55 protein-coding genes (1 of these 55 only partly in view) are annotated in these 56262 nt (G+C 69.3%); 32 read left to right on the forward strand and 23 right to left on the reverse strand.

Translation table 11 applies throughout. The features are described 5' to 3' along the window. The 4 genes from TSO352_RS33725 to TSO352_RS31370 all read left to right on the forward strand — a co-directional run. Window positions 1-490, forward strand: a 490-nt coding sequence (locus TSO352_RS33725) for a hypothetical protein (protein WP_211100396.1), incomplete at its 5' end; no start/stop codon positions are given. Further along, complete coding sequence (locus TSO352_RS31360) at window positions 487-1524, forward strand: aliphatic amidase (RefSeq protein ID WP_109111194.1); 1038 nt, start codon at window positions 487-489, stop codon at window positions 1522-1524. The genes TSO352_RS33725 and TSO352_RS31360, both read left to right, overlap by 4 nt. A 22-nt stretch (window positions 1525-1546) precedes the next feature. Beyond that, complete coding sequence (locus TSO352_RS31365; RefSeq protein ID WP_109111195.1) at window positions 1547-2344, forward strand: CbbQ/NirQ/NorQ/GpvN family protein; 798 nt, start codon at window positions 1547-1549, stop codon at window positions 2342-2344. Window positions 2345-2466: 122 nt separating this feature from the next. Continuing rightward, complete coding sequence (locus tag TSO352_RS31370) at window positions 2467-4008, forward strand: VWA domain-containing protein (protein WP_146210823.1); 1542 nt, start codon at window positions 2467-2469, stop codon at window positions 4006-4008. 12 nt (window positions 4009-4020) lie between these two features. Here TSO352_RS31370 and TSO352_RS31375 read toward each other — a convergent pair whose 3' ends face one another. Both TSO352_RS31375 and TSO352_RS31380 read right to left on the reverse strand, forming a co-directional pair. Beyond that, the gene (locus TSO352_RS31375; protein WP_109111197.1) at window positions 4021-4995 is read right to left on the reverse strand and encodes a response regulator transcription factor; all 975 of its coding nucleotides are present in this window, start codon (window positions 4993-4995) and stop codon (window positions 4021-4023) included. Next, the gene (locus TSO352_RS31380; protein ID WP_247872564.1) at window positions 4964-8419 is read right to left on the reverse strand and encodes an ATP-binding protein; all 3456 of its coding nucleotides are present in this window, start codon (window positions 8417-8419) and stop codon (window positions 4964-4966) included. Before TSO352_RS31380 ends, TSO352_RS31375 begins: the two co-directional genes overlap by 32 nt. A gap of 410 nt (window positions 8420-8829) precedes the next feature. On the opposite strand from TSO352_RS31380, the gene urtA reads away from it, so the two are divergent. From urtA to arsH, 13 genes are all read left to right on the forward strand, one after another. Then, window positions 8830-10104 carry an urea ABC transporter substrate-binding protein gene (gene urtA, locus TSO352_RS31385; protein WP_109111198.1) on the forward strand — a complete coding sequence of 425 codons (1275 nt, stop codon included), beginning with the start codon at window positions 8830-8832 and terminating at the stop codon, window positions 10102-10104. 171 nt (window positions 10105-10275) lie between these two features. Beyond that, window positions 10276-11202, forward strand: coding sequence for an urea ABC transporter permease subunit UrtB (gene urtB, locus TSO352_RS31390; RefSeq protein ID WP_109111199.1), 927 nt, complete (start codon window positions 10276-10278; stop codon window positions 11200-11202). Between the two features lie 13 nt (window positions 11203-11215). Then, window positions 11216-12376 (forward strand): urea ABC transporter permease subunit UrtC, encoded by a 1161-nt coding sequence (urtC, locus tag TSO352_RS31395; protein ID WP_109111200.1) that lies wholly within the window; start codon window positions 11216-11218, stop codon window positions 12374-12376. A 15-nt stretch (window positions 12377-12391) separates the two neighbouring features. Continuing rightward, window positions 12392-13138 (forward strand): urea ABC transporter ATP-binding protein UrtD, encoded by a 747-nt coding sequence (gene urtD, locus TSO352_RS31400; protein WP_109111201.1) that lies wholly within the window; start codon window positions 12392-12394, stop codon window positions 13136-13138. Between the two features lie 14 nt (window positions 13139-13152). Next, the gene (gene urtE, locus TSO352_RS31405) at window positions 13153-13842 is read left to right on the forward strand and encodes an urea ABC transporter ATP-binding subunit UrtE (RefSeq protein ID WP_109111202.1); all 690 of its coding nucleotides are present in this window, start codon (window positions 13153-13155) and stop codon (window positions 13840-13842) included. Between the two features lie 66 nt (window positions 13843-13908). Then, entirely contained in the window at window positions 13909-15141 is a 1233-nt protein-coding gene (gene fmdA / locus TSO352_RS31410) for a formamidase (protein ID WP_109111203.1), read from the forward strand. Between the two features lie 24 nt (window positions 15142-15165). Beyond that, complete coding sequence (locus TSO352_RS31415) at window positions 15166-15513, forward strand: zinc ribbon domain-containing protein (protein WP_109111204.1); 348 nt, start codon at window positions 15166-15168, stop codon at window positions 15511-15513. Between the two features lie 223 nt (window positions 15514-15736). Continuing rightward, on the forward strand, window positions 15737-16456 hold the full coding sequence (locus TSO352_RS31420; RefSeq protein WP_109111205.1) for a GntR family transcriptional regulator: 720 nt from the start codon (window positions 15737-15739) through the stop codon (window positions 16454-16456). A gap of 73 nt (window positions 16457-16529) precedes the next feature. Next, window positions 16530-16886: a metalloregulator ArsR/SmtB family transcription factor gene (locus TSO352_RS31425; protein ID WP_109111206.1), complete on the forward strand. Its 357-nt coding sequence runs from the start codon at window positions 16530-16532 to the stop codon at window positions 16884-16886. Between the two features lie 51 nt (window positions 16887-16937). Beyond that, on the forward strand, window positions 16938-17456 hold the full coding sequence (locus TSO352_RS31430) for an arsenate reductase ArsC (RefSeq protein ID WP_109111207.1): 519 nt from the start codon (window positions 16938-16940) through the stop codon (window positions 17454-17456). Next, a complete protein-coding gene (arsC, locus tag TSO352_RS31435) occupies window positions 17453-17887 on the forward strand; it encodes an arsenate reductase (glutaredoxin) (protein ID WP_109111208.1) in 435 nt (144 codons plus the stop codon). The genes TSO352_RS31430 and arsC overlap by 4 nt, the downstream gene beginning before the upstream one ends. Window positions 17888-17956: 69 nt before the next feature. Continuing rightward, entirely contained in the window at window positions 17957-18988 is a 1032-nt protein-coding gene (gene arsB, locus TSO352_RS31440; RefSeq protein WP_109111209.1) for an ACR3 family arsenite efflux transporter, read from the forward strand. Then, window positions 18981-19742: an arsenical resistance protein ArsH gene (gene arsH, locus TSO352_RS31445; protein WP_109111210.1), complete on the forward strand. Its 762-nt coding sequence runs from the start codon at window positions 18981-18983 to the stop codon at window positions 19740-19742. The genes arsB and arsH overlap by 8 nt, the downstream gene beginning before the upstream one ends. A gap of 24 nt (window positions 19743-19766) precedes the next feature. Here the strand turns inward: arsH and TSO352_RS31450 are convergent, their stop codons facing one another. Next, complete coding sequence (locus tag TSO352_RS31450; protein ID WP_109111211.1) at window positions 19767-21176, reverse strand: L-serine ammonia-lyase; 1410 nt, start codon at window positions 21174-21176, stop codon at window positions 19767-19769. A gap of 72 nt (window positions 21177-21248) precedes the next feature. Continuing rightward, entirely contained in the window at window positions 21249-22523 is a 1275-nt protein-coding gene (locus tag TSO352_RS31455; RefSeq protein WP_109111212.1) for a serine/threonine transporter, read from the reverse strand. Window positions 22524-22894: 371 nt separating this feature from the next. Between TSO352_RS31455 and TSO352_RS31460 the strand changes: the two genes are divergently transcribed. Beyond that, window positions 22895-24589 (forward strand): sensor histidine kinase, encoded by a 1695-nt coding sequence (locus TSO352_RS31460; RefSeq protein WP_109111213.1) that lies wholly within the window; start codon window positions 22895-22897, stop codon window positions 24587-24589. Then, the gene (btsR, locus tag TSO352_RS31465; protein WP_109111214.1) at window positions 24586-25305 is read left to right on the forward strand and encodes a two-component system response regulator BtsR; all 720 of its coding nucleotides are present in this window, start codon (window positions 24586-24588) and stop codon (window positions 25303-25305) included. Before TSO352_RS31460 ends, btsR begins: the two co-directional genes overlap by 4 nt. Window positions 25306-25337: 32 nt before the next feature. Here btsR and TSO352_RS31470 read toward each other — a convergent pair whose 3' ends face one another. The 3 genes from TSO352_RS31470 to TSO352_RS31480 all read right to left on the reverse strand — a co-directional run bounded on the left by TSO352_RS31470 (window position 25338) and on the right by TSO352_RS31480 (window position 27987). Further along, a complete protein-coding gene (locus TSO352_RS31470) occupies window positions 25338-26021 on the reverse strand; it encodes a DUF6655 family protein (protein WP_109111215.1) in 684 nt (227 codons plus the stop codon). A 185-nt stretch (window positions 26022-26206) separates the two neighbouring features. Next, window positions 26207-27313: a 4-oxalomesaconate tautomerase gene (locus TSO352_RS31475; RefSeq protein ID WP_109111216.1), complete on the reverse strand. Its 1107-nt coding sequence runs from the start codon at window positions 27311-27313 to the stop codon at window positions 26207-26209. 20 nt (window positions 27314-27333) lie between these two features. Beyond that, on the reverse strand, window positions 27334-27987 hold the full coding sequence (locus tag TSO352_RS31480) for a TetR/AcrR family transcriptional regulator (RefSeq protein WP_109111217.1): 654 nt from the start codon (window positions 27985-27987) through the stop codon (window positions 27334-27336). A 215-nt stretch (window positions 27988-28202) separates the two neighbouring features. Here TSO352_RS31480 and TSO352_RS31485 point away from each other — a divergent pair, with 215 nt between their 5' ends. From TSO352_RS31485 to TSO352_RS31525, 9 genes are all read left to right on the forward strand, one after another. Then, on the forward strand, window positions 28203-28952 hold the full coding sequence (locus TSO352_RS31485; protein WP_109111218.1) for a PIG-L deacetylase family protein: 750 nt from the start codon (window positions 28203-28205) through the stop codon (window positions 28950-28952). Further along, the gene (locus TSO352_RS31490; protein WP_109111219.1) at window positions 28949-29659 is read left to right on the forward strand and encodes a 4-carboxy-4-hydroxy-2-oxoadipate aldolase/oxaloacetate decarboxylase; all 711 of its coding nucleotides are present in this window, start codon (window positions 28949-28951) and stop codon (window positions 29657-29659) included. Before TSO352_RS31485 ends, TSO352_RS31490 begins: the two co-directional genes overlap by 4 nt. A gap of 61 nt (window positions 29660-29720) precedes the next feature. Next, on the forward strand, window positions 29721-30908 hold the full coding sequence (locus tag TSO352_RS31495; protein ID WP_199231796.1) for an ABC transporter substrate-binding protein: 1188 nt from the start codon (window positions 29721-29723) through the stop codon (window positions 30906-30908). 59 nt (window positions 30909-30967) lie between these two features. Next, entirely contained in the window at window positions 30968-31834 is an 867-nt protein-coding gene (locus TSO352_RS31500) for a branched-chain amino acid ABC transporter permease (protein WP_247872565.1), read from the forward strand. A 33-nt stretch (window positions 31835-31867) separates the two neighbouring features. After that, the gene (locus tag TSO352_RS31505; RefSeq protein WP_247872566.1) at window positions 31868-32893 is read left to right on the forward strand and encodes a branched-chain amino acid ABC transporter permease; all 1026 of its coding nucleotides are present in this window, start codon (window positions 31868-31870) and stop codon (window positions 32891-32893) included. Next, window positions 32893-33648 carry an ABC transporter ATP-binding protein gene (locus tag TSO352_RS31510; RefSeq protein WP_109111221.1) on the forward strand — a complete coding sequence of 252 codons (756 nt, stop codon included), beginning with the start codon at window positions 32893-32895 and terminating at the stop codon, window positions 33646-33648. Before TSO352_RS31505 ends, TSO352_RS31510 begins: the two co-directional genes overlap by 1 nt. Continuing rightward, the gene (locus TSO352_RS31515) at window positions 33641-34378 is read left to right on the forward strand and encodes an ABC transporter ATP-binding protein (RefSeq protein ID WP_109111222.1); all 738 of its coding nucleotides are present in this window, start codon (window positions 33641-33643) and stop codon (window positions 34376-34378) included. Before TSO352_RS31510 ends, TSO352_RS31515 begins: the two co-directional genes overlap by 8 nt. A gap of 26 nt (window positions 34379-34404) precedes the next feature. Continuing rightward, entirely contained in the window at window positions 34405-35304 is a 900-nt protein-coding gene (locus TSO352_RS31520) for a DUF1932 domain-containing protein (RefSeq protein ID WP_109111223.1), read from the forward strand. A 69-nt stretch (window positions 35305-35373) separates the two neighbouring features. Beyond that, complete coding sequence (locus tag TSO352_RS31525) at window positions 35374-36681, forward strand: gallate dioxygenase (RefSeq protein WP_109111224.1); 1308 nt, start codon at window positions 35374-35376, stop codon at window positions 36679-36681. A 79-nt stretch (window positions 36682-36760) separates the two neighbouring features. On the opposite strand, the gene TSO352_RS31530 is transcribed toward TSO352_RS31525, so the two are convergent. The 9 genes from TSO352_RS31530 to hpxZ all read right to left on the reverse strand — a co-directional run bounded on the left by TSO352_RS31530 (window position 36761) and on the right by hpxZ (window position 44943). Then, on the reverse strand, window positions 36761-37459 hold the full coding sequence (locus TSO352_RS31530) for an isochorismatase family cysteine hydrolase (RefSeq protein ID WP_109111225.1): 699 nt from the start codon (window positions 37457-37459) through the stop codon (window positions 36761-36763). 70 nt (window positions 37460-37529) lie between these two features. Further along, on the reverse strand, window positions 37530-37742 hold the full coding sequence (locus tag TSO352_RS33055) for a hypothetical protein (protein ID WP_146210824.1): 213 nt from the start codon (window positions 37740-37742) through the stop codon (window positions 37530-37532). A gap of 98 nt (window positions 37743-37840) precedes the next feature. Further along, window positions 37841-39460, reverse strand: a complete 1620-nt coding sequence (locus TSO352_RS31535) for an ABC transporter ATP-binding protein (RefSeq protein WP_109111226.1) — start codon at window positions 39458-39460, stop codon at window positions 37841-37843. Next, window positions 39457-40140 (reverse strand): isochorismatase family cysteine hydrolase, encoded by a 684-nt coding sequence (locus TSO352_RS31540; RefSeq protein WP_109111227.1) that lies wholly within the window; start codon window positions 40138-40140, stop codon window positions 39457-39459. Before TSO352_RS31540 ends, TSO352_RS31535 begins: the two co-directional genes overlap by 4 nt. Before the next feature lie 11 nt (window positions 40141-40151). Next, entirely contained in the window at window positions 40152-41078 is a 927-nt protein-coding gene (locus TSO352_RS31545) for an ABC transporter permease (protein WP_109111228.1), read from the reverse strand. A gap of 2 nt (window positions 41079-41080) precedes the next feature. Then, a complete protein-coding gene (locus TSO352_RS31550) occupies window positions 41081-42166 on the reverse strand; it encodes an ABC transporter permease (protein WP_247872567.1) in 1086 nt (361 codons plus the stop codon). 28 nt (window positions 42167-42194) lie between these two features. Then, window positions 42195-43322: a BMP family ABC transporter substrate-binding protein gene (locus tag TSO352_RS31555; protein WP_109111229.1), complete on the reverse strand. Its 1128-nt coding sequence runs from the start codon at window positions 43320-43322 to the stop codon at window positions 42195-42197. A gap of 345 nt (window positions 43323-43667) precedes the next feature. Next, window positions 43668-44384: a GntR family transcriptional regulator gene (locus tag TSO352_RS31560; protein WP_109111230.1), complete on the reverse strand. Its 717-nt coding sequence runs from the start codon at window positions 44382-44384 to the stop codon at window positions 43668-43670. 148 nt (window positions 44385-44532) lie between these two features. Beyond that, window positions 44533-44943: an oxalurate catabolism protein HpxZ gene (gene hpxZ, locus TSO352_RS31565; protein ID WP_109111231.1), complete on the reverse strand. Its 411-nt coding sequence runs from the start codon at window positions 44941-44943 to the stop codon at window positions 44533-44535. Between the two features lie 134 nt (window positions 44944-45077). Between hpxZ and TSO352_RS31570 the strand changes: the two genes are divergently transcribed. The 3 genes from TSO352_RS31570 to atzF all read left to right on the forward strand — a co-directional run bounded on the left by TSO352_RS31570 (window position 45078) and on the right by atzF (window position 48685). Continuing rightward, on the forward strand, window positions 45078-45293 hold the full coding sequence (locus TSO352_RS31570) for an AtzG-like protein (RefSeq protein WP_109111232.1): 216 nt from the start codon (window positions 45078-45080) through the stop codon (window positions 45291-45293). Continuing rightward, the gene (locus TSO352_RS31575) at window positions 45290-46699 is read left to right on the forward strand and encodes an AtzE family amidohydrolase (RefSeq protein WP_109111233.1); all 1410 of its coding nucleotides are present in this window, start codon (window positions 45290-45292) and stop codon (window positions 46697-46699) included. Before TSO352_RS31570 ends, TSO352_RS31575 begins: the two co-directional genes overlap by 4 nt. Window positions 46700-46858: 159 nt before the next feature. Continuing rightward, window positions 46859-48685, forward strand: coding sequence for an allophanate hydrolase (atzF, locus tag TSO352_RS31580; protein ID WP_109111234.1), 1827 nt, complete (start codon window positions 46859-46861; stop codon window positions 48683-48685). Between the two features lie 11 nt (window positions 48686-48696). Here atzF and TSO352_RS31585 read toward each other — a convergent pair whose 3' ends face one another. From TSO352_RS31585 to TSO352_RS31615, 7 genes are all read right to left on the reverse strand, one after another. Beyond that, window positions 48697-49101, reverse strand: coding sequence for a DUF6455 family protein (locus tag TSO352_RS31585; protein WP_109111235.1), 405 nt, complete (start codon window positions 49099-49101; stop codon window positions 48697-48699). Window positions 49102-49198: 97 nt separating this feature from the next. Continuing rightward, on the reverse strand, window positions 49199-49855 hold the full coding sequence (locus TSO352_RS31590; protein ID WP_109111236.1) for a DUF882 domain-containing protein: 657 nt from the start codon (window positions 49853-49855) through the stop codon (window positions 49199-49201). Between the two features lie 105 nt (window positions 49856-49960). After that, window positions 49961-51862: an AI-2E family transporter gene (locus TSO352_RS31595; protein ID WP_109111237.1), complete on the reverse strand. Its 1902-nt coding sequence runs from the start codon at window positions 51860-51862 to the stop codon at window positions 49961-49963. Between the two features lie 461 nt (window positions 51863-52323). Then, entirely contained in the window at window positions 52324-53394 is a 1071-nt protein-coding gene (locus TSO352_RS31600; RefSeq protein WP_109111238.1) for a mitofilin family membrane protein, read from the reverse strand. Next, on the reverse strand, window positions 53391-54131 hold the full coding sequence (locus TSO352_RS31605; protein ID WP_158284646.1) for a ParA family protein: 741 nt from the start codon (window positions 54129-54131) through the stop codon (window positions 53391-53393). The genes TSO352_RS31600 and TSO352_RS31605 overlap by 4 nt, the downstream gene beginning before the upstream one ends. Before the next feature lie 367 nt (window positions 54132-54498). Continuing rightward, entirely contained in the window at window positions 54499-54825 is a 327-nt protein-coding gene (locus TSO352_RS31610) for a hypothetical protein (protein WP_109111240.1), read from the reverse strand. Between the two features lie 60 nt (window positions 54826-54885). Further along, entirely contained in the window at window positions 54886-55296 is a 411-nt protein-coding gene (locus TSO352_RS31615) for a hypothetical protein (protein ID WP_146210825.1), read from the reverse strand. A 304-nt stretch (window positions 55297-55600) separates the two neighbouring features. Between TSO352_RS31615 and TSO352_RS31620 the strand changes: the two genes are divergently transcribed. Beyond that, window positions 55601-56262, forward strand: the 5' end (the start) of a protein-coding gene (locus TSO352_RS31620) for an efflux RND transporter periplasmic adaptor subunit (protein ID WP_247872568.1). 907 nt of this gene lie beyond the right edge of the window; the window shows 662 of its 1569 coding nt (coding positions 1-662); its start codon is at window positions 55601-55603; the stop codon falls past the right edge of the window.

Below are 56262 nucleotides of genomic sequence, written 5' to 3' on the forward strand. Positions count from 1 at the left end.
GGTCATCTTCACACCGGTGGTTTCGGGTCGATCCCGCACCGGCAAGAACCCAGGTCGAAGGCCCCGTTCCGCAAGGAACGGGGCCTTCTTGCGTCGTAAGGGATGCATGCCCTGCATCCGGTTCCCGCCGGGTCTATGGCGCCGTCAGGCTTCCAACTCGGGCTCGATCTTCGCGGCCGTTGCGGCGCCGATGATGCCGGTGATCCGCGGCCTGATCGGCGACGACGGGCGCAAGGTCGGCCATTTCGACGACGGCGCCGCGGTGCCGGACTTCGTCGGTTCCAAGGAACGCTGCCGGCCGGTGTTCCGGATCCGCGATCGTGCCGGCGCCGGCCGGCCATACGGGGAATCGCGTATTCCCGTCGCCCCGCCGCTCCCCGATGATCGGAGGCGACGAAGACACGTGCAAAAACAATGCGGAAGCCCAGCCGTCCGGCTCGCTTCCCGCACGCTCCGCGTCATGCCCCGTCACGCAGGGAGACCGAGATGATCCACGGCGACATCACCAGCAGCAACGACACCGTCGGCGTTGCCGTCGTCAACTACAAGATGCCGCGCCTTCACACCAAGGTGGAGGTGCTGGAGAACGCGCAGAAGATCGCCGACATGGTGATCGGCATGAAGACCGGGCTGCCCGGCCTCGACCTCGTGATCTTCCCCGAATACTCCACCCACGGAATCATGTATGATTCCAAGGAGATGTACGAGACCGCCGCCACCATCCCCGGCGACGAGACGGAGATCTTCGCCGCAGCCTGCCGCAAGGCCAAGGTGTGGGGTGTCTTCTCCCTCACCGGCGAGCGGCACGAGGAGCATCCGCACAAGGCGCCTTACAACACGCTGATCCTGATGAACGACCAGGGCGAGATCGTGCAGAAATACCGCAAGATCATGCCCTGGGTGCCAATCGAGGGCTGGTATCCCGGCACCTGCACCTATGTCTCGGAGGGGCCGAAGGGGCTGAAGATCAGCCTGATCATCTGCGACGACGGCAATTATCCCGAAATCTGGCGCGACTGCGCCATGAAGGGGGCGGAGCTGATCGTGCGCTGCCAGGGCTACATGTACCCGGCCAAGGACCAGCAGGTGCTGATGGCGAAGGCGATGGCCTGGGCCAACAACGTCTATGTCGCGGTGGCGAACGCCGCCGGGTTCGACGGCGTCTATTCCTACTTCGGCCATTCCGCCATCGTCGGCTTCGACGGCCGCACGCTGGGCGAATGCGGCGAGGAGGATTACGGCATCCAGTACGCCCAACTGTCCAAGTCGCTGATCCGCGATTTCCGCAAGAACGGCCAGTCGGAGAACCACCTGTTCAAGCTGGTCCACCGTGGCTACACCGGCATGATCAACAGCCACGACGGGGTGAAGGGCGAGGCGGTTTGCCCCTACGACTTCTACCGCCAGTGGGTGAGCGACCCGGAGGGCACGCGGGCCATGGTGGAATCCTTCACCCGGCCGACGGTCGGCACGCCCGAATGCCCGATCGACGGCATCCCGACGGAAGAGCCGGCGCACCGCTGACCCACTTGCGAAAGGTGGAGGCATGGCGCTCCAGACCTACCGGATCGACCGGGAACCCTATTATTGCCCGACCGGCGACGAGGTCGCCCTGTTCGAGGCGGCCCACGCCGACCGCATGCCGGTGATGCTGAAGGGACCGACCGGCTGCGGCAAGACCCGCTTCATCGAGCATATGGCGTGGCGGCTCGGCCGGCCGCTGGTCACCGTCGCCTGCAACGAGGATCTGACCGCGTCCGACCTCGTCGGCCGTTACCTGCTGGAGGCGGAGGGGACGGTGTGGCAGGACGGGCCGCTGACCCTGGCGGTGCGCCATGGCGCCATCTGCTACCTGGATGAGATCGTTGAGGCGCGGGCCGACACCACCGTCGTCATCCATCCCCTGACCGACGAGCGGCGGGCGCTGCCGCTCGACAAGCGAAACGAGCTGGTGGCCGCCCATCCCGACTTCCAGCTCGTCGTCGCCTACAACCCGGGGTACCAGAGCGTGGTCAAGGACCTGAAGGAATCCACCAAGCAGCGTTTCGCCGCGCTGGAGTTCGGCTACCCGGCGGCCGGGATCGAGGCCGACATCGTCGCGCACGAGGCGGGGATCGGGCAGGCTCTGGCCCGGCGCATGGTGGCGGTGGGCGAGCGCAGCCGCAACCTGCACGGCCGCGGGCTGGAGGAGGGAGCGTCGACCCGCATGCTGATCCATGCCGGCCGGCTGATCGCCCGCGGGGTGGCGCCCGAGGCCGCCTGCCGCATGGCCGTCGTGTTGCCGCTGACCGACGATCCCGACCTGCGCGATGCGCTGGCGGCGGCGGTCGGCGCCTGCTTCTGACCAGCGATGGAAGGCGGGATCGCCCTGGCCGATGCCGAACGCCGGCTGAAGGCGTATGGGACGGCGTTGTGGGGGGCGATCCGCCCCTGCGGCCTTTGACGCAGGACGGCGACCCGGCGGCGATGCGGCCGCGTTTCGATGCCGATCTCGTCCGGCTGCCCGCCGTCTGGCCCTCGCTGGACCTCTACCGCGCGGCGCTGGCCCATGTCGCGGCGCACCGGATGTTCTCGCGCCCCTGGCCGGCCAAGGGGCTGAAGCCCCTGCTGACCATCGTCGTCTCGCTGGTCGAGGATGCGCGGGTGGAGCATCTGGCCATGCGGGGCCTGCCCGGTCTGCGCCGGCTGTGGGGTCCCTTCCATCGGGTGGAGCCGTCGGCGTCGCTGATGGCGGCGGACCTGATGGAGCGGATGGCGCGGGCGCTGTTCGATCCCGAGTACCGCGACGGCAACGCCTGGGTTGACAAGGGCCAGCGCCTGTTCTTCGAACGGCCGGACCGTTGGGACGATCCGGACTTCAGCCTGACGGTCGGTGGTGCCCTCGCCGGCGACCTCGGCAAGACGCGGGTGCAGATCAACGCCCGGGGGCACCGCGTCGAACCGGCCTATCGCGACGACAATGGCGGCCTCTGGCTGTACGACACCCCGCCGGAGCCGCCGCGCGACGCCGACGATCCGCTGGAGGCGGTCCGGCCGGAGCCGGTGGAGGAGGAACGGGCCGACCGCCGCGACGGACCGCGGCAAGCCCCGCCGTCGCCGGCCCCGCTTGCCGTCGCCGAAACCGCCGCCCGGCGGCCGGTGGCGCGCTATCCGGAATGGGACCACCGCATCGGCCTGTACCGCCCCGACTTCGCCCAGGTGCTGGACTGCGTGCCGGAGCACCGACCGCCACCGGCCGCGCCCGCCGATCCCCGGCTGGCGGGCCGGGTGCGCGCGCTGGTCCGCCACGCGGCCGTGGCGCGGCCGGAGCGGTTGCGGCGGCAGCGGGAGGGTGACCGCCTCGACCTCGACGCCTGCATCGCGGCGACCGCGGCCCGGCGCCAGGGCCATGCTCCGGACCTGCGGGTCTACCAGCGGGTGAGGCGCCGCGGTCGCGACCTGTCGGTTCTGCTGCTGCTCGACGCCTCGCACTCCACCAACGATCCGGTGGCGGACGGCACGGTGCTGGATCTTGAACGCCGGTCGGCGGACCTGCTGGCCACCGCGCTGGCCGCGGCCGGCGACCGCTTTGCGCTGGCCGGCTTCCGCTCCGACGGGAGGGAGGCGGTGCAGTGGCTGGCGGTCAAGCGCTTCGGTGACGCCTACGACGACGCGGCGCGCGGTCGCCTCGCCGGCTTGGACGGGCGCTGGTCGACGCGGATGGGGGCGGCGCTCCGCCACGCCGGCACGATGCTCGCCGGCGAGCCGACGCACCGCCGCCTGCTGTTGCTGGTCACCGACGGCGAGCCGTCCGACATCGACTGCCCCGACCCGCGCCATCTGGTGGAGGACGCCCGCAAGGCGGTGCAGGAGCTGACCGGCCGGGGCATCGACGTGGTCTGTCTGGCGCTCGGCGGCGACGCGGGGACGCATCGCCACATCTTCGGCCGGCGCAACGTGCTGCCGCTCGACCGGGTGGAGCAACTGCCGGAGAGGTTGCCGGCCGTCTATGTGCGGCTGACCGGGTGAGGCTGGCCGACCCTACCGCCCGTTCAGCGCCCGGACCGCCATCGCGGCGGCGGCGGCGCGGTTCTCCACGCCGAGCTTCGAATAGATTTGCTCCAGATGCTTGTCGACCGTGCGCGGGCTCAGGCCGAGGATTTCGGCGATGTCGCGGTTGGGCTTGCCGTTGGCCACCCACATCAGCACCTCCGCTTCGCGCGGGGTCAGCGACAGCTTGTCCTTCAGCCGGGTGTCCTCGCCGGCGCCGGTTTCTTCGGCCAGTTGCAGCAGGATTTCGTCGGGGCCGGTCTGGCCGACTGGGCTCAGGCGCAGGCAGCGGCCGTCCGCGCCGGTGGCGATCACCACGCTGTCGGGCTTGCGGCCGGGGCCGCCGGCCTGACGGTCGGCCAGCCAGCGCCGCGCCTCCTCCGGCAACGAGACGCCGGGCTGGACGGGAGCCTGGTCGGCGGTCGCGGCCGTGGTCCCGGCGGCGGTTCCGAAGGCCGCCTCCAGCATGCGGGTGGTTTGCGGCGTGCACCACAGCACCTCGCCCTTCCGGTTGGCGGCCAGCAGGGTGCGCCCGGTGACGTCCAGCGCCGCCCGCGTGCTCTGGGCGACGCGGGCGTTGGCGAGGTGGGCGTACATGCGGGCGATCAGCGTCTCGGCGACGATGGGCTTGGTGACGTAATCGACGCCGCCGGCGGCGAAGCCCTTCAGGATGTGTTCGGTTTCGGTCAGGCCGGTCATGAAGATGACGGGGACATGGGCGACCTGGCTGTTGCGCTTCAACTGGCGGCAGGTCTCGAAGCCGTCCAGACCGGGCATGATGGCGTCCATCAGGATGACGTCGGGCGTCACCTGCTCCAGCAGCGCCAGCGCCTTGCGGCCGTCCAGCGCCACCAGCACGGTCACCCCGGCTTCCTCCAGCGCGTCGGTCAGGAAGCTGAGGGCTTCGGGTGAATCGTCGACGACGAGGACGACGTCACGTGGTTTGGTTGTGGGTTGCGTCGTCATGGCTGGCTTCGTCGTGGCTGTCATCGCGGTACACCGCCTCCAGCGCGGCCATATACTGGTTCAGGTCGTAATTGCTGACGAACGTGCGCATGCGGCCGACGAAGCGTTCCAGCTCCGGATAGGCGGCGGCGATCTCGGCCAGCTTGGCCTGCATGCCGCGGACATAGCCGATGCGGCCGAGATGGATCAGCTCGGCGATGTGGTGCTGCGGCGGCAGCTCCGACGGGGCGAAGACCGGCGGGCCGGCGTCGCTGCCGGCCGGCGTCTCATACTCCCAGTCGATGCCGCGCAGCCGGCCGATGCAGGCCAGCAGCTTCGGGATGGACACCGGCTTCGCGACGAACCCGTCATGCGGCTGGCCACTTTCGGCCCCCGCCGCCTGCCCGGCGGCGGAGCGGTCCTCCCGCGTGTCGGCGGACACCAGGACGATGGTGGTGTCGGTGTGGCCGGAGGCGCGCAGGTGGCGGGCCACCTCCAGCCCGTTCATGCCGGGCATGGAGATGTCGAGCAGCAGGATGTCCGGCCGGTGCAGCTCGGCCATGGCGAGGCAGTTCGGGCCGTCGGTCGCCTTGAACACGATGAAGCCCAGCTCGGCGAGCAGGTCGGCCAGCAGGTTGCGGTGGGCGAGGTCGTCGTCGGTGACCAGCACGGTCAGGCGCGGCCCGTGATAGCCGCGGATCAGATGGTCCGGCTGGGCCGGAACGGTGGACAGCATCGCCGCCGACATCATCAGCCGGACCCGGAACAGGCTGCCCTTGCCGGGAGTGCTGGTCACCGTGATCTCGCCGCCCATCACCTCGGTCAGCAGCTTCGTGATGGTCAGGCCGAGCCCCATGCCGGGCACCATCGGGTTGGCGGCCGACCCGCGTTCGAAGGGCTGGAAGATGCGCTCGCGGTCCTCGGGGGCGATGCCGGGGCCGGTGTCCTCCACCTCGAACTCGGCGATCTGGCTGCGGTGGCGCACGCGCAGGCAGACCGTGCCGGCGTCGGTGAACTTGATGGCGTTGGACAGCAGGTTGATCAGGATCTGGCGGATGCGGCCCTCGTCGGTGAAGACGACCGGCGGCAGCTCCTCCGGCGCGTCGAAGCGGAAGGCGATGCCCTTGGCTTCCGCCTGCAGGCGGAACATGCCGACGAGCTGGTCGAGCAGGTCGCCGAAGCGCACCTCCGCCCGGTTCAACTGCAGCCGGCCGCTTTCGATCTTCGACACGTCCAGCAGCCCGTCGAGCAGGCCGGACAGATGCTCGGCGCTGCGCCGGATGACGCGGACGGCGTCGATGCGGTGCGGCGGCATCGCCGGATCGCGCTCCAGCATCTGCGAATAGCCGAAGATGGCGCTCAACGGCGTGCGGAATTCATGGCCGATGCCGACCAGATAGCGGCTCTTGGCGAGGTTTGCGGTCTCCGCCGCCTCCTTCGCCTTCTGAAGCTGGGCGTCGGTGCGTTCGTGCGCCTCGATCTCCTGCATCAGCAGCGCGGTCTGCTTCTGTGTTTCCTCCTGCGCCACCTTGCGGCTTTCGCGGGCCAGCACGAACAGCCAGGTGGCGACGCCGGCCACGATCATCAGGATGAAGAACACCTTCCACAGCGTGCTGCGGATCAGTGCCTGCGCCTCGGCGTTGACGGACGCGACCTCGACATAGACGAGGGACAGCACCGCGCCGACCGCCAGCGCCAGCATCAGCAGGACGCCCAGGTAATGGCCGAGCCGCGCCTTCAGCGCCGTCGCGGCCTTCGGCGGCAGGACGGCGTCCAGCGCGTGGCGCAGCTGCACGCCCAGCCGGGCGTCGGTCTTGCAGCCGTCGCCGCAGCGGGCGTCCAACGAACAGCAGAGCGAGCAGATCGCCCCGGCATAGACCGGGCAGAAGGCCATGTCCTCCGGCTCGAAGGCGTGCTGGCAGATGCGGCAGCGGACCGCCTCCTCGTTGTTCCAGCCCTCGAAGGGGCGGCGGGCGATGTAATAGTCGCCGCGGGTCGCCCAGGCGATGGCGGGGGCCGCGACAAAGGCGGTGGCGAAGGCGAGGAAGGGGGCGCAGACCTTCAGCGTCGGTCCCAGCGCCCCCAGGAAGGCCAGCATCGACAACACCGTCGCCAGCAGCATGGCGCCGACGCCGACCGGGTTGATGTCGTAGAGGTGGGCGCGCTTGAACTCGACGTGCGGTGGGCTGAGGCCGAGCGGCTTGTTCACCACCAGATCGGCGACCAGCGCGCCGATCCACGAGGCGGCGACGCTGGAATAGAGCCCCAGCACCGGTTCCAGCGTCTTGTAGATGCCGAGTTCCATCAGCATCAGGCCGATGACGACGTTGAACACCACCCACACCACCCGGCCGGGGTGGCTGTGGGTCAGGCGCGAGAAGAAGTTCGACCAGGCGATGGAGCCGGCGTAGGTGTTGGTGACGTTGATCTTCAACTGCGACAGCACGACGAACAGGCCGGTCAGGCCAAGCGCCACCTGCGGCGACGGCGTCACATACTGGAAGGCGACGAGATACATCCGCGTCGGCTCCGCCGCCAGATCCAGCGGCACGGCGTTCTGCAGCGCCAGCACCACGAGGAAGGAGCCGAGCAGCAGCTTGATCGTGCCGATGACGATCCAGCCCGGCCCGGCCGCCACCAGCGCCGCCCACCAGCACAGCCTCTTGCGGCCCTTCGCGTCGGGGTCGTAGGGCAGGAAGCGGATGAAGTCGACCTGTTCGCCGATCTGCGCCAGCAGCGAGAACACCACCGACGCCGCGGCGCCGAACAGCATCAGGTCGAAGCCGCCGTCGCTCGCCTCCGCCGCCCGGCCGGTGAAGCGGGTCCAGGTGGTGAAGGCGTCGCTGTCCTGGACGGCGATGAACAGGAAGGGCAGGGCGTGCAGCGCCAGCCACAGCGGCTGGGTCCACAGCTGGATGCGGCTGATGACGGTGAAGCCGTAGGCGACCAGCGGGATCACCAGGAGCGAACTGACGACGTAGCCGGCGGCCAGCGGCAGGCCGAACACCATCTCCAGCGCCGTCGCCATGATCGCCGCCTCGATGGCGAAGAAGATGAAGGTGAAGGAGGCGTAGATCAGCGAGGTGATGGTGGAGCCGATGTAGCCGAAGCCGGCGCCGCGCGTCAGCAGATCCATGTCAACGCCGTAGCGGCTGGCGTAGTAGCTGATGGGCAGGGCGCTGGCGAAGATCAGGACGGCGGCGGCCAGGATGGCGAGGAGCGCGTTGGTGAATCCGTAGTTCAGCGTGATCGCCCCGCCGATCGCCTCCAGCGCCAGGAAGGAGATCGAGCCGAGCGCCGTGTTGGCGACGCGCGACGGCGACCAGCGCCGCGCCTTCCGCGCGGTGAAGCGCAGCGCGTAGTCTTCCAGCGTCTGGTTGGCGACCCACCGGTTGTAGGTCCGCCGGACCGCGACCACCCTCTGGCGCCCCGCCACCGGCCCCATTCACCCTCCTGACTTTTCGTGCGTGTTGCTGACTGTTTACAAATTCCGCTTCCGTGTCGCGCACATAGTAAATTCCGTCACTCCCGCCAGCCTGTCAAAACAAACCGACCGAACAACAAAGCGAAACAGCCGCCGTTTTCTGCGAGAAAACACAGGTGTTCCACTCGCTTTTCGGTGGTTGCGAGCGCCCGGCAGGTTCCAGACTGATGCAAGTTTATAGCGATTTGCGGTCCGGCACCCCTATACGCAAATCCACGTATTGCTGCGTTGCACCGTTCGGCCAAACATCGGCCCGTCCTATCGCGGATCGTTCCGCCAACCCCCTCAAAAAATACCGCCTTTCAAAAAGGGCCGCGCCCGGTTGCGGACGGCTTTTGTGAAGGCGACAACGGCCAACATCAGGAGGTTTCATGTCCTCGGACAAGATCAATGCGGACAAGACCATCGGCGGCCTGCCTTCGCCGCTCCGCCGCAAGCTCCTCCTCGGCATGGCGGCGCTGCCGGCCGTCGGGCTGCTGCCGCGCGGCGCGCTGGCCCAGGCGCTGCCGACCGACGCCGTCAACACGACGAAGCTCGCCGTCACCGACAGCACGGTGAAGGTCGGCATTCTGCACTCCACCACCGGCACCATGGCGATCTCGGAAACCGGGTCGGTGCAGGCCGAAAAGCTCGCCATCGCCCAGATCAACGAGATGGGCGGCGTGCTGGGCCGCAAGATCGAGGTGATCCAGGAGGACGGCGCCAGCGACTGGCCGACCTTCGCCGAAAAGGCGCGCAAGCTGCTGGTGGAAGACAAGGTGGCGGCGGTGTTCGGCTGCTGGACGTCGGCCTCGCGCAAGGCGGTTCTGCCGGTGTTCGAGCAGTACAACGGCATGCTCTATTACCCGACCTTCTATGAGGGGCTGGAGCAGTCGAAGAACGTCATCTACACCGGGCAGGAAGCGACGCAGCAGATCCTGGCCGGGCTGGATTGGGTGACGAAGGAGAAGGGGGCGAAGTCCTTCTTCCTGATCGGCTCCGACTATATCTGGCCGCGCACCTCCAACAAGATCGCCCGCAAGCACATCGAAATGCACGGGCAGAAGGTGGTCGGCGAGGAGTATTTCCCGCTCGGCCATACCCAGTTCAATTCGGTCATCAACAAGATCAAGCTGACCAAGCCGGACGTGATCTACGCCTCGGTCGTCGGCGGGTCGAACGTCGCCTTCTACAAGCAGCTGAAGGCGGCCGGCATCGACCTGAACAAGCAGACGCTGATGACCATCTCCGTCACCGAGGACGAGATGCTGGGCATCGGTGGCGAGAACATCGCCGGCGCCTATGCCTGCATGAAGTATTTCCAGTCGCTGAAGAACCCCAACAACGAGAAGTTCGTCGCCGCCTTCAAGAAGATGTGGGGCGGGGAAAGCGTCATCGGCGACGTGACCCAGGCCGGCTATCTCGGCCCCTGGCTGTGGAAGCTGACGGCCGAGAAGGCCAAGAGCTTCGACGTCGACAAGATCGCCGCGGCGTCGCCCGGCATCGAGTTCACCGGCGCGCCGGAAGGCTATGTCCGCGTCCACGAGAACCATCATCTGTGGAGCAAGACCCGCGTCGGCCGCGCCCGCACCGACGGACAGTTCGACGTGGTGTTCGAGACGGCAGACCTGATCGAGCCGAACCCGTTCCCGAAGGGCTACCAGTAAGGGGGATGGGGGCGTCGGCTTCGATGCCCCTCCCCGACCCTCCCCCGCTATCGCGGGAGAGGGGGTGATTTGCGAGGCGCCGGCAGTTCCCTCCCCCTCGAAGAGGGGGAGGGTTAGGGAGGGGGCATCCGCTTCCGCACTCCGCCGCATCACCGCACAGGAGTTCCCATCATGTTCGAGGGCTACAGCCTGGCCGAGCTCGGGTCGATCTTTGCGATGCAGGGATTCGCAGGGCTCATTCTGTTTTCCGTCTTCGTGCTGATGGCGCTTGGCCTCGCCATCATCTTCGGGCAGATGGGCGTCATCAACATGGCGCACGGGGAGTTCATGATCCTCGGCGCCTATGTGACCTATCTCTGCTCGACGTTCATTTCCAGTTACGCGCCGGCGCTTTTCCCGGTCTATTTCTTCATCGCCATGGCGCTGGCCTTCGTCGCCAGCGGGGCGCTGGGCATGCTGGTGGAATGGGCGATGATCCGCTTCCTCTACCGGCGGCCGCTCGACACGCTGCTGGCGACCTGGGGGCTCAGCCTGATCCTCCAGCAGGTCTTCCGCTCCGTCTTCGGCGCGCGTGAGGTCGGGGTGGTGCTGCCCGACTGGCTGATGGGGTCGGTCGCCGTCACCGGCACCATCGAGGTGCCGATCAACGGCCTGTTCGTCATGGCGCTGACCACCGCCATCACCGTCGCGATCTACGCCGTGATGTTCCGGTCGCGCTGGGGCCAGGGCGTGCGCGCGGTGATGCAGAACCGGGTGATGGCCGGTGCCGTCGGCATCAACACCGAGAAGGTCGACCGCTACACCTTCGGTCTCGGCTGCGGCATCGCCGGGGTGGCGGGCAGCGCCTTCACCATGGTCGGCTCGACCGGTCCGACGTCGGGCCAGCTCTACATCGTCGACACCTTCCTGGTGGTGGTGTTCGGCGGCGCCCAGAGCCTGATCGGCACCATCGCGTCCGCCTTCACCATCAGCCAGGCGCAGTCGACGATGGAGTTCTTCCTCAGCGGCTCGACCGCCAAGGTGCTGACGCTGCTGACCGTCGTCGTGATCCTGATGCTGCGCCCGCAGGGCCTGTTCGTCCTCAAAGTCCGCCGCTGAGGAGCCATTCATCATGACGCGCACCCCTCAAAGTCTCCCTCAGGGCCGCCGTCTCGGGCGCATCGACGGCGACGTCGCGGGCATCCTGCTGCTGGCCGCCCTGCTGATCATCGTGCTGCCGCTGGGGCTCGACATCTTCCGCCTGAACATGGTCGGCAAATACCTGACCTACGCCTTCGTGGCGCTCGGCCTGGTGCTGTGCTGGGGCAGCGCCGGCATCCTGTCGCTGGGCCAGGGCATCTTCTTCGGCATCGGCGGCTATTGCATGGCGATGTTCCTGAAGCTGGAGGCCTCCAGCCCCGAAGCGACCAAGATCCAGTCCACCCCCGGCATTCCCGATTTCATGGACTGGAACCAGTTGAAGGAACTGCCCTGGTTCTGGGAGCCGTTCCACAGCCTGACCTTCGCCACCATCGCGGTGGTGGCGGTCCCGGCGCTGCTGGCCTTCATCGTCGGGCTGGCGATGTTCAAGCGGCGGGTCGGCGGCGTCTATTTCGCCATCATCACCCAGGCCTTCGCCGCCATCCTGACGATCCTGATCATCGGCCAGCAGGGCTACACCGGCGGCATCAACGGCATCACCGACCTGCGCACGCTGAAGGGCTGGGACATCCGCACCGACGAGGCGAAGCTGGTGCTGTATTTCGTGAACGCGGCCCTGCTGATCGGCTGCATCCTGCTGTGCCTCCATGTCCGCCGGTCGAAGCTGGGCCGCATCCTGGTGGCGCTGCGCGACAAGGAGGACCGGGTCCGCTTCTCCGGCTACGACGTCGCCAACTTCAAGATCTTCGTCTTCTGCTTCGCCGCGGCGCTGTCGGCGGTGGGGGGCGCGATGTTCACGCTGCAGGTCGGCTTCATGTCGCCGTCCTTCGTCGGCATCGTGCCGTCGATCGAGATGGTCATCTACTGCGCGGTCGGCGGACGGCTGTCGCTGCTGGGGGCGGTCTACGGCACGCTGCTGGTCAACTGGGCCAAGACGATGCTGTCGGAAAGCTTTCCGGAGCTGTGGCTGTTCGCCATGGGCGCGCTGTTCATCGGCGTCGTGATGGTGTTCCCCAACGGCTTGGCCGGCCTCTACCAGCAGTTCATCGCCCCCAGGCTTGGCCGGCTGCTGCCCCGCCCAGCGAGCCGGGCCAGCGCCCCGATCATCCCGCCCCACACCGCCGCCGATTGAGGAGGGCCGGATCCCATGACAAACCCCACCGATTACCTGCTGGCGGTCGAAGGGCTGACCGTGTCGTTCGACGGGTTCAAGGCGGTCAACGACCTCTCCTTCTACGTCGACAGCAACGAAATCCACGTCATCATCGGCCCCAACGGCGCCGGCAAGACCACGGTGCTCGACCTGATCTGCGGACGGACCAAGGCGTCCGGCGGCTCCATCAAGTTCCGCAACCGGGAACTGACGGCGATGAAGGAGCACGAGATCGTCAAGGCCGGGGTCGGCCGCAAGTTCCAGAACCCGTCGATCTACGACGACCTGACGGTGTTCGAGAACCTGGAGATCTCCTACCCCCGCGGCCGGACGGTGTTCGGCGCCCTTGCCTTCAAGCGCGACGCCGCGGTGCGCGAGCGGGTGGCCGAGATCGCCGAGATGATCTTCCTGGCGGATCATCTCGACCAGCGCGCCGAATATCTCAGCCACGGCCAGAAGCAGTGGCTGGAGATCGGCATGCTGCTGATCCAGGACCCGGAGCTGCTGATGCTGGACGAGCCGGTCGCCGGCATGAGCGTGAACGAGCGCAAGAAGACCGCCGAGCTGCTGAACCGCATCATCCGGAACCGCTCGGTGCTGGTGATCGAGCACGACATGAAGTTCGTCGAGGACATCGCCCACCGCGTCACCGTCCTGCACCAGGGGAAAATCCTCTCGGAAGGCAGCATGGAGCGGGTGAAGAGCGACCCCAAGGTCATCGAAGTCTATCTCGGCCATTGACCGGAGGAACCGACATGCTGTCCGTCAACCAACTGCGCGTGTCCTACGGCGAGAGCGAGGTTCTGCATGGCCTGGACTTCGCCGTGGCGCCCAACGAGATCGTCGCCATCATGGGCCGCAACGGCATGGGCAAGACGACGCTGATGAAATCGCTGATGGGGATCGTGCCGGCGCGATCCGGCGCCATCCGCATCGGCGAGACCGAGATCACCGGCTTGAAGAGCTACGAGCGGGTTGCGAAGGGCGTCGCCTATGTCCCCCAGGGCCGCATGATCTTCCCGACCATGACCGTGCAGGAGAACATCGAGACTGGCCTGACCGTGCATGGCGGCCGCAGCGTTCCCGGCGACCTGTACGAGCTGTTCCCGGTGCTGCTGGAGATGAAGGGCCGGCGCGGCGGCAACCTGTCGGGCGGCCAGCAGCAGCAGTTGGCCATCGCCCGCGCGCTGGCGACCAAGCCCAAGGTGCTGCTGCTGGACGAGCCGACGGAGGGCATCCAGCCGTCGATCATCCGCGAAATGGCCCGCACCCTGCGCCGCATCCGCGACGAGAAGGGGCTCAGCATCATCGTGTCGGAACAGGTGCTGAGCTTCGCGCTGGACATCGCCGACCGGGTGCTGGTGATCGAAAACGGCGAGATCGTCCACGAGGACAGCCGCGACGCCATCGACGAGGCCAAGGTCGCCCGGCTGCTGTCGGTCTGACCGCCGGTCCGGCGCGCCAACACTCCCAATCCCTTGACATCAGTCCACAAAAAGGAAGAGCAAGCCATGGCTGACACCCTCATCAAGGTCGACCTGTCGCAGACCCCCTACGAAAACGACATGATCCACAACCGCTGGCATCCGGACATCCCGATGGCGGTGACGGTGAAGCCGGGCGACGATTTCATCCTGGAATGCTACGACTGGACCGGCGGCCAGATCCGGAACGACGACGATGCCGCCGACGTGCGCGACGTCGACCTCAGCCAGGTGCATTTCCTCAGCGGGCCGGTCGGCGTCGAGGGGGCGGAGCCGGGCGACCTGCTGGTGGTCGACCTGCTGGACATCGGCGCCTTCCCGCAGCAGCAGTGGGGCTTCAACGGCTTCTTCTCCAAGCAGAATGGCGGCGGCTTCCTGACCGAGCATTTCCCGCTGGCCCAGAAGTCGATCTGGGATTTCGAGGGCATGTTCACCAAGTCGCGCCACATCCCCGGCGTGCGCTTCGCCGGGCTGATCCACCCCGGCCTGATCGGCTGCCTGCCGTCCCACGACCTGCTGGCCAAGTGGAACAAGCGCGAGCAGGCGCTGATCGACACCAACCCGACCCGCGTCCCCGGCCTCGCCAACCCGCCCTACGCGCCGACCGCCCATATGGGCCGGCTGAAGGGCGACGCCCGCGACAAGGCGGCGGCGGAGGGCGCCCGCACCGTGCCGCCGCGCGAGCATGGCGGCAACTGCGACATCAAGGATTTGTCGCGCGGCTCGCGCATCTATTTCCCGGTCTATGTGAAGGGCGCCGGCCTGTCGATGGGCGACCTGCATTTCAGCCAGGGCGACGGCGAGATCACCTTCTGCGGCGCCATCGAGATGGCGGGCTGGGCCCATCTGAAGGTGAACCTGATCAAGGACGGCATGGCGAAATACGGCGTCAAGAACCCGATCTTCAAGCCGAGCCCGATCGTGCCGACCTACAACGACTACCTGATCTTCGAGGGCATTTCGGTCGACGAGGCGGGCGAGCAGCATTACCTGGACGTCCACGTCGCCTATCGCCAGGCCTGCCTGAACGCCATCGAATATCTGAAGAAGTTCGGCTATTCCGGCGCCCAGGCCTATTCGATCCTCGGCACCGCGCCGGTGCAGGGCCACATCAGCGGCGTCGTCGACGTTCCCAACGCCTGCGCCACCCTGTTCCTGCCGACACAGATCTTCGACTTCGACATCAGCCCCAACGCCGACGGGCCGACGAAGTTCATCAGCGGCGACATCGACATGCCCATCGCCCCGGACCGCGTGTAACCGGCAGAGGAAGGAGGCCGCGCCATGCCCATGTACGACTACGAGTGCCCGACCTGCGGCGATTTCACGGAAATGCGGCCGATGGCGGAAAGCAGTCTGCCGCAGCCCTGCCCCTGCTGCGAGACGCCGTCGCGGCGGGTGATCCGCATGGCGCCGGCCTTCTCCACCCTGTCGGCGGCGACCCGGACAGCACACGCCACCAATGAACGCAGCGCCGACCGGCCGAAGCTGTTGTCGGACGTCGGGCCGGCGCACAAGCACGGCCCCGGCTGCGGGTGTTGCGGCGGCGGCAAGACGGGGCGGTCGGTGCTCCGCACCCCGGACGGGGCAAAGGGCTTCCCGACGGCGCGGCCGTGGATGATCAGCCACTGAGCCACCACGCCCAGGGTCCGAATGCAGGAGACTCAGCGGCGCCGGGCCTGCGGGCTTTGCGGCGCCGCCGGGTGTTGCGGACCGGGCGTGGTCGCCCCGTTGCCCGGTCGCCGGCCCCGCCCTTGCGACCAAACACCCCGAACGCCCCGAAGACGGGCTTGAGCCGCCCCGTCGGCGGTGGCATCAAGGCGGCGACGGATGGTCGATCGGGGGAGAGGGCGGGGTGGCCCTGGTGCGAGACAACGCGACGGCGCTGTACCGGCAGATCGCCGACCAACTGCGCGACGAGATCGCCGCCCGCCGGTTCGAGCCGTCGGGCCGGCTGCCGACGGAAAGCGAGATCGGCGCCCGTTTCGCCGTCAGCCGCGTCACCGTTCGGCTGGCGCTCGACCGGCTGGAAACCGAAGGGCTGATCGAGCGCCGCAAGGGCAAGGGCACCTTCACGGCGGGCAAGCGGGTCCAGCATCCGCTCGACCGGCTGCGCAGCTTCCATGAATCGCTGCGCCTGCAAGGCGTGGCTGCCGGAATGCGGCTTGTGTCGGCGCAGGCCCTGGCCACACCGCCGGACCTGCGGGACGATTTCGGCCCCCGCTGCCTGGAGGTGTGCCGCCTGCATCTGGTGGAGGATGAGCCGGTGGCGCTGGGCCGCAGCCTGTTGCCGCTGGCCCTGGAGGCGGTCGATTGGCCGGCCGCCGGGCAGAAGCCGATCTATGCGATCCTGCAGGAGGTGCTCGGCAAGCCGGTCGGCGCCGCCGACATCGAGGTGAAGGCGGAGGCGGCCGCCGAGGCGGTGGCCCTGCCGCTCGGCCTGCCGGTGGGGGCGCCGGTGCTGGTGATGGGCCGCCGCTCCGTCTTCGCCGACGGCGGCTGCGCCGACCGTTCGGTCTTCCACATCCGATCCGAACGCTACAGCTTCGTGCTGTCCCATCGCTGGGAGGGGTAGCGGGCCTGCCCGGAACACGTCATGCGCATGACGGACGCTTGCCTCCCTCCTATATTTCGACTATCGTCGAATTATGGAAGCAAGAACCGCCATCGACGCCTTTGCCGCGCTCGCCCAGGACACCCGCCTGGCCGTGTTCCGCCTTCTGATCAAGGCGGGGCCGAACGGGTTGACGGCCGGCGAGGTTGCGAACCAGGTCGGGGTTCCGGCTTCGACGCTGTCGCATCATCTGGCGACCTTGGAACGCGCCGGCCTGCTCCGCTCCTGGCGGGTGCAGCGGCAGATTTTCTACGCCTCCGACCATGAGGGCACCCGTCGGCTGATCGCCTTCCTGACGGAGGAGTGCTGCCAGGGCCGCCCCGAACTCTGCTTCCCCGATCCGCCCCGGGCTGTCCCGTGTGGTTCCGCCGGATGCGACCACGATGCCTGAGGTCCGACCCCAACCGCCGCGCCGCCTGCGGCCTGGAAAGGCAATCCAGCGATGACCGACCGCGTCTACAACGTCCTGTTCCTGTGCACCCACAACAGTGCCCGCAGCGTCATGGCGGAATGCCTGCTGAACCGGGAGGGCAAGGGCCGCTTCCGCGGCTTCAGCGCCGGCAGCCAGCCGTCCGGCCGTATCAACCCCTATGTCCATGACCTGCTGGAACGGCTGGGATTTCCGACCGCCGAGCTGCGCTCCAAGACCTGGGACGAGTTTGCGGCCTCGGGCGCGCCGCACATGGATTTCGTCTTTACCGTCTGCGACAACGCCGCTGGCGAGGTCTGCCCGGTGTGGCCGGGCCAGCCGATGACCGCCCACTGGGGCTTTGCCGATCCATCCAGCGCCCAGGGCAGCGATGCGGAGAAGGCCGCTTTCACCGCCACGGTGTTCGGGCAAATCCAGCGCCGCATCCAGGCATTCGTCAGCCTGCCCATCGCGTCGCTCGACCGGTTGGCGCTGAAGCGCAAGCTGGATGACATGGGCCAAGCGTCCGCCACCCCGGAGCCGGCGCAATGACGCCGGTCACCATCTACCACAACCCGGATTGCGGCACCTCGCGCAACACGCTGGCGCTGATCCGCAACAGCGGTGTCGAGCCGACGGTGATCGAGTATCTGAAGACGCCGCCGACGCGCGACACGCTGGCCGGGCTGATCCGCCGGATGGGCGTGCCAGTGCGCGCCGTGCTGCGCGAGAAGGGCACGCCCTATGCGGAGCTTGGGCTGGGCGCCCCGGGGCTGACCGACGACCAGCTGCTCGACGCGATGGTGGCCCACCCGATCCTGATCAACCGGCCGATCGTGGTGACGCCGCTCGGCGTGCGGCTGTGCCGCCCGTCCGAGGTGGTGCTCGACATTCTCGCCGATCCGCAACGCGGCGCCTTCACCAAGGAAGACGGCGAGCGCGTCGTCGATGCGGCCGGGAACCGCGTCGGCGGCGCTTCCTGACACGGGTCTTTGACAGGGACAAGACGAATGACCGCTGATGTCCATGCCGCTCCGGCGGCCCGCCCCGCGATGGGCCTGTTCGAGCGCTATCTCAGCCTGTGGGTGGCGCTGTGCATCGTCGCCGGCATCGCCCTCGGCCATCTGGTGCCGGGCGCGTTCCAGGCGATCGCCGCGGCGGAGGTCGCCAAGGTCAACCTGCCGGTGGCGGTGCTGATCTGGCTGATGATCGTGCCGATGCTGCTGAAGATCGACCTCGGCGCGCTCGCCCGGGTCAAGGAGCACTGGCGCGGCATCGGCGTGACGCTGTTCATCAACTGGGCGGTCAAGCCCTTCTCGATGGCGCTGCTCGGCACGCTGTTCATCGGTCATCTGTTCGCCCCGCTGCTGCCCCAGGACCAGATCCCGTCCTACATCGCCGGCCTGATCCTGCTGGCCGCCGCCCCCTGCACCGCGATGGTCTTCGTGTGGTCCAACCTGTGCGAGGGCGAACCGCACTACACGCTGAGCCAGGTGGCGCTGAACGACATCATCATGGTCTTCGCCTTTGCGCCGCTGGTCGGGCTGCTGCTCGGCGTGGCGTCGATCACCGTGCCCTGGGGCACGCTGCTGCTGTCGGTTCTGCTCTACATCGTCATCCCGGTGGTGGCCGCGCAGGTGTGGCGGCGCCGCCTGCTGGCGACCGGAGGCGAGCCGGCGCTGACGCGCACGCTGGGCGTGATCCAGCCGGTGTCCCTGGTGGCGCTGCTGACCACGCTGGTGCTGCTGTTCGGCTTCCAGGGGGAGCAGATCCTGGCGCAGCCGCTGGTGATCCTGCTGCTGGCGGTGCCGATCCTGATCCAGGTCTATTTCAACGCCGGCCTGGCCTACTGGCTGTCCCGCCGCTTCGGCGTGGCGTGGTGCGTGGCGGCGCCGGCGGCGCTGATCGGCGCGTCGAACTTCTTCGAGCTGGCGGTGGCCGCCGCCATCAGCCTGTTCGGCCTCGGCTCCGGTGCGGCGCTCGCCACGGTGGTCGGCGTGCTGGTCGAGGTTCCGGTGATGCTGTCGGTGGTGCGCATCGTCAAGGCCACCAGGCCCTGGTACGAAGGACGCAACCATGCATGACATCGAGACGACCGGACGGGACTCCCTGCCGAGCCTGGACGAGCGCTTTTTCGAGGTGCCCGACCTCGATGGGCTGACGCCGGAACGGCCGTCGACGCATCCGCCGCGCATCCTGCTGCTCTACGGCTCGCTGCGGGAACGCTCCTACAGCCGTTTCCTGACCGAGGAGGCCGCCCGCCTGCTCCGGCGCATGGGGGCGGAGACGCGCATCTTCGACCCACGCGACCTGCCGCTGCCGGACAGCGTGCCGGCCGATCACCCGAAGGTGGCGGAACTGCGTGCCCTGTCGCAGTGGTCCGAAGGGCAGGTCTGGGTCAGCCCGGAGCGCCATGGCACCATCACCGGCGTCCTGAAATGCCAGATCGACTGGCTGCCGCTGGAAAGCGCCGGCATCCGGCCGACGCAGGGCCGGACGCTGGCGGTGATGCAGGTGTCCGGTGGCTCGCAGTCCTTCAACGCGGTGAACGCCATGCGGGTGCTGGGGCGCTGGATGCGCATGGTGACCATCCCGAACCAGTCGTCCGTCGCCAAGGCCTACCAGGAGTTCGACGAGGCCGGGCGGATGAAGCCGTCCGCCTATTACGACCGGGTGGTGGACGTGATGGAGGAGCTGGTCAAGTTCACCCTGCTGGTGCGCGACCGCAGCGATTGCCTGACCAGCCGCTACAGCGAGCGCCGCGACGCCGGGCTGAAGGCCGAAACCGAGGCGCAAGCCCTGGTCGCCGCGGCGATGAGCGGCGAGCGGACGGCCTGACACGGTCGACGGCCCGCCCACGGGTCAGGCGACCCAGTGCACCGGGTCGAGATCCTGCGTCGCCTGCGCGCCGGCGATGGGGAGGACCTTGACCGCCAAGCCGCCGCAGGAGGTTTCGCGGTATTTGGCGTCCATGTCCTTGCCGGTCTCGAACATCGTCTCGATGACCTTGTCCAGCGACACCAGCGGCTCGCTGGTCCGGTGCAGGGCCATCCGCGTCGCGTTGATCGCCTTCATCGCGCCCATGGCGTTGCGCTCGATGCAGGGGATCTGCACCTGCCCGCCCACGGGATCGCAGGTCAGGCCGAGGTTGTGCTCCATGGCGATCTCGGCGGCGACGCAGACCTGCTCCGGGCTGCCGCCCATCAGGTCGGCCAGCCCGCCGGCCGCCATCGAGCAGGCGACGCCGACCTCGCCCTGGCATCCGACCTCCGCGCCGGAGATGGAGGCGTTCGTCTTGTAGAGCGCGCCGATCGCCGCGGAGGCGAGGAAGAAGCGGACGCAGGCGTCGTCGTCCACCGGCTTGATGAACTGGTGATAATAGGCCAGCACCGCCGGGACGATGCCGCAGGCCCCGTTGGTCGGCGCGGTGACGACACGGCCGCCGGAGGCGTTTTCCTCGCTCACGGCGAAGGCGAACATGTTCACCCAGTCGACCACCTTCATCGGGTCGCGCGACAGGGTTTCGGACGAGGCGAGCTGCCGCCGCAGGGTCGCGGCGCGGCGCGGGACGCGCAGCGGCCCGGGCAACACGCCCTCGGTCGCCATGCCGCGCTCCATGCAGGCGCGCATCGTCTGCCAGATCCCGCCGAAATAGTCCCGGATCTCATCCCGGCCATGGAGCCGCACTTCATTCTCCAGGACCAGCCCGGAGAAGGACAGGCCGGTGGAACGGCAGTGGGCCAGCAGCTCCGCGGCGGTCGCGTAGGGGTAGGGCAGGTCGGCCAGACGGGCCGGCGGCGTGCCGAACTCCTCGTCGCTGACGATGAAGCCGCCGCCGATGGAATAGTAGGTCTTGCCGAGCAGCAGCTCGTCGCCGCTGAAGGCCCGGATGGTCATGCCGTTCTCATGCCGGGGCAGGTTGGAACGGTGGAAGGTGATGGCGGTCGCCGGGAACTCCACCGGCCAGCCGCTTCGGCCCAGCGGCAGGCGCCGTGTGTTGCGCACCTGCTGGATGAAGCCGGGGATCTCGTTGATCACCACGCTGTCGGGCAGGTTCCCGGCAAGGCCGAGGATCAGGGCGGTGTCGGTCTGGTGGCCCTTTCCGGTCAGCGCCAGCGACCCGTAGACATCGACGGCGACGCGGGTGGCGAGGGTGAGCCGGCCGCCGGCCTCCAGATCATCCACGAACTGCCGGGCGGCCTTCATCGGTCCAACGGTGTGGGAGCTGGAGGGCCCGATGCCGATCTTGTAGAGGTCGAACATGCTGATCATGGTCTTGATCCTTAACCTGGGGCGCCGCCCCCTGTCGCCAGGGAGCGGCGCCGGATTGGCCGGCTCGGGTTTTCAGAGGCTGAGCAGGGAGTAGAGGATGGCGGAGATCGCCACGCTGCCGATGAACATCACCACCACGTTGCCCGGCTGGCCGGCGTACTTGCGCATGGCCGGAACCTTGCGGATCGCGTACATCGGCATGATGAAGAGCAGGGTGGCGATGATCGGGCCGCACAGGGATTCGATCATGCCGAGGATGCTGGGGTTCAGGGTGGCGGCGAGCCAGACGGCGGCGACCATGAACAGCGCGCTGAAGCGGTTGATGGCCTTGAGGTCGACGGGCTTGCCCTGGCCGCGCAGATGCTGGGAGAGCAGGCCGTTCAGGCCTTCACGGGCGCCGAGATAGTGGCCGAAGAAGGACTTGGTGATCGCCACGAACGCCACGGCCGGGGTCAGGTAGGCCATCAGCGGGTTGTCGAACTTGTTGCCCAGGTAGGACAGGATCGAGATGTTCTGCGCCTTGGCATCGGCCAGATCCTGCGGGGTCAGGCTGAAGACGCAGCTGAAGACGAAGAACATGACGACCAGGACCATCATGACCGCCGCATACTTCTCGATGCGGTTGCTCTGCGTCTCGGCCTCCTCGCCGTACTGCTTCTGTTGGGCGACGACGAAGCGGGAGATCGCCGGGGAATGGTTGAAGGAGAAAACCAGGGCGGGGATGCTGAGCCACAGGGTCAGGCTGAACTTACCGACGGTCGGCACCTCGTTCAGGATCGCGCCGTTCCAGTCGTTGGCCAGATAGAGCCCGATGCCGATCAGCACGATGACGAAGGGATAGACGAGCCAGCTCATCACCCGCACCACCATCTGCTCGCCCAGCTTGATGACGGCCATCAGGCCCAGGATCAGCCCCAGCGACAGCAGCATCCGCGGCGGCGGCACCATGCCGAGCTGGTGCACCATGAAGCTCTGGACCGTGTTGGTCAGGCCGACGCCGTAGATCAGCAGGATCGGCAGGATGGTGAAGAAATACAGCAGCGTGATCAGCTTGCCCGCCGTCGCCCCGAAATGCTCCGCCACCACTTCCGTGATGTCGCTGCCCGGCTTCGACGAGGAGAGAATGAAGCGGCACAGCCCGCGGTGCGCCAGATAGGTCATCGGAAAGGCGATGAGCGCCATCGTTGCCAAGGGCCAGAATCCGCCAAGCCCGGCATTGATCGGAAGAAAAAGGGTCCCGGCGCCAATAGCTGTGCCGAAAAGACCCAGCATCCACATCGTATCATGTTTCGTCCAGGCCAGAGGTGGGTTCCCAAGCCTTGTGGTTTCCGTTGAGATACTGACCATAGTGATGCCTCCGGCAGTCCGGTTACATCGGATGGATAACCCATCACGGTGAAGCTGCGGTTGGTTGACCTGAGGCAAAGCTACCAATACTTTGGCCGTCAATCTCGCTCGAACGCGGGAACGGAGGAATAGCCAAATGAGCGGTGGAATGGGGAAATGAGCGGTGCCGCCGCTGCCGGCCGCGGTGCCGGGCGTGGGCCGGCAGGCCTGCCGGGCACCGGACCGAACGTCGCGGCGCCATCGTTTCCGGCGCTTCCCGCTGGCGTTCCGGCCGGCCGTGCGCCATTACATGGGCCTCACACCAGCGCCAGTCATCACCCGCCCGCCCGGAGCCAGACCCTCCGGATGCACGGGCATTCGGAGCCGTACCGATGCAAGTCGATCCCGTAGGCCTCTCGCTGGTCCTGCTGCAGCAGATGTGCGTCTACCTGGCGGTGGCCTACCTGCTGAGCCGGACCAAGATCTTCATCCCGCTCACCCACGCCAGCATCCGGCCGCCGCACAAGCTGGCCTGCTACGTCATCTTCTCGCTGTTCTGCATGATGGGGACCATCCTCGGGATGCCGGTGGTCCATGCCATCGCGAACACGCCGGCGATCGGCGCGGTGCTCGGCGGCCTGCTCGGCGGGCCGATCGTCGGCCTTGCCGTCGGGGTGACCGGTGGCCTGCACCGCTATTCGCTGGGCGGCGCCTTCGCGCTGGCGGCCGCCATCGACATCGTCGTCCAGGGGCTGCTGGGCGGACTGGTCCACCGGCATCTGGTCGGGCGCGGCAAGATCCGCACCCTGTTCGATCCGGTCAAGGCCGGGGGCCTGACCTTCATCGGGGTGATCCTCGAACTGCTGATCGACCTTGCGGTGGCAAAGCCCTTCGACCAGACGCTGGAGATCGTGCGGCTGATCGCGGTGCCCGAACTGATCGCCAATTCCCTGGGGGCGGCGCTGTTCATCGGCATCCTGCGCGACCGCCGGGCGCTGGTCGAACAGCAGTCCAGCCTGTTCTCCGCCAAGGCGCTCGCCATCGCCGCGCGGGCCGATGGCGTCCTGCGCCGCGGCTTCAACCAGGAAAACAGCATGACGGTCGCCCGGATCATCTATGAGGAGACCGGGGTCGGCGCCGTCGCCATCACCGACCGCGAGAAGATCCTCGCCTTCATCGGCATCGGCGACGACCACCATCTGCCCGGCACGCCGATCTCGTCGGCGAGCACGCTGGACGCCATCGCCCGCAACGAGGTCACCTACGCCGACGGCAACGAGGTGCCCTACCAATGCTCGATCAGCCCGACCTGCCGGCTGGGCTCGGCGCTGGTCATTCCGCTGGTCGGCGAGGACAACCACGTCATCGGCACGATCAAGCTCTACGAACCGAAGACCAAGCTCTTCTCGATCATCAACCGCACGCTGGGCGAGGGCATCGCCAAGCTGCTGTCGAGCCAGATTCTCGCCGGCCGCTACGAGCAGCAGAAGGCGCTGCTGGCGCAGGCGGAGATCAAGCTGCTGCACGCCCAGGTCAACCCGCACTTCCTGTTCAACGCCCTGAACACCATCGCCGCCGTCACCTGCGACGATCCCGCCAAGGCGCGCGACCTGATCGGCGACCTGTCGACCTTCTTCCGCATGAACCTCAAGCGCCCGAGCGAGGAGGCCTCGCTGGCCGAGGAGATCGAGCATGTGAACGCCTATCTGCAGATCGAACTGGCGCGCTTCTCCGACCGGCTGTCGGTGGAGATCGACATTCCGGACTCGCTGGGCTGGGTGCGGCTGCCGACCTTCACGCTCCAGCCGATCGTGGAGAACGCGATCAAGCACGGAACGTCGCAACTGCTCCGCCCCGGGCGCGTGTCGATCAGGGCCCACTGCGACGGTGGGGCGCTGGTCCTCGATGTCGAGGACAACGCCGGGCTCTACGAACCGAAGCCGGGCGGAAAGGGGCTGGGCATGAACCTGGTCGACCGCCGCATCAAGAACTGTTGCGGCCCATCCTGTGGTGTTACCGTCGCGTCCGAGCGAGACGTCTTCACCCGCGTCACCATCCGGCTCCCGTTGGAGGTCGCTTCCGCATGATCAACGTCCTCATCGTCGATGACGAGCCGCTGGCTCGCAAGGAGCTTCGTCGCGTCCTCTCGACCGCCGACGACATCACCATCATCGGGGAGTGCAGCAACGCGATCGACGCCGTCGGCGTGATCAACCGGGAAAAGCCGGACGTGGTCTTCCTCGACATCCAGATGCCGCGGGTGAGCGGCATCGAGATGCTGAGCATGCTCGACCACGAGAAGATGCCCCACATCGTGTTCCTCACCGCCTACGACGAGTACGCGGTGCAGGCCTTCGAGCAGCATGCCTTCGACTATCTGCTGAAGCCGGTCAACCAGGCCCGCCTCGACAAGACCCTGCAGCGCCTGCGTCGCGACCGCGAACCGCAGAAGATCGGCCTGCTGCCGGGCGCCAGCCAGCTCCGCCAGATTCCGTGCTTCGGCCAGCACCATGTCCAGCTCCTGAGGATGGAGGAGGTCGAGTGCGTGGCGTCCGGGGTCAGCGGGGTCTCGGTGATCGCCACCGACGGCAGCGAGCGGCCGACGGACCTCCCGCTGCACATCCTGCAGGACCGGACGCCCCTGCTGCGCTGCCACCGGCAGTATCTGGTCAATGTGGACTGCATCGAGAAGATCAAGTTCCTGGAGAACGGGCTCGCCGAGATCATCACGAAACGCGGCAACACCATCCCGGTCAGCCGGCGCTTCCTGCCGCAGATCAAGGATCGGCTCGGCATCCTGTGACATGACGCGGGTGGCGCTCCAGGTCGGCCGGGTCAATCGTCCCAGGGCTTGGGGTCGGGGCGGGTGTCGGGCGGCAGCAGGTCGTTGGTGTCCCAGCTCAGCATCAGCAGCAGCACCCACTCGGCCCGGTTGGAGAAGCCGTATTGCGGACCGCTGGAGGCGACCAGCGAGCCGGAAGTCTTGTCATAGGCGGTCGCCGCGATCTTGGCGACGCCCTGCGTCAGCTCCTTCTTGAACAGCGAAATCTCGGGGGTGGAGGAGGTGCCGCTGACCGGCAGCGGGATGTCGATGCTGGGGATGCCGAGCAGGGAGCTTTCGCTGTCCACCGACAGGGCGCCGACCCGCAGTTCCACGATGGTGGCCGCCACGTCGCGCGTCGGCGCCATGGCGGCGCCGTGGCGCAGCAGGGCGTCGCGGACGGTGGAGATGGCGTATTTGGTGTCGTAGCCCTCGACCCCGGCCGCGTCGACATAGACGCTGCCCTTGACCGCAAGGCGACCGGCCAGACGCTCCGCCGCCTGGTCGGCCGCGGTGGAGATCAACAGCTGCTCGGTGGCGGAGCGGGCGGGCGTGGTGATGTGGGCGGTGGAACATCCGGCCAGACCAAGCCCGGCGGCGGCGAGTGGAGCGGCAACGGCGGCCCGGTACAGCCGGCGCCACGCTCCGTTCGCCGCCGGTCGCGGCCTGTGAATTGAGAGGATCCGTCCGACGAACATTGCGCGTTTCCCTGGCCTCCACCGTCGGCAGCCGCGCATGGTGTGGCTGCCACTTTGACGGGGCCTATCCAGGCCGACGGCCGCTGCCGCGGTCAACGGCGCAGATGTTCAGGTCGGGCGCTGTCCGCTTGGGGGACCCGCAGGCACGGGCTGGGGCGAAGGTCAGGGGTCCCGCGCGCATCCGGTCAGGCCGGCCGCCCAGGCGCGACGGCGGCCGGCGGTATGACGAAGACCGTGCCGTCCATCAGCAGGCGGGCGGTCCTGACCAGCGCCGCCCGCCGGATCATGAACGCTCCGGCCACCGTTTCCAGTTCGATGTCGACGGTCAGCCGGCCGCTGGGGTGTTCGACGTCGCAGCGTTTGGACGGTCCCGGCGGGATCACCGCCAGCGCCTGCGCCGGGCATCCGTCGAGCAGGCAGGCGGTGGCGACGGTCACCGCCCCCAGCACGCCGATGGAGGAATGCAGGCTGTAGGGGGTGAAGGTCCGCGTGGCGATCATCCCGCCGTCCCGCGGCGGTGCGACCAGGGTCAGCTTCGGCACCGTCTGGCCCCGCACGTCGCCCAGCCCCATCAGCGGCCCGGCGGCGATGCGGACCGTCTCCAGGCGCTCCTTCAGCGCGGCGTTGTTCTCCAGTTCATCGGCATTTTCATGGCCGGTCAGCCCGAACGCCGCGGCCGGCATGACCACCACCGGCATGCCGTTGTCGATCAGCGTGCAGGGCACGCCGGCGATCTCGTCCAGCGCGCGGCCGGTCGGCAGCAGGGCGCCGCATTGCGAGCCCTCGGTGTCGAGGAAGGCCTGGACCACCGGTGCGTGCCGGCCCGGCACGCCGTCGATGGCGATGTCGCCGTCGTAGCGCACGCGGCCGTTCGGCGTCTCCACCGTCACCTCGGCGACGCTGTCGGAGTTGACCATGTGGACGCGCACCGTGGTGCGGTCCCCGCTGGGCGCGACCAGACCACGCTCCACCGCGAAGGGGGCAACGCCGGCCAGGATGTTGCCGCAGTTCTGCGCGGCCGAGACGATCGCCTTGTCCGGCACGATCTGCAGGAACAGGTAATCGACGTCGCATCCGGAACGTTCCGATTTCGAAACGACGGCGACCTTGCTGGTCAGCGGGTTGGCACCGCCGATGCCGTCGATCTGGCGTGGGTCGGGGGATCCCATCACCGCCAGCAGGAGGCGGTCGCGCGCCGCCGTGTCCTGCGGCAGGTCGGACGCCAGGAAATAGGCGCCTTTCGAGGTGCCGCCGCGCATCCACGCGCAACGGATGCCGATCTGTTCGGTCATGTCAGGGCTCCTGTCTCGGATCAGGGCGCCGCGTCGCTGCCCGCCGGCGCGCGGAAGGCGGCCACGGCGGCACGGACGATCTGGGTCAGCGCCTCTTCGGTGTTTTCGCCGTCCGCCTCGCCGCCGGACAGCCGGGTCACGCGCCAGGGGTTGATCAGCGTGTAGCTGACCGCCCCCAGCAGGAAATGCGTGCGCCAGACGATGTCGGCGCGCGGCAGCTGTGGCAGGCAGGCCTGGAGCGCGTCGATGAAGGCGAGGTTGATGGGGTTGAAGGTCTCCGCGATGATCTTTTGCGCTTCCTCGTGCCGCTCCGCCATGACGACGGCGCGCAGCCGGGCGAAGCGGGCGCCGCCGCCCACGCTGCCCTCCGACTGCGACAGCGACGGCAGGATGAAGGCGCGGACGATCGCCTCCAGCCGGTCGTCCGGGTCGCGGATGCGCTGCGCCTCGGTCAGCAGTTCGCTGCGGCGCCGGTTCATCGGTCCGGAATGCCGTTCGTAGATGGCGCGCAGCAGCCCGTCCTTCGACCCGAAATGATAGCTGATGCTGCCGAGGTTGGCGCCGGAGGCCTGGGCGATCTCCCGCATCGACACCGCGCGGAAGCCGTTCTTCGAGAACAGCTCTTCCGCGGCGTCGAGGATCGCCTCCCTCATCGAGGTTTGACGTTGCGGCATCAACACGGGAACGACCTCACGCTGGGGACGGGACGACGATGGCCATCCTAACGCGATTTGGTCGTCTGTACAAATCCTTTGAACAGGAAACCTGGCGGGTTGTACGGCCGTGAAATTCATGTTGACACGAGACTGCGGCGGTGCCTAGCATTTGTACGACTGTCCAAATGAGGCGGTCGTTCAAACAACACTCCCAACGACAGGCGTACACCGCCATGAGCACGCAATCGCAAAAGGGCGCGCTGGTCGTCAGCGCGCATCCCGGGGACTTCGTCTGGCGCGCCGGCGGCGCCATCGCGCTGCACGCCAAACGCGGCTACCGCGTCAAGATCGTCTGCCTGTCCTACGGCGCCCGCGGCGAAAGCCAGGGGGCGTGGAAACAGCCGGGCGCCACGCTGGAGGCGGTCAAGCGCCAGCGCCACGACGAGGCGGTGCGTGCGGCCGCGATCCTGGGCGCCGAGATCGAGTTCTTCGACGCCGAGGACTACCCGCTGGCGCTGAGCCGCGCGCTGCTCGACCGGCTGGTCGACGTCTACCGCGACGTGCAGCCGGCCTTCGTGCTGACCCACGCCGCGGCCGATCCCTACAATCACGACCATCCCGACGCCGCCCGCTTTGCCCAGCAGGCGCGCATCATCGCCCAGGCCGCCGGCCACGACCCCGGCGCCCCGACGCTGGGCGCGCCGCCGGTCTTCCTGTTCGAGCCGCATCAGCCCGAACAGTGCGATTTCAAGCCGAATGTCATCCTGAACATCGACGAGGTCTGGGACATCAAGCGCCAAGCCTTCGAGACGCTGCCGGCCCAGAAGCACCTGTGGGACTACTACACCCGCGTCGCCCTGCAGCGCGGCGCCCAGGGCGGCCGCAACGCCGGACGCAGCGCCACCTACGGCACCGCCCAGGGCATGACCCACGGCGAGGCCTACCAGCGCGTCTTCCCGATGGTGCTGGAGGAGCTGGCATGATCCCGACCAGGCTTGGTGTCGTCGTCCGCACCGTCGACCGTGCCGACGCCGCGGCGGTGGACACCCTCGGCACGCTCGGCGTGTCCACCGTCCACGAGGCGATGGGCCGCCTCGGCCTGATGAAGACCCACATGCGGCCGGTCTGGCCGGGCGCGCGGGTGGCCGGCACCGCCGTCACCGTGCTGGCCCAGCCCGGCGACAACTGGATGCTGCACGTCGCGGTGGAGCAGTGCCGCCCCGGCGACGTCCTGGTCGTCGCCGTCACCACCGACAACACCGACGGCATGTTCGGCGACCTGCTGGCGACCTCGCTGATGGCCCGTCAGGTCCGCGGCCTGGTGATCGACGCCGGCTGCCGCGACGTGCGGAGCCTGCAGGAGATGGGCTTCCCGGTCTGGGCCCGCGCGGTCTCCGCCAAGGGCACGGTCAAGGCGACGCTGGGGTCGGTGAACATCCCGGTGGTCTGCGCCGGCGCGCTGGTGGCGCCGGGCGACGTGATCGTCGCCGACGACGACGGCGTGGTCGTCGTCCCGGCATCGCGCGCCGCCGAGGTCGCCGCGCTGGGCCTGAAGCGCGCGGCGAACGAGGAGGGCAAGCGCCAGCGCCTCGCCGCCGGCGAACTCGGCCTCGACATGTACGGCATGCGGCCGGCGCTGGCCGAGGCGGGGCTGGTCTATGTCGACCGGCTCGACGATCCGGGGCGCTGAGTTTCCCCGCCGAACACACCCGCGCGCACCCACAACAAGAACACTGGGAGGATCCTGTATAATGACGAGTTTCCGTTCGCTGGTGCTCGGCACCGCCGTGGCCATCGCCGCCCTGCTGCCGATGGCCGGCACCGCCGCGGCCAAGGCCTACAAGGTCGGGCTGATCGCCTCGCTGTCGGGGCCGACCGCCTCGCTCGGCCAGCAGATCGAGCGTGGGGCGCGGCTCTACCAGCAGATGCACAAGAACGACCTGGGCGACGACACGGTGGAGCTGATCGTGCGCGACGACACCGGCCCGGCCCCCGACGTCGCCAAGCGGCTGGCGCAGGAACTGGTGGTGCGCGACCACGTCGATTTTCTGGCCGGCATCATCTTCACGCCGAACGCCAACGCCATCGCGCCGATCGCCACCCAGGCCAAGGTGCCCTTCGTCATCATGAACGCCGCCGCCTCGGCGACGACCAAGGCGTCGCCCTACATCGTCCGGGTGTCGCAGACGATCGGCCAGTTCACCCAGCCGCTCGCCCAGTGGGCGTCGCAGCAGCCCGACATCAGGACGGTCTACACGCTGGTGTCCGACTACGCGCCGGGGCTGGAGGCGGAGGAAGCCTTCACCACCGGCTTCAAGGGCGCCGGCAAGTCGGTGGTGAGCTCGGTCCGTGTGCCGGTGCAGAGCCCCGACTTCGTGCCCTTCCTGCAGAAGGTGAAGGACGCGAAGCCCGACGCGCTCTACGTCTTCCTGCCCGGCGGCACCCAGTCGACGGCGCTGATGAAGGCCTACCAGAGCCTGGGGCTGAAGGAGGCCGGCGTCCGGCTGATCGGCTCCGGCGAGGTCACGGTGGAGGACGAGCTGCCCAACATGGGCGACGCGGCGCTGGGCGTGGTCACCGGCTTCCACTATTCGACCGCCCACGACAGCAAGGCCAACGCCGACTTCCTGAAGGCGTGGCAGGCGGCCTACGGCGCCGACAGCGTGCCGACCTTCATGGCGATCGGCGGCTATGACGGGATGGCGGCCATCCACGGCGCCATCGCCGCGCTGAAGGGCAAGCTGACCGGCGAGGCGGCGGTCGAGGCGATGCGCCATTGGAGCGCCGAGAGCCCGCGCGGTCCGATCGCCATCGATCCCGACACCCGCGACATCGTGCAGAACATCTACATCCGCCGCGTCGAGAAGACCGACGGCGGCCTGCGCAACGTCGAGTTCGAGACCTTCAAGGCGGTGAAGGACCCGGGCAAGGCCAAGTAGGCGCCCGCGCCCGTCCCGCGTTCCCGTTCCGGCACCGCTCTGCATAAGGAGGCGGCCTCTTGATCACGGCTGCTCTGACCATCCTGTTCCATGGCCTCGCCTTCGCGATGGTCCTGTACATCGTCTCCGTCGGGCTCGGCATCACCATGGGCCTGATGAACTTCGCCAACCTCGCCCACGGCGCCTTCGCCGCCGCCGGCGGCTACGTCGTCGTCGTGGCGACGCGGTCGCTGGGACTGCCCTTCTGGGTCGCCCTGCCGGCCGCCTTCGTCGTGGTGGCGCTGGCGGGAGCGGTGGTCGAGCGGCTGGTGGTCCGCACGCTCTACGGCGCGGACGAGCTGCGGCAGGTGCTGTTCTCCATCGCCCTGCTGTTCATGGCCATCGCCGGCTTCACCGCCGCCTTCGGCCCGTTGCAGCAGCAGCCGGAGATCCCCGCCGCCCTGTCCGGGCAGATCGCGCTCGGCGGTGTCGAGTTCCCGTCCTACCGGGCCTTCGTCATCGCCGCCGGCGTCGTGATCCTGGCGGCGCTGTGGCTGCTGATCGGGCGGACGCGGATCGGCATGCGCATCCGCGCCGCGGTGGACAACCGCAACATGGCCGAGGCGATCGGCGTCGACACCCGGATGCTGTTCACGCTGACCTTCGCGCTCGGCACCGGCATCGCCGGGCTGGGCGGCGGCATCGGCGCCGACGTGCTGTCGATCACGCCGACCTACGGGCAGGAGTATCTGGTGCTGTTCCTGATCGTCGTGGCGGTCGGTGGGCTGGGCTCGATCTTCGGCCCCTTCCTGGCGGCGCTGTGCATCGGCGTGGTCGATGTGGCCGGCAAATACCTGATCCCGGAATTCGGCGCCTTCTTCATCTACGGCGTCGTCATCGCCATCCTGCTGGCCAAGCCGGCCGGCCTGTTCGGCGTGCGGAGCTGACCGATGCCGAGGCCAACCGTGAGAGTTGAACCCGTGAAACGTCTTTCCGTCCCCCACCCGGGTGCCGCCGCACCCTCGACCTGGCGCGGGCTGGCGATGGGCCGGACCGGCAGCGACCTCGCCATCGCGATCCTGCTCGGGCTTGGCGCGCTCGCCACCCTGGCCTTCGGCGAGTCCTACTGGCTGCTCGGCAGCCAGGTTGCCATCACCATGATCTTCGCGCTGTCGGTCGACCTGCTGGTCGGCTTCGCCGGAATCGTCACGCTGGGCCACGCCGTGTTCTTCGGGGTCGGCGCCTACAGCGTCGGCATCGCCTCGGTCCGGCTCGGCTGGACGGAGCCGCTGCTCGGCCTGCTGCTGGCGGCGGCCGTCGCCGCGCTGCTGGGGGCGGCCACCGGCGTGCTGGTGCTGCGCACCCGCGGGCTGGGGCAGTTGATGCTGACCATGGCCTTCGCCTCGATGGTGTACGAGATCGCCAACCGGGCCAAGCCGCTGACCGGCGGCGCCGACGGGCTGCAGGGCATGGTGGTCTCGCCGATCCTCGGGCTGTTCGACTTCGACATCTTCGGGCTGACCGCCTTTCTCTACACGCTGGCGGTGCTGGCGGCGGTGGTTGTCTTCGCCGTGCTGATGACCCGCTCGCCCTACGGGCGCTCGCTGGTCGGCATCCGCGAGAACCGGGTGCGCATGCAGGCCATCGGCACCGGCGTGCAGAAGCGCCTGCTGTCGGTCTACACCCTGTCGGCGGCGCTGGCCGGCATCGCCGGGGCGCTGCTGGCCCAGACCTCGCAGTTCGTCGGGCTGAACGTCCTGCATTTCAGCCTGTCGGGCGAGATCCTGATCATCGTGGCGCTCGGCGGGGCCGGGCGGCTGTGGGGGGCGCTGCTGGGGGCGGTGGTCTTCACCCTGTTCAAGGACCGGCTGTCGGCGCTCGACCCCGCCTACTGGTATTTCTGGCTCGGGCTGCTGCTGGCGGTGATCGTGCTGTTCGCGCCCAAGGGCCTGATCGGTCTGGTCGACCGCCTGCTCGCCGCCGGCCGTCCGAAGGAGACCGCGTGATGACCGCCGCGATCCTGGAAACCCGTGCCCTGCACAAGAATTTCGGCGCGCTCGCCGTGGCGCAGAACATCAACTTCTCGCTGGAGCCCGGCCGCTTCGAGGCGCTGATCGGCCCGAACGGCGCCGGCAAGAGCACCTTCATCAACCTGCTGACCGGCCTGGTTCCGCCGACCTCCGGGTCGGTGATCCTCGACGGCCAGGACGTCACCGCCCTGCCGATCGAGGCCCGCGTCAAGCGCGGGCTGGTCCGCACCTTCCAGATCAACACGCTGTTCAACAACCTGACGGTGGCGGAGAACGTGATCCTGGCGCTGGACGAGCATCACGGCCAGGGCTGGCGCCCGCTGCCGAGCCCGTCGCGCCGCCGCCGGATCCGCGACGAGGCCTACGACATCCTCGGGCGGCTCGGCCTCACCCCCTGGGGCAACCGCGAGGTGCGGGAACTGCCCTACGGCCGGCAGCGGCTGGTCGAGATCGCCATCGCGCTGGCGCTGCGGCCGAAGGTGCTGCTGCTCGACGAGCCGGCCGCCGGCATCCCGTCGACCGAGACCGGCACGGTGATCGAGGTGCTGGAGAACCTCGCCAGCGACCTCGCCGTGCTGATCATCGAGCATGACATGGACCTCGTCTTCCGCTTCGCCCAGCGCATCACCGTGCTGGTGCAGGGCGCCGTCCTGGCCCGCGGCACGCCGGACGAGATCGCCGACAACGAGACGGTCAAGGCCGTCTATCTGGGGGAGGGGATCCATGCCTGACACCCGAACGGACAGCACGCTGTCGCTGACCAACGTCCGCGCCGGCTACGGCGCCACCGTGGTGCTGGAGGATCTCAGCTTCGACCTGGCCGACGGCGAGAAGCTGTCGATCATCGGCCGCAACGGCGTCGGCAAGACCACGCTGCTCGCCACCATCATGGGGCTGACCCGCCTGCACGCCGGCCGGATCGGGCTGGGCGCGCTGGACATCGCGGCGCTGCGACCCAACCGCCGCGCCCACGCCGGGCTGGGCTTCGTGCCGCAGCAGCGCGAGATCTTCCCGTCGCTGACGGTGGAGGAAAACCTGCTGGTCGGCCTGCGCCCCGGCGGCTGGACGCTGGAGCGCGTCTACGACCTGTTCCCGCGCCTGCAACAGCGGCGGACCAACATGGGCAACCAGCTGTCGGGCGGCGAGCAGCAGATGCTGGCCTTCGGGCGGGCGCTGCTGACCAACCCGCGCGTGCTGCTGCTCGACGAACCGTTCGAGGGGCTGGCGCCGGTGATCGTCGAGCAGCTGTTCCAGGCCCTGCTGCGCCTGCGCGATGAGAGCCGACTCTCCATCATCATGGTGGAGCAGCACGCCAAGCTCGCCCTGGCCTTCGCCCCCCGCACCATGGTGATGAGCCGCGGCCGCGTCGCCTTCGATGGCGCCAGCCGGACCCTGATCGACGATCCCGCCCGGCTGGACGCCCTCTGCGGCATCGGCGGCGGGATCGGCGTCGCGCACTGAGCGGCCTTTTGCGAAGAGACACCATCATGACCGACATGACCATCGCCTTCATCGGCTTCGGCGAGGCCGCCCAGGCCTTCACCAGCGGCTGGCAAACCCGCGGCCCGCTGCCCATCCTGGCCTACGACATCCTGTTCGACGACCCGCAGCGGGCCGAGGCCAAGCGGGCGGAGTGCCGCGCGCTCGGGGTGGAGCCGGTGGACAGCGCCGCCGACGCGGCGGCGCGGGCCGACCTCGTCATCTCGGCGGTGACCGCCGACCAGGTGCTCGCCGCCGCCGACAGCGTGCTGCCGGGGGTGCATCCCGGCCTGCTCTACCTCGACATCAACTCCGCCGCGCCCTTCCGCAAGGCCGAGGCGGCGGAGCGGGTCGCCGCCCGCGGCGCCGGCACCGTCGACGTCGCGGTGATGGCGCCGGTCCATCCGCGCCGGCACGAGACGCCGCTGCTGATCAGCGGCCCGGCGGCCGCCACGGTGGAGCCGATCCTGACGGCGCTCGGCATGCGGTTCGAGATCGTCTCCGAGCGCACCGGCGACGCCTCCACCGTCAAGATGATCCGCAGCATCGCCATCAAGGGCTTCGAAAGCGTGACGATGGAATGCGTCACCGCGGCGGTGAAGCTGGGGATCGCGGACCGGATCATCCCGTCGGTCGCCGCCTCGCTGTCGAACATCGACTTCGCCACGCTGGCCGATCACGTCATGGAGCGCGTGGTCGTCCACGGCAAGCGCCGCGCCGCGGAAATGCGCGAGGTCGCGGCGACGCTGGACCATGCCGGGGTGAGCGGTTTCCTGCCCGCGGCGACCGCCGCCCACCAGCAATGGGTGTCCGACCTCGGTGTGAAGGAGCGCTTCCCGGGCGAGGTGCCGCGCGACGCCCAGCGCATCGCCCGCGAAGTGCTGGCGGCCATCGCGGAGAAGGGCTGAGGCGCGGGGGCGACCGCCGCAACACCCCCACAAACGAAGAACCAATCAAAAGCACACCAGGAGGACCACGTGGCACGCATCGTTGGGTCGATCGCGACCTCGCACACCCCGACCATCGGTTTCGCCTTCGACCGGCAGAAGCAGGACGACCCGGTGTGGGCGCCGATCTTCGCCGCCTACCAGCCGGTCCGCCAATGGCTGGCCGACCAGAAGCCGGACGTCCTGTTCTTCGTCTACAACGACCATGTCACGTCGTTCTTCTTCGACCATTACTCGGCCTTCACGCTGGGGATCGGCGAGTCCTACCCGGTGGCCGACGAGGGCGGCGGGGCGCGGGACCTGCCGCCGGTCAAGGGGCATGCCGGGCTGGCGCACCACATCGGCACGTCGCTGATGGCGGACGAGTTCGACATGTCCTTCTTCCAGGACCGCCCGCTCGACCATGGCTGCTTCTCGCCGCTGTCGATGCTGCTGCCGCACCAGCCGGACTGGCCGGTGCCCATCGTGCCGCTGCAGGTCGGCGTGCTGCAGTTCCCGATCCCGACGGCGCTGCGCTGCTACAAGATGGGTCAGGCGCTGCGCCGGGCGATCGAGAGCTATCCGGAGGATCTGAAGGTGGTGATCGTCGCCACCGGCGGCCTGTCGCATCAGGTCCATGGCGAGCGGGCGGGCTTCAACGACACCGCCTGGGACGCGCAGTTCCTGGAGATGATCGAGAAGGACCCGGTCGCCCTGACCCGCATGACCCACGCCGACCTCGCCCGGCTCGGCGGCCTGGAAGGGGCCGAGGTCATCATGTGGCTGATCATGCGCGGCGCGATGTCGGCGACCGTCCGCAAGGTCCACCAGACCTATTACCTGCCGTCGATGACCGGGATCGCCACCGCCATCTACGAGAACGAGGCGATCGACCCGCCGGCCGACATCGTCGGCGAACACCGCGCCCACATGGCCCGGCAACTGGCCGGCGCGGAGGCGCTGACCGGCACCTATCCGTTCACCCACGCCACCAGCGTCAGGGCCTACCGGCTCAACCGGTTCCTGCACCGCATGGTCGAGCCGGCGCACCGCGCCCGTTTCCTGGCGGACCCCGAGGGCGCCTTCGACGACGCCGGCCTGACCGACGAGGAACGCCGTCTGGTCCGCGACCGCGACTGGCGGGCGATGATCCATTACGGCGTCATCTTCTTCATGCTGGAGAAGCTGGGCGCGGTGGTCGGGGTGTCCAACCTCCACATCTACGCGGCGATGCGGGGCCAGACGCTGGAGGAGTTCCAGAAGACCCGCAACGCGCCGGGCGCGCTCTATTCCGTCGCCGGCAAGGACGCGGCGGCCCTGGCCTGGGACCACAAGGAGGAGCGTCGCCCGGTCGAATAGGCCGTCCGCTCGAGAGTCTGTCAGGTCCTTGCTGAAGCACCTGACCGACTCTCGTTCCTTGATTTTCCGTGCGATCGGTTCAAGCGACTCTGCTTGAACCGATCGCACTCTGGCAAGCTCCCAGCGCCGCCAGGACCGCGGCGCTGGGCGCGGTCCAGCCGACGATGCCGCCCTGGGCGCGGATCATCGCCAGGGTGGCCGCCTTGAAGTCGGGGAAATAGCTGTCGGTGGCGTCTTCGACCAGCAGGCATTCGAAGCCGCGGTCGTTGGCCTCGCGCATGGTGGTCTGCACGCAGACCTCCGTGGTGACGCCGGCGAAGACGAGGTGGCTGGTGCCGAGCCCGGCCAGCACATCCGCCAGCGGCGTGGCGTAAAAGGCGCCCTTGCCCGGCTTCTCGATCACGATCTCGCCCGCCAGCGGCGCCAGTTCCGGGATGATGTCGCTGCCGGGTTCGCCCGCCACCAGGATGCGGCCCATCGGCCCCGGATCGCCGATGCGCAGCGGCCCGCCGCCGCGGTTGCGCTTGGACGGCGGGCAGTCGGACAGGTCGGGCCGGTGGACCTCCTTGGTGTGGATGACCGGCAGCCCCCGGGCGCGGAAGCCGTCGAGCAGCGCGCGGGTCGGCGCCACCGAGGGGCGCAGTTGCGTCACGTCGTTGCCCAGCGCCTCGCCGAAGCCGCCGGGCTCCAGGAAATCGCGCTGCATGTCGATGACGATCAGCGCCGTCCGCGCCGGCGGACAGGTGAAGGGGTAGGGCAGGGCCGGGATCGTCAGCATGGCGGCAGCTCCATCAGTGGGGTCCCTGGAGTTTCATGACGGCGGCAGGGATGACCGGGCAGCGCGTGACTCATTCCGTTGCCAACTCGTCGGCGATATCCGAAGCCGATCGTGTGGAAAAGCGGCCTTCCGCAACGGCCACCAGCCCGATGGCAACCTCCCGTCGCAGGAGATTGGCAACCTCGCGCATCACCGTGCTCGATGACGCACAGCCGTCGGCGGGATTCTCGTTCTCAACAAAATCGACCACGTCCGAGGGATGACCAGCGTTGCTCGTTGCCATGATCCGATCCTGCCTTGTTGTCGCTGGACAGACAGGCGTCTTGCCGAATTCTGTCAAGGCATCATGGGGGCGGCACGCCAACTGATCGACATCGCTTCTCACCGGGCGGGCTGACGTTGGCCGTCCGCCGGAGCCACCGGATGGGCCGGGTTGCCGGCCATGCAGCGCCCGATCACCGTCAGGTCGGCGGCGGCCGGGGTGGTCTCGTGGACGATGGCGCCGTGCGACATCACCACCAGCCGGTCGGACAGCTCCAGCAACTCGTCGAGATCCTCGCTGACCAGCAGCACCGCGGTGCCGCGGTTGCGCGCCTCGACGATCTGGGCGTGGATGTCGGCGACCGCGGCGAAGTCCAGGCCGAACACCGGGTTGGCGGCGATCAGCACGTCGACCTCGCGCGACAGCTCGCGGGCGAGCACGGCGCGCTGGACGTTGCCGCCGGACAGGGTGGCGATCGGCGCGTCCGGCCCGGTGGTCTTCACCCGGTAGCGGGCGATCAGGTCGAGCGCGGCACGGCGCATCGCCGCCGGATCCAGCCACCAGCCGCCCAGCCAGCCGCCGCCCCGCGTGATCGGCGGCTCGTCGAAGCTGCGGAAGGCCATGTTCTCCGCCACGGTCATGCCGGGCACGCAGGCGTTGCGCAGCGGTTCCTCCGGCAGGCAGTGGACCTTGTGGCGCCGCATCTCGGCCCGCGTCGCGCGGTAGGGCTCGCCACCGACCTGGACGCTGCCGGCGGTGGCGGCGCGCTGGCCGGCCAGCACCTGCACCAGCTCGACCTGTCCGTTGCCGGACACCCCGGCGACCCCGACGATCTCGCCCATGTTTACCGTCAGGTCGACGCCGTGCAGCGCCGGCAGGCCGCTGTCGTCGTCGGCGCGCAAGCCGGCGATCCGCAGCCGCGCCGCCATCCCGGCCGGGCCGCGGCGTTCGACCGGCACCGCCGTGCTGCTGTCGCCGATCATCAGCCGGGCGAGGCTGTCGGGCGTGTGGTCGGCGACAGCCCCCGACCCGGCGAGCCGGCCGCGCCGCAGCACCGTCACGTCGTCGGCGAAGGCCATCACCTCGCGGAACTTGTGGGTGATGATCAGCACGCTGAGCCGCCCGGCGAGCGCCATGCCGCGGATCAGCCCCAGCGTCTCGTCGGCCTCGTCCGGGGTCAGGACCGAGGTCGGCTCGTCCAGGATCAGCACGCGGGCGTTGAGGTAGAGCTGCTTGACGATCTCCGCCTTCTGCTTGTCGCCGGCGGCCAGCGTGGCGACCGGCGCGTCGACGTCGATGGCGAAGGGCATGGTGGCGAGGAAGTCGGCCAGCCGCCGCCGTTCCGCCCGCCAGTCGATCACGGCCGGGACGCTGGCCCGCGCCATCACCAGGTTTTCCAGCACCGTCATCCGCGGCACCAGGGTGAAATGCTGGTAGACCATGCCCAGCCCGTGGGTCTGGGCGGCGCGCGGGTCGCCGATCACCACCTCGCGGTCGTCGACCACCACCGCGCCCTCGTCGGGCCGGTAAAAGCCCATGATGCACTTCACCAGCGTGCTCTTGCCAGCGCCGTTCTCGCCCAGCAGCGCGTGGACGGTGCCCGGGCGCAGCTTCAGCGACACGGCGTCGAGCGCGGTGAAGGCGCCGAAGCGCTTGGTGATCGCCACCGCCTCCAGCCCCGGTGCCGGCGGGCCGGCGGGGAGGGAGGCGGGCGGGATGATCCGGGACATCACATTCATGGCAGCGCCTCGATGAAGCCGCGGGACTGGGCGACGGCGCCGAAGACGCCGCCCTGCATCGTCACCATCTTCACCGCCGCCGCATGGTTGCCGGGATCGGTGGCGCCGCAGCAATCCGCCAGCAGCAGGCATTCGAAGCCGCGGTCGTTGGCCTCGCGCATCGTGGTGTGGACGCAGACGTCGGTGGTGATGCCGGTCAGCACCAGGTTGCGGATGCCGCGGGTGGTCAGGATCAGTTCCAGGTCGGTGGCGCAGAAGCTGCCCTTGCCCGGCTTGTCGATCACCGGCTCGCCGGGCAGCGGCGCCAGTTCGGGGATGATCTCCCAGCCCGGTTCGCCGCGGACCAGGATGCGGCCGCAGGGGCCGGGGTCGCCGATGCCGGCGCCGATCCGCCACGACCGCCAACGCTTGTTCGCCGGCAGGTCGGACAGGTCGGGCCGGTGCCCCTCGCGGGTGTGCAGGATGTGGTAGCCGCCGGCCCGCATCGCCGCCAGCACCGCCCGGATCGGCTCGATCGGCGCGCGGGTCAGGCTCAGGTCGTAGCCCATGCTGTCGACATAGCCGCCGGTGCCGCAGAAATCGGTCTGCATGTCGATGACGATCAGCGCGGTGTTGGCCGGGGTCAGGGCGCCGTCATAGGGCCAGGGGTACGGCTCGGCGGGCACGAAGCGTTCGGTCATGGCGGGGTTCCCTACCGGGTGACGGACAGTTCGGCCGGCGCGCCGGCCAGCCGATGGCGCGAGGACGAGGTGGCGATCATGATGGCGAGCGTCAGGACGTAGGGCGCGGCGTTGAACAGGTGGTAGCCCTGCGTCACCCCGACCGATTGCAGCGCCGGCCCCAGCGCGCCCGCCCCGCCGAACAGCAGCGAGGCCCAGACGCACAGCACCGGATCCCAGCGGGCGAAGATGACCAGCGCCACCGCGGTGATGCCCTGGCCGCTCGACAGCCGCTCGTTCCAGCTGCCGGGGTAGGACAGCGACAGGAAGGAGCCGCCGACCCCGGCGAAGAAGCCGCCCGCCGCGGTGGCGAGCAGGCGCACCCGGTTGATCGGGTAGCCCATGGCGCGGGCCGCCTCGGCGCTTTCGCCGACGATGCGCAGCACCATGCCCCAGCGCGTGGTGCGCAGCCCCCACAACAGCAGCGGCGCCAGCGCCAGCCCGACCAGGAACAGCGGGTTGATGTCGAGCGCGGAGCGCACCTGCGCCGAGCCGCTCCACCAGCCGAAGGGGATGGCGGGCAGTTGCGGCGCCTGCGGCTGGATGAAGGGCTTGCCGAGGAAGAAGGCCAGCCCGGTGCCGAGCAGCATCAGGGCGATGCCGACCGCGATGTCGTTCACCCGCTCCAGCGCGCAGATCGCCGCGTGCAGCACGCCGAGCAGCGAGCCGGCCAGCCCGGCGACCAGCACGCCGGCCCACGGGTTTCCGGTCAGATAGGCGGTGGCGTAGCCGCTCATCGCGCCCATCACCAGCGTGCCTTCCAGGCCGAGGTTGATGCGCCCGCTCTTCTCGGTCAGGCATTCGCCCAGGCTGACGAACAGGAAGGGGGTGGAGACGCGGATGGCCCCGGCCAGCACGGCCAGCGGCACCCCCCACCATCCCAGCGACGCGTGGTCCATGCTCAGGCCTCCTTCGCAGCGGGGGTGGCGAAGGCGAACAGGCGCAGGCGGCCCTGCATCGCCTCGCTCGCCAGCAGCACGACGAAGATGATGCCCTGCAGCACCAGCACCGACGCGTCGGGCAGGTCCAGCCGGCGTTGCAGCAGGCCGCCGCTGGCGCCGATGCCGCCGAACAGCACGGCGACCGGGATGACCGCCAGCGGGTTCTGCCGGGCGAGGAAGGCGACCAGGATGCCGGTGGAGCCATAACCGGCAACCAGCGAGGCGCTGGCCCGGCCATGCACCGCCGCGACCTCCACCATGCCGGCCAGCCCGGCCGCCGCCCCGGCCAGCGCGGTGGTGACGACCAGCAGCCGGCCGACGGGCAGCCCGGCCATGCGCGCCGCCCGCGGGTTGCCGCCGACCATGCGGGCGGCGAAGCCGAAGGTGGTCCGCCGCATCAGCACCCAGGCCGCCACCGCGCAGACGATGCCGACCACCAGCCCCCAATGGACGCTGCTGCCCGGCAGCGTGCCGATCATGTAGGTGTCGGCCAGCGGCGCGGTGGAGGGCTTGTTGAGGCTGGCCGGGTCCTTCAGCGGCCCTTCCACCATGTGGTTCAGCACGGCGATGGCGATGTAGGTCAGCAGCAGGCTGGAGATCGTCTCGTTGACGCCGCGCCACTGGCGCAGCGCCCCGGCGCCGCCGATCAGCAGCGCGCCGCCGGCCATGCCGGCCAGCGCCATCGCCGGCCACACCAGCGCCACCGGCGCACCGTTCAGCGCCACACCGGTTGCCGCCGCGGCCAACGCCCCCAGCACCAGCGCGCCCTCGCCGCCGATGATGACCAGCCCGAGCTGGGCCGGCAGCGCCGTGCACAGCGCGGTCAGGATCAGCGGCGAGGCGCGGGTCAGCGTGTTCTGCCAGGAGAACCAGGTGCCGAAGGCGCCCCGGTACATCAACTGGTACATCTCCACCGGGTCGACCCCGACCAGCGCCACGAAGGCGCCGAACAGGGCGAGCGACACCGCCACCGCCGCGGCCGGCACCGCCAGGGCTGACACGGATGCGGACAGGTGGGTCACGGCGCGGTGCATGAACGGCGGCATCGGCGGCACTCCCGGCATTTAGCTGCGGTCAGGAGATCGAGCCGGTCACGCCCTCGACCAGCCAGTTCATCGATTCCAGCGCGATGTCGGTCTGGCCGTGGCTCTTGCCCTCGGCGACCACGCTGTTGCCCTTGTTGTCCTTGATCGGCCCCTTGTAGATGACGAAGCTGCCGTCCATGAACTTGGCCTTCACGGCGTCGGCGTGCCGGCGCGCGGCGTCCGACACCGCGGCGCCGTAGGGCGAGGTCTTGATGATCCCTTCCTTCAGGCCGCCGCGCACGAGGTTGGGCGGCGTGATCCCGCCCTGCACCATCTTCACGAAGTCGGTGTAGACCTTGGCCCAGTTCCATTCGGCGCCGGTCAGATAGCCCTTGGGCGCCAGCGTCGCCTGGCTGGCGTGGTAGCCGGTGGCGAAGACGCCGCGCTTCTCGGCGGTCTCGACGATCACCTTGGGGCTGTCGACGTGGCAGGTCAGCACGTCGGCGCCCTGGTCGATCAGGCTGTTGGCCGCTTCCGCCTCCTTGACCGGCATCGACCAGTCGCCGGTGAAGACCACCGCCGTGGTGATGGTCGGGTCGACCGAGCGGGCGCCGAGCGTGAAGGAGTTGATGTTGCGCAGCACCTGCGGGATCGGCTTGGCGGCGATGAAGCCCAGCTTTTTCGACTTGCTGGCGTAGGCGGCGACGATGCCCGACAAATATTCCGCCTCGTCGATGTAGCCGAAATAGCTGCCGACGTTGGTCGGGTGCTTGCCCGGCGTCCACAGCCCGCCGCAATGCAGGAAGGTCAGGTCGGGGTGCTTCTTCGCCTCCTTCAGCACATAGGGGTCGAAATAGCCGAAGGAGGTCGGGAACAGCAGCGACGCGCCGTCGAGGTTGATCATGCTCTCCATGCTGTTCTCGACGTCGACGGTCTCGGGGACCTTCTCCTCCTCCAGCACCTTGACGCCGGGCATCGCCTTGACGGCGGCGGCTCCCTCGGCGTGGGCCTGGTTGTAGCCGTAGTCGTCGCGCGGGCCGACATAGAGGAAACCGATCACCAGGGTCTTCGCCATGGCCGGAGTCCAGGGCAGCCCGGCGCCGAGCGCCCCCAGCCCACCGGCCGCCGTCATCGTCTTCAGGACGGAGCGACGGGAAAAGCGCAACGCGTTGCCCATGGAGCATACCCCTTGTTGTGTGGTGCAGGTTTGTCGGGAACGTCCGCAAAACCTGTGCCAGGGGAGGGTGGGGCGGTCATGATGGCTGGAATCCGGCGGGATTGTATTCAAGACCAGGGGTGAGCCCGTCGGCAAACGCGTCCGTATGCCTGTTTTTGCGTCTTGGCGGCGGATTTTGCCTGTTCAGCGATCAAAAAGGCCGTGTGACGATCATCATCGAGCCGGCGTCCCGGCGCTCATCATCCATTAAGGTATTGATTACAAGCGATGTTATCTCAACCAAGCCGGCGCCCACTGTGCATGCATTCGTGCATGCACAGTGGCGTGCGCTCCCGGGATGACCGATCAGCCGGCCGACCGGCCGACGTAATCGGCCGAGGCGTCGCCGACCGTGGTGACGTGCAGGCGCAACGCGTGATAGGCCGCCTCGCCGTCGCGATGCAGGATGGCACGGACCACCGCGTCATGCTCCAGCCAGGACAGCGACAGGCGGCCGGTGACGCGGAACTGGGCACGGCGGAACGGGCGCAGGCGCTGGCGGATCGCCAGGGCGGTTTCCTGCATGTAATCGTTGTGCGCCCCGGCGTAGATGGCGGAATGGAACCGGGTGTTCATGCCGTCATAGGCCTCGCGATTGCCGGCGCGGGCCAGCGCCCCGGCCTCCGCGTGCAGGGCGGCGAGGCGCTCGCGCTCCTCCCCGGTCATGCGCAGCGCGGCGAAGCGGGCGCAGGCCGCCTCGATCTCGCCCATCACCTCGAACATCTCGGCCAGCCGTTCCGGGGTGATCGAGGTGACGACGACGCCCTTGTTGGGGCGCACCTGGACCAGCCCGGTCGCGGCCAGCAGCTTGAACGCCTCGCGCACCGGGGTGCGGGAGACGCCGAAGCGGGCGGCCAGCTCCTGCTCGTCCAGCCGGACGCCGGGCAGCAGGCGGCCGTCCAGGATGTCGTCGGCCAAGTGCCGCCGCAGGGTTTCCGCCAGCGTGCCGCGCGACTGGCGGTCCAGCGGCTCGGTGGTGTCGTCCTGCTCCAGGCGCAAACCGGGTCCGGCCTGCAAGGTCATGGCTGGGTGTATCCTCTTCCCGCGGTGCCGGCCCTCGGATGCCGGCGTTCGGCGCGCTGCCGTGGTATACATGGAGTGCGCGCAATGGTTCCAGCATGGCGTATCGCCGCAGCCAATCCGCGCAGGCCCGGAGTCGGGGACCGGGCCGTCAGGGTGCCGGCGCCAGGCTGACGTGGGCGGCGACGATCCGCCAGCCCTCGGGCATCCGCACCCAGCTCTGGCTCTGCCAGCCGACGCGCCCGGTGGCGGTGCGGCGGTAGGCGCACAGCGCCGTGGCGAAGCGGTCGCCGAAGCTGGTGATCACCACCGTCTCCAGCACCCGGGCAAGGCCGGACACGTCGCGCCCGCTGCGGAAGGCGGCGATGGCGTCGAAGCCGTAGGCCGGCCCGTCGGCGCCGAAACGCACCGTGCGCGGATCCTGCCAGAACAGCGCGTTGAGGGTCGCGACGTCGTTGCTCATCAACGCCGCCTCGTAGCGCTCGAAGGCCGCCGTCACCGCGGCGACCACGTCGGGCCGGTTGATCTCCGCATCGTCGCGCGTGCTGTCCTGGGAGTCCATGCTGGTCGTCCTTTCCGTCTGCAAACCGGTGGCGCCTGCCTCATATTGCATGCAAGACTGCATGCAGACCAGCCCCGGCCGCCTCCGGCCATCGCGCCCGTCCTGGCGCCTGATCCGATGGGAGTCCCTGCCACATGACCGATCCCGCGTTCGATCCATTCCGCCATATGGAGGCGATGGCCTCCGCCTGCGGGCTGACGATCGCCGACGCCCACAAGCCGGGGGTGGCGGCCTTCCTGACGCTGGCCCACGGCATGGCCGCGGCGCTGATGGCCGCCCCGTTGGCCGACGACGCGCTGGACCCGGCCCCGGTGTTCCGGCCCGGCCAAGCCCCGTCGGGTGACGCATGAGCGCCGACGCCCTCGCGCTCCCCGCCTGGGAGATCGCCGCGGCGGTGCGCGGCGGCAGCCTGTCCGCCGCGGCCGTCACCGACGCGGCGCTGGACCGCATCGCGCGGCTGAACCCGGTGCTGAACGCCTTCACCGACGTCACCGCCGACCGGGCGCGGGCCGAGGCGGCGGATCTGGACGCCCGCATCGCCGCCGGGGCCGATCCCGGACCGCTCGCCGGGGTGCCGGTGGCGGTCAAGAACCTGCTCGACATCCGCGGGCTGCCGACCCGCGCCGGCTCCCGCATCAACCGGGAGCGTCCGCCGGCCGCCGCCGACGCGGTGCTGCTGCAACGGCTGACACGGGCCGGCGCCGTGCTGGTCGGTGGGCTCAATATGGGCGAATACGCCTACGACTTCACCGGCGAGAACGCCCATGACGGCGCCTGCCGCAACCCGCATGATCCGGCGCGGATGACCGGCGGCTCGTCGTCGGGCTGCGGGGCGGCGACGGCGGCGGGGCTGGCGCCGCTGTCGTTGGGGTCGGACACCAACGGCTCGATCCGGGTGCCGTCCTCGCTCTGCGGCATCTTCGGGCTGAAGCCGACCTACGGGCGGCTGACCCGGTGTGGCAGCTTCCCCTTCTGCGACAGCCTCGACCATCTCGGCCCCTTCGCCCGCTCGGCGCGCGATCTGGCGCTGGTCTACGACGCGCTGCAAGGCCCGGCGGAGGGTGACCACGCCTGCGCCGGACGGCCGGTGGAGCCGGTGTCGCCGACACTGGACGCGGCTGGGCTGGAGGGTCTGCGCATCGCCGTCGCCGGCGGCTATTTCTCGCGTGGCGGCCAGCCGGAGGCGCACGACGCGGTGGAGCGCGCCGCCCGGGTGCTCGGCACCGATCGGGTGGTCGAGGTGCCGGGGGCGGAATTGGGCCGGGCGGCGGCCTACATCATCACCAACGCCGAAAGCTCCGCCTTCCATCTGGAACGGTTGCGGACGCGGGCCGATGAATTCGACCCCGACACGCGCGACCGTTTCCTGGCCGGCGCCCTGCTGCCGGCGGCGTGGTACGTCCAGGCGCAGCGGGTGCGGCGCTGGTACCACGACCAGGTGATGGAGCTGTTCCGCGAGGTCGACGTGCTGCTCGCCCCGGCCACCCCCTGCACCGCGCCGCTGGTCGGGCAGAAGACGATGGTGCTGGACGGTCGCGAGATGCTGGTGCGCCCGCATCTGGGGCTGTTCACCCAGCCGATCTCCTGCATCGGCCTGCCGGTCTGCGCCGTGCCGATGGCGCTGCCGGGCGCGCTTCCCATCGGCATCCAGGTCATCGCCGCCCCCTGGTGCGAGGACCGCTGCCTGAGGGTCGCCGCCGAACTGGAACGGCTCGGCCTCGCCCGTGCGCCGTTGGCCGAACCCAATGGCGCGTGAATTGTAGTTTGCATGCAATACTGAAGATCTTGACGTCAACGGCCTGTGGTTTCATGCTTGGGAAGCCAAGTTGCATGCAACCAAGCGCGAGCAGGCCGTCCCCTCACGCGGGTGGCGCGCTGCCGCCGGCCTCTCCCCGCCCGATCCAGGAGTCCTTCCATGCCCTCGCTCCCCAGCAGCGCCGCCGATGGTTCCGGCACCGTCCGTCTTGACCTTGCGGCGCTCGGCGATGGCTATCGCGAGGGGACGCTGACACCGGTCGCAGTGGTCCGCACCGTGCTGGAGCGGATCGCGGCGGCCGGCGAGGACCATGTGTGGATCCACCGTGTGCCGGCCGCCGACCTGCTGGCCCGGGCCGCGGCGCTGGAGGCGTTGGCGCCGGCGGAGCGGGCGGCGCTGCCGCTCTACGGCGTTCCGTTCGCGGTGAAGGACAACATCGACGTTGCCGGCCTGCCGACCACCGCCGGCTGCCATGAATACACCTACACCGCGACCGATACGGCGACGGTGGTGCAACGCCTGCTCGACGCCGGGGCGGTCCTGGTCGGCAAGACCAACCTCGACCAGTTCGCGACCGGGCTGGTCGGCGTCCGCTCCCCCTACGGCGTCCCGCGCAACCCGATCGACCCGCTGTGCGTCCCCGGCGGTTCCAGCTCCGGGTCGGCGGTGGCGGTTTCGTCGGGGCTGGTCGCTTTCGCGCTGGGCACCGACACCGCCGGATCCGGCCGGGTGCCGGCGGCCTTCACCAACATCGTCGGGCTGAAGCCGACCAAGGGGCTGGTCAGCGCCGCCGGGGTGGTGCCTGCCTGCCGCTCGCTGGATTGCGTGTCGGTCTTCGCCCTGACGGTGGAGGACGCGATGGACGTGCTGGCGGTGATCGCCGCGCCCGACCCGCTGGACGCCTACAGCCGCGCCGCGCCGCCGGCCCCGGCCGCCCTGCGCGCGCCCTTCCGCTTCGGCGTGCCGGGCGCCGACCAACTGCGCTTCTTCGGCAACGCGGAGGCCGAGCGCCTCTACCGCGCGGCGCTCGACCGGTTGTCGGCGCTGGGCGGCGTGGCGGTGCCCATCGACTTCGCCCCCTTCGCCGAGGCGGCGGCCCTGCTCTACAGCGGCCCCTGGGTGGCGGAGCGCACGGTGGCGGTGGGTGATTTCCTGGCGGACTACACCGGTGCCGGGCTTGCGGTGACCCGCGGCATCATCGAGGGCGGGTACAAGCACGACGCGGTGGGCTGCTTCCGCGCCATGCACCGTCTGGAGGCCTTGCGCCGCGACACCGCGCCGGTGTGGGACGCCATTGACCTGCTGGCGGTGCCCACCACCGGAACGATCTACACGGTGGCGGAGGTGATGGCCGACCCGATCGCGCTCAACACCAACCTCGGCATCTACACCAACTTCACCAACCTGCTGGACCTCTGCGGCATCGCCATTCCCAGCGGCTTCCAGGCCGACGGCCGCCCGGCGGGGCTGACGCTGCTCGCTCCCGCCTTCCGCGAAGCCGCCGTCGCCGCCGTGGCAAGCGCCGCGCACCGGGCGGCGGGGGTGGCGATGGGAGCGACCGGCCTGGCCCTGCCGCCGGCCCGTCCGGTGTCCTACGGCGGCAAGGGGCTGCTTCCGCTGCTGGTGGTGGGGGCGCATCTGAGCGGCCAACCGTTGAACCCGCAACTGACCGACGCCGGTGGCCGGCTGACCGGGACGGTGGCGACCGCGCCGCGCTATCGCCTCTACGCCCTGCCGGGAGAACCGGCGCGGCCGGGCCTGCTGCGGGTCGGCGATGGCGGCTGCGCCATCACCGGCGAGCTGTGGGAGCTGACGCCGGAGGCCTTCGGGCGCTTCGTCGCCCGGCTGCCGCAGCCGCTGTGCATCGGCTCGGTCGAACTGGCCGACGGCCGCAGGGTCAGCGGCTTCCTGTGCGAGGCGGTCGACACGGTGGACGCCCCGGACATTTCCGATTTTGGCGGCTGGCTGGCCTACCGGGCCAGTTGATCCAACCCGGATCAGCGCAGCGTTTCGAGGGTGGCGGCGTTCGGGCAGAGTTGGCCATGCGCGGCGGCGTCGGTCCCATCGGCCAGCATCCGGCTGCAGGCGCGGGTGCTGCGGCAATGCATGCAGACCCGCACCAGATCCTGCATCAGGGCCGGTTGCCCGGCTTCGAGCGCGTCGCCGTCGATGCCGTGCAGCGCCAGCGCCGCCGGCAGCAGGCAGTCCACATGATCGGCGTGGGCGACCGCGTCCAGATCGCCCTCCGTCAGGCCGACGTCGTGGAGCACCGTCCGGCGGTCGAGCGGCTCCAGCGCCTGAAGCGCCCGCAACGCGCGTTCGACGCGCCAGCGGTCCAGGAACGTTGCGCACCAGCCCTTGCGGGAGAACGCCTCGGGGGAGGTCGGAGAATGCGTCGGCATGGGGAGTCCTCCGGATCCGATCGCTGGATTCGATCGTCCGGCTAATATTCCGCTTAGGACACCATCGTGCCTTGATCCAGATCAGGCGAGCGCCCGATCAGTGGCGGCCCAGCATCTGGCGGCGGGCGAGGGCGCGGTGCAGGGCCAGGCGCTGCGACACCGTCCGCGGCCGGGCGTGGACGCCGGGGGCGAACAGCCCCTCCAGCCCCTGGCCGAACATCTCCCAGCTGCGCACCGGCCCGGTGTCGATGTGCAGGAAGTGGGAGCGCGGGTACCAGCCGACGCCGCCGCGCCGGAGGTCGAGCGCGCTGCGGTGCGCGTCGGGCAGGCGGGCCGGGAAGGTGACGTCCAGCGCACGGCCGAGCAGATGCTGGCTGTGTTCCGCCACCCCCAGGCTGCGGGCGGCCAGCATCGCGTTGGTTTCCGGCGTGCGGAAGGCGGACAGGATGGTGGCCTTGGACTGCCCGACCGCCTCCATGATGTCGGCCAGGAAGTCGAGCGTCCCGACGTCGATCGGCCCGACCTTGTTGGCGCGGTGGTCGCGTAGCAGCTTGGCCAGATCGGCCAGCGCGTCGGGAAGCGGGCCGTCCGCGTCGCGGTAGGGGCCGTCGAAGCTCTCGCCGGTGTGCTCGTTCCGCAGCGACAGGCGCCGCGGGGCCGACGGCAGCGCCATGGCCGTGTCGGACAGCACCACCAGGGCGCCGCAGCCGATCAGAAGATGACGACGCTTCAAGGAGAGGGGGGAGTGGGACATGTTGCCGCTATTTCTTCCGCCGGAGCGCCGGAACGTCAACAGAATAGAGTCCGAATCGCCGCCGCCGGCCCGCCCATCCGCCGCAGGGCTGCCCTGTCCCTCCGGTCATACCGGGTCCGCCGCCTCTTCGGCGGGCTCCGCCGGGGCCACCAGCCCGAGCGCCTCCAGCTCCGACAGGGCGCCGGCCATGCTGGTGGCGACCCGCTCGGCGTTGGTTTCGGCGGTCGCACGCTCCGGAACCTCGGCCTGCGGATGGGCGCTCCACAGGCACAGCAGGATCGGCACCTTGGGGCCGAAATGCAGGCGCAGCCGGCGGACAAGCCGGCGGGTGTGGCCGAGCGCCGACGGGTTGAGGCAGGACAGCGCCACGGCGTCGATCCCGCTGGTGCCGAGGCTGGCGATGACGCGGCCCGACACCGCCTCGCACGGCACCACGTCGGCCTTGACGCCGCGCCCGCCCAGCAGATAGCCGAGCAGCCCGGCCGCCGCCTCGTCCAGATTGTTGCGGACGCCGACGCACAGGACGCGCCGCGCGTCCGCCGCCGGGACGACCTCCGCCAGCTCGTCGAGCAGGACGGCCATCCCATCCGCCACGGCCTGCCGCCCGTCGGGGTTCAGCGCCCCGCGCTGCCGGTCCTGCTCGGCGAGCGACAGCGCCGGGAGCAGCAGGCCGTCGGCCAGCTCGGTCGGGTTGCTGCGGCCGAGGCGCTCTTCCGCGATTTCGGTCGCCTCGGTGGGATCGCGGGCGAGCAGGCGCTGGTAGATCTTGGCCTCATCGGGCAGGACCGGACGGTCGCCCAGCATCACCTCCAGGAAATGCAGCTGCGGCACATGCCGGCCCAGCACCACGAGGCAGACGGTCAACGGTGTCGCCAGCAGCAGGCCGACCGGCCCCCACAGCGTCGTCCACACCACCGCCGCCACGATGATGGCGAGCGAGGACAGCCCGGTCGCCGACCCGTAGAGCCACGGCTCCACCACATTGTTGGAGAACAGCTCCACCGCGACGAACAGGGCGATGCACAAGAGCGGCAGCGTCCAGCCGGTGTCGACCGCGAAGGACAGCAGGATCGGGAAGGCCGAGGCGATCACCGGCCCCAGGAACGGGATGAAACGCAGCACCGTGGCCAGCAGGCCCCACAGCAGCGGGTTCGGCACCCCCAGCAGCCACAGCCCGACGCCGATCGGCAGGCCGTAGGTCACGTTGACGATGACCTGCATCAGCAGATAGCGGCTGACCCGCTCGCCGGCGTCGTTCAGCGCCTCGGTCGTGCGGCTGAGGTCGCCGGAGCCGGCCAAGCGGATCAACCGGTCGCGCAGATCCTCCCGCTGCAACAGCATGAAGATGGTGAAGACCAGCACCATGCCCGCGGTGGCGAACGGCGTCATCGCCGGCCCCAGGATGTTGCGGACGAGGTCGAACACCCCGGTGTCGGACTGGTCGATGCGAACCGGCACCGGCTCGCGCGCGGCCGGCGGCGGGGAGGAGCGGGGGACCGGTCCGACGCCGGACGGGGAGGGCGGCGACGCCGGTGCCGCGGCCTTGTCGCCGCCGGTGGCCCGCTCCAGCTCCTGTTGCAGGTCGCGGAAGGCGTCGGTCGCCTGCTTCAGCGCGCCGCGCTCCCCGGCCGAACTGGTGGCCGTGCGCAGGGATTCGATCTTGGCGTGGATGTTGCGCTGATAGGTCGGCAGGTTGTCGGCCAAGTCGCCGAGTTGGCTGCCGACCACGGCGCCGAAGCCGAAGATGCCCAGGAACAGGAGCGCCACCACCGCCAGCACCGACGGCACCCGGCCCAGGCGCCAGCGCTGCAGCCGGCTGACGATCGGGGCGAGCACGAAGCTGAGCAGCACCGCCAGCGCGATGGGCATCAGGATGTCGGCACCCAGATACAGCGTGGCGACGATCAGGGTGATGATCAGCAGGATCGTCTGGGTCGAGGCGGGGGGCGCCGCCCGCGAAACCGCGATGGGACGGGCCTGAAGCCGGCGGGCGGTGTCCTCGGCCATGGTCGGGCGGACCTTCCGGTGTGGGAATGCCGACTATGAACACCGGCACCGGAGGCCCGTTCCCTGCCATGGTGCTTCGCGACCGAACCGGTTGCGAACGAGAGTCCCCACACCCGCGCGCGGGGGGATGGTTCATCCCGACAACGCACAAGAAACACATAACCAAGGTTATGGAAACTGATTTGGCGATCCCGGGCTATGCGACATCGCATGTCAACCGGCGCCCCGTCGTGCCGCGGCGCCATCCCAGGATTTTGGCGACGAAGCGGCCCACCTCGTCCTTCAGGATGGTCGCCAATCTCGGTGATGGAGGACGCCAGTTCCTCGACGGCGGCCACCGCGCATGGCAGGCCGCGAGTTCTGGCGCTGAGCCAAGTGGGATCAGCGCCAGAACCAGGAAAGGTCAAAGACAGGCGAACGGAACCGGTACCGGATGTGCCCCAGCCCGGTTCCCGCTGCGGTCAGCGCGCCGACGCCGACAGCGTCTTGGCGATGCGGCCTTCGAGCAGCTCGACCGCCTGTTCGGCGTCCAGCCGGGCCCGCGCCTCGGCCAGCCACGGTGCGGCGGGTGCGGCAAGCGTCGGATCCAGCTTCGACAGATGGTCGATCGCACCCGGCAGGTCGCCCCCTTCGAGCAACAGGCCGGCCTGCGCGAGCAGCGCCGCCGTCTGGTCTTCCGGACCGGCTTCCGCCCCCGGGATGCGCAGAACGCCGGCCACGCCGTTCACCCAGCTCCACACGGTGTCGCTGATGCCGGCCTGGTTGGTGCCGAGTTCGATGCGCAGCACCTCCGGCACCATCAGGGCGTAGCGCGCCAACAGCTCGGCGCGGGTCGCAATGCCGCCGTCGGCCTTGCCGGCCAGACGATCAACCGCCTTTGCCGTGTCCGGGTCCGCGAAACCGGAGAGACGGAACAGAGCCAGTTCGGTGGAGAAGGGAGTCGACCGCCCCAGCGCCGCCCGAAGCTGTCGGGCGGCGATGACGCCCGACACGCGGCTGGCGCCCGCCAGATCGGCGATGCGGCCGTCGGTGGTGGTGACGGCCTTCTCAAGCGACGTCACGCGCTCCACCAGGGATTTCCCGCTCGCGCTGAGGCCAACGCTTGCCTCCAGCGAGGCGACCCGCGTTTGAAGCGCGGTCGGCGGCAGCAGCGCGCGCAGTTCGTCGGTGTACAGCACCGCGCCGCCGATGGTGGCGCCCGCCACCAGGATGGCCAGCGCGACACCCGCCGCCGCCCCGCCGCCGCCGGACTGGCGAGCAGCCGGCGCCGCGATCGGTGCTGCGATCGGTGCTGCGGCGATTGCCGGGGCGGCCGGAGCCGGCTCGACCGCCGGTTCCGGAATCGGCGCGGGCGCCGCATCGACCGGGGCTGCCGCATCGGTGACCGGGGGAGCTTCGGCCGCGACCATCGTCGCGGTGTCGCCTTCGCCACGCTGCATCCGCTCGATCGCGGCAACCTGATCGAGCTGCGCCCCGGTGTCGTCGGCGCCGGAGATGTTGTCGCTGAGCGGCGGGCGCTTCTTCGTGGTCATGGTCTTGCCCTCCTGATGATGGCGGTCAACGCCTGTATTTCGTGGTGTGCGGCGGTCTGGGGGGCGTAGGTGCCGATCCATTCCCCGGCGGTGAATGCGTCGATGTGCGCCGAGCGCTGACCGATGGCGGGAGCCACCGGCTCGCCGAAATCATGCAGAACCGCTTCGATCTCCCGGCCGACGGCGGTCCTGCGGTCGACCTTCGACGGGACGAGCAGGCAGGATGGCTTGCCGCCGCTGCGCACCTTGCGGGCATTGCGCAGCAGGTCGATGGCCTTGCAGGTCGCCTTGAGGTCGGCGCCGCTGGGCGTCACCGGGACCACCAGAAGATCGGCGGCGACCAGCGCCATCACGATGCAGGCGCCGAGATTGGGCGGAAGATCGATGACGACGAACCGGTGCTCCTTGGCCAGGGCGTTGAGCGTGGCCAGCCACCGCTCGTTTGCCCCTGCCCGGCCCTCCTCCGCGCCGCCTACCGCGCCGAAGGCGGTCGGTCGGGTGTCGGTTGGCCCGATCGAGGGCATCCCGGCATCGTCCGGCTCGAACGGCATCGGGATCACCTCCACCGGCAAACGGCCGCGCCCGGCCCACGTCACCGCGGTGCCCTGGCTGTCGGCATCGACGAGAACGGCGCTCCCGCCCGCTCCGGTGGCAAGTGCACAGGAAAGATTCACCGCAAGCGTGCTCTTGCCGGTGCCGCCCTTGAGATTGCCGATTGCTATGATGTGTCCAGTCACAGGCACGAACAGTACATGAGCATCTTTCGGCAGGAAAGGGATTGCGTGTCTTTACCCGACAGTTGTCGGATTTTGTCGGACTCTCTGGAAAAGCGATTTCAGGTTTTTCATACGCAAAACGCGCGCATGCCCCGACCGGCCCACCGGGACGACGGTGGGGACGGTGGGAGCGGCGCAGGAGTGGTCGCCGCTGTGGACGGTACGGACGACGTGGGAATGATACGTTCAACGCCCGGCCATCACCGGCCGGGCGTTGCCGATCGATCATAACGACGGAACCGTCGCCAGGCGGGAGTGCGCCGAATCGGACACCCCCCGCATGGCTGCCGTCTGCGCCCGCCGGAGTTCCGGGGGCGGAGTTCCAGCGTCAGAGTTCGAGGTCGGCCGACATCGGTTGGCGCATCGGGTTCGTGCGGCCGGTCGGGGTCGGCTGGGTCGCGTACCACCAGTTGCCGATGAGCGCACCGGCAAACGCGCCGACCACGGTGGAGAAGGGACCGCTCGACAGCGCGCTCAGACCGACGCCGCCGGCCAGCATGCCGACGCCGACCGCCAGCGCCTGGGCGGGGGGCAGCCCCAGGAAGGTGCTGCTCGCCGGCGCGGTGGCCGCCGGCGGTTCAGCCGGCTGGGCATGGACGACGGGAGCGGCACAGGCGAAGAAGACGGCAAAGGCCAGCAGAAGCAGCGTACGCATGATTGACCCCGTCGTGCAGGATTTCGTTCCGAACAGGGTAACACCGATGGACGGCGTGCGTCATCCGCCGATGTCGGCCATCGCGGTGTCCGGCGCCGGTGCCGGCGGAAACAGGCCGGCGAGAAAGGCGCCGATGGTGCATCCCGCGCCGAAATAGGCGATCAGCTCGTTCATCGCGACGCCGACCGGCATGGCGGCACCGGCGGCGCCCGCGGCGGCCATCGCGCCCGAGGTGATGGCGATGCCCGCCACGCCGAAGCCGCCCAGGGTGCAGCCGACCGCCTGTCTTTGCGCCATTCCCGGGTTCGCCGAGGGCACCACGATGCTGTCCTCCATCAGATGACGGAACGGAGCGCCGCCGACGGCCGCCCGGCCCGACTCGGCGGCCTGCGCGCCCCCCACCATCGTCAGCCCGGCGAAAAGAAGCCCTGCGACCACACGTCGCCCACCCGTCCACCCTGCGATCGGCATGTGCCCTCCTGCCGCGGCGCCCACATGCCCCTTAAGGTGGCGAGCCATCCAGGAAGGTCGATGACGCATCCGGCGGGTCGATCGGAGCCGCGGTCGTAACGCGTTCGCAGCGAAGATCCCGCCGGAACGATTGTTACACAAATGAAGCGCTCGTCACGCGAATGAAGTACGACTTTTGAGAGGATTCGCTTCCCGCCCATCGGTAAATCAGGCAAAACTCACATGTGAAGCGATCAACGAGGCGGAGCACAGATCGTATATGGTTTCGTCGCTTTCCATCTCCCGTACCTCGCGCCTCGGACGTTTGAGCAGTGCCGTCGTCGGGGTGGCTCTGCTGGTGTCCGCTCCGGTGGGTGCCGCCTCATGGTCGCGCCCGGCTGACGGGGACACCGACGACGCGCTGCTGAGCAACACGCGGCGCCTGCAGGTCGATCCGGCTCCGTCAGGCACGTCCTGGCTGTCCGGGGCCGGCGCGTGGGTCAGCGGCGCAGCAGCAGCGGCGGCGGCTCCGGCCGGCGCCATCGGCTCCGGCCTGTCCGCCACCGCGTCGGCGCTCGATCAGTTCGCCTGGGAAGTGGCCTATGTGTTCGGTGTGAACAGCACGCCGGTCAGCCAGGTTCATGTGCCGGACCCGGTCCACAGCAGTTTGCAGGACACCCCGCCGGAGGATGCCGGCATGCCCCGCTCCGCCGCCCCTCCGGCGGCGGTTGCCGCGGACGCCGTCCCGGCATCGCCGACGAAACCGCCGCCCTCCCCGCCGCCGGCCGCACCGGTAAGCTTGGCATCCACGCCGGCCAAGCCGTTCCCGGCGGTGGTGACGACGGCATCGGTGGACACGCGCCTGCTGGCCGGCCTGGCGCTCGACAAGCCGCACCGCCTGTCCGACGGCTCCTACTTCGTGCCCAAGCCGCTGCAACGGATGTTCGACATCCGGGTGCAGAAGGTGGACAGCAGCCAAAGCCCGCT

The organism is Azospirillum sp. TSO35-2 (genome assembly GCF_003116095.1).
In the GTDB taxonomy this organism is placed as follows: Bacteria; Pseudomonadota; Alphaproteobacteria; order Azospirillales; family Azospirillaceae; genus Azospirillum.

Bases quoted from the DNA above. Each gene is read 5' to 3' on its own strand.
- TSO352_RS31360 (WP_109111194.1), top strand. From the start codon at position 487: ATGATCCACGGCGACATCACCAGCAGCAACGACACCGTCGGCGTTGCC.
- TSO352_RS31365 (WP_109111195.1), top strand. From the start codon at position 1,547: ATGGCGCTCCAGACCTACCGGATCGACCGGGAACCCTATTATTGCCCG.
- TSO352_RS31370 (WP_146210823.1), top strand. From the start codon at position 2,467: ATGCGGCCGCGTTTCGATGCCGATCTCGTCCGGCTGCCCGCCGTCTGG.
- TSO352_RS31375 (WP_109111197.1), bottom strand. From the start codon at position 4,995: ATGACGACGCAACCCACAACCAAACCACGTGACGTCGTCCTCGTCGTC.
- TSO352_RS31380 (WP_247872564.1), bottom strand. From the start codon at position 8,419: ATGGGGCCGGTGGCGGGGCGCCAGAGGGTGGTCGCGGTCCGGCGGACC.
- urtA (WP_109111198.1), top strand. From the start codon at position 8,830: ATGTCCTCGGACAAGATCAATGCGGACAAGACCATCGGCGGCCTGCCT.
- urtB (WP_109111199.1), top strand. From the start codon at position 10,276: ATGTTCGAGGGCTACAGCCTGGCCGAGCTCGGGTCGATCTTTGCGATG.
- urtC (WP_109111200.1), top strand. From the start codon at position 11,216: ATGACGCGCACCCCTCAAAGTCTCCCTCAGGGCCGCCGTCTCGGGCGC.
- urtD (WP_109111201.1), top strand. From the start codon at position 12,392: ATGACAAACCCCACCGATTACCTGCTGGCGGTCGAAGGGCTGACCGTG.
- urtE (WP_109111202.1), top strand. From the start codon at position 13,153: ATGCTGTCCGTCAACCAACTGCGCGTGTCCTACGGCGAGAGCGAGGTT.
- fmdA (WP_109111203.1), top strand. From the start codon at position 13,909: ATGGCTGACACCCTCATCAAGGTCGACCTGTCGCAGACCCCCTACGAA.
- TSO352_RS31415 (WP_109111204.1), top strand. From the start codon at position 15,166: ATGCCCATGTACGACTACGAGTGCCCGACCTGCGGCGATTTCACGGAA.
- TSO352_RS31425 (WP_109111206.1), top strand. From the start codon at position 16,530: ATGGAAGCAAGAACCGCCATCGACGCCTTTGCCGCGCTCGCCCAGGAC.
- TSO352_RS31430 (WP_109111207.1), top strand. From the start codon at position 16,938: ATGACCGACCGCGTCTACAACGTCCTGTTCCTGTGCACCCACAACAGT.
- arsC (WP_109111208.1), top strand. From the start codon at position 17,453: ATGACGCCGGTCACCATCTACCACAACCCGGATTGCGGCACCTCGCGC.
- arsB (WP_109111209.1), top strand. From the start codon at position 17,957: ATGGGCCTGTTCGAGCGCTATCTCAGCCTGTGGGTGGCGCTGTGCATC.
- arsH (WP_109111210.1), top strand. From the start codon at position 18,981: ATGCATGACATCGAGACGACCGGACGGGACTCCCTGCCGAGCCTGGAC.
- TSO352_RS31450 (WP_109111211.1), bottom strand. From the start codon at position 21,176: ATGATCAGCATGTTCGACCTCTACAAGATCGGCATCGGGCCCTCCAGC.
- TSO352_RS31455 (WP_109111212.1), bottom strand. From the start codon at position 22,523: ATGGTCAGTATCTCAACGGAAACCACAAGGCTTGGGAACCCACCTCTG.
- TSO352_RS31460 (WP_109111213.1), top strand. From the start codon at position 22,895: ATGCAAGTCGATCCCGTAGGCCTCTCGCTGGTCCTGCTGCAGCAGATG.
- btsR (WP_109111214.1), top strand. From the start codon at position 24,586: ATGATCAACGTCCTCATCGTCGATGACGAGCCGCTGGCTCGCAAGGAG.
- TSO352_RS31470 (WP_109111215.1), bottom strand. From the start codon at position 26,021: ATGTTCGTCGGACGGATCCTCTCAATTCACAGGCCGCGACCGGCGGCG.
- TSO352_RS31475 (WP_109111216.1), bottom strand. From the start codon at position 27,313: ATGACCGAACAGATCGGCATCCGTTGCGCGTGGATGCGCGGCGGCACC.
- TSO352_RS31480 (WP_109111217.1), bottom strand. From the start codon at position 27,987: ATGCCGCAACGTCAAACCTCGATGAGGGAGGCGATCCTCGACGCCGCG.
- TSO352_RS31485 (WP_109111218.1), top strand. From the start codon at position 28,203: ATGAGCACGCAATCGCAAAAGGGCGCGCTGGTCGTCAGCGCGCATCCC.
- TSO352_RS31490 (WP_109111219.1), top strand. From the start codon at position 28,949: ATGATCCCGACCAGGCTTGGTGTCGTCGTCCGCACCGTCGACCGTGCC.
- TSO352_RS31495 (WP_199231796.1), top strand. From the start codon at position 29,721: ATGACGAGTTTCCGTTCGCTGGTGCTCGGCACCGCCGTGGCCATCGCC.
- TSO352_RS31510 (WP_109111221.1), top strand. From the start codon at position 32,893: ATGACCGCCGCGATCCTGGAAACCCGTGCCCTGCACAAGAATTTCGGC.
- TSO352_RS31515 (WP_109111222.1), top strand. From the start codon at position 33,641: ATGCCTGACACCCGAACGGACAGCACGCTGTCGCTGACCAACGTCCGC.
- TSO352_RS31520 (WP_109111223.1), top strand. From the start codon at position 34,405: ATGACCGACATGACCATCGCCTTCATCGGCTTCGGCGAGGCCGCCCAG.
- TSO352_RS31530 (WP_109111225.1), bottom strand. From the start codon at position 37,459: ATGCTGACGATCCCGGCCCTGCCCTACCCCTTCACCTGTCCGCCGGCG.
- TSO352_RS33055 (WP_146210824.1), bottom strand. From the start codon at position 37,742: ATGGCAACGAGCAACGCTGGTCATCCCTCGGACGTGGTCGATTTTGTT.
- TSO352_RS31535 (WP_109111226.1), bottom strand. From the start codon at position 39,460: ATGAATGTGATGTCCCGGATCATCCCGCCCGCCTCCCTCCCCGCCGGC.
- TSO352_RS31540 (WP_109111227.1), bottom strand. From the start codon at position 40,140: ATGACCGAACGCTTCGTGCCCGCCGAGCCGTACCCCTGGCCCTATGAC.
- TSO352_RS31545 (WP_109111228.1), bottom strand. From the start codon at position 41,078: ATGGACCACGCGTCGCTGGGATGGTGGGGGGTGCCGCTGGCCGTGCTG.
- TSO352_RS31550 (WP_247872567.1), bottom strand. From the start codon at position 42,166: ATGCCGCCGTTCATGCACCGCGCCGTGACCCACCTGTCCGCATCCGTG.
- TSO352_RS31555 (WP_109111229.1), bottom strand. From the start codon at position 43,322: ATGGGCAACGCGTTGCGCTTTTCCCGTCGCTCCGTCCTGAAGACGATG.
- TSO352_RS31560 (WP_109111230.1), bottom strand. From the start codon at position 44,384: ATGACCTTGCAGGCCGGACCCGGTTTGCGCCTGGAGCAGGACGACACC.
- hpxZ (WP_109111231.1), bottom strand. From the start codon at position 44,943: ATGGACTCCCAGGACAGCACGCGCGACGATGCGGAGATCAACCGGCCC.
- TSO352_RS31570 (WP_109111232.1), top strand. From the start codon at position 45,078: ATGACCGATCCCGCGTTCGATCCATTCCGCCATATGGAGGCGATGGCC.
- TSO352_RS31575 (WP_109111233.1), top strand. From the start codon at position 45,290: ATGAGCGCCGACGCCCTCGCGCTCCCCGCCTGGGAGATCGCCGCGGCG.
- atzF (WP_109111234.1), top strand. From the start codon at position 46,859: ATGCCCTCGCTCCCCAGCAGCGCCGCCGATGGTTCCGGCACCGTCCGT.
- TSO352_RS31585 (WP_109111235.1), bottom strand. From the start codon at position 49,101: ATGCCGACGCATTCTCCGACCTCCCCCGAGGCGTTCTCCCGCAAGGGC.
- TSO352_RS31590 (WP_109111236.1), bottom strand. From the start codon at position 49,855: ATGTCCCACTCCCCCCTCTCCTTGAAGCGTCGTCATCTTCTGATCGGC.
- TSO352_RS31595 (WP_109111237.1), bottom strand. From the start codon at position 51,862: ATGGCCGAGGACACCGCCCGCCGGCTTCAGGCCCGTCCCATCGCGGTT.
- TSO352_RS31600 (WP_109111238.1), bottom strand. From the start codon at position 53,394: ATGACCACGAAGAAGCGCCCGCCGCTCAGCGACAACATCTCCGGCGCC.
- TSO352_RS31610 (WP_109111240.1), bottom strand. From the start codon at position 54,825: ATGCGTACGCTGCTTCTGCTGGCCTTTGCCGTCTTCTTCGCCTGTGCC.
- TSO352_RS31615 (WP_146210825.1), bottom strand. From the start codon at position 55,296: ATGCCGATCGCAGGGTGGACGGGTGGGCGACGTGTGGTCGCAGGGCTT.